A 55,465-nucleotide genomic window follows, 5' to 3' on the forward strand; every position below is an offset into this window, starting at 1 on the left:
GCTGTACTCGTACGTGCCCTGCACGTAGCGCTGCCACTCCCAGCCCTTCTTCTCGCGCTCTTCGCGCTCGACGTCGAAGTAATGCGGGTTGGGATTGCCGCGCTCGTTGATGAAGTAGGCAGCCAGGTCGAGGTGCTTCTTTTCCTTGGTCAGGTGATAGAGCTTGATCAGCGCCAGCTCGATCTCCTGGTGTCCGCAATAGCCGCGCTTCTGCCCCGGCCCGGTGCCGAAATTGGTCCGGATATGCTCGACATAGCGCTCCATCACCTCGAGCCAGCGGCGCCGGCCGGTGGTCTCGTAATAGGCGATGGCGCCTTCCAGCATGTGGCCGGCATTGTAGAGCTCGTGGTTGTCGCGCATGTTCGACCAGCGCTTCTCCGGCTCGCGCCCCAGATACCAGCAGTTGAGGTAGCCGTCCGGCGCCTGCGCCTTCTCGAAATCGTCGACGATCGCCTCGATCTTTGCCTCGATGTCGGCATCGCGCTTGTGGCTCAGCGCATAGGCGGCGGCCTCGATCCACTTGCCGATGTCAGAATCCCAGAACACCTGCACGGTAAAGCCGTTGGCATGGCGCGGAAAGCGCAGCGGCGGCGGCGGGTTGGGCAGCTTAAGCGAGTTGAGATAGCCATACTCGACGAGCTTCTTGTGCTGGCTGGGAATGGTGCGGGCGAGCACAGTGTCGAGCCGTTCTTTCCAGAACTCGCCTTCGAGGCGGACATCGACGAAACGCACCGGATGATACTGGCTCATTGCAACTCCTCTTGGCCCAGCCGCCGAGCGAGCGGCCGGGTGTCTGAATTCAACTGGTTGTGCCGGTGGACTCGCGCACCACCAGCGTGCACGGCAGCCGGCGGATCCCCCGCACCGTCTCGCCGCCGATCATCTCGATCAGCAGCCGCCCGGCCTCGTGGCCGAGCGCCGAAAGGTTCATGTCGACGCTGGTGAGCGGCGGCCGCGCCGCCGCGGTCATCACATCCCAGTTGTCGAAGCCGGCCACCGCCACTTCGCCCGGCACCGCGATGCCGCGTTCCCGCAAGGCATCGACGACGCCGCGGGCAATCAGGTCGTTGCCACAAAAGATCGCATCGGGCCGATCGGTCTTGCCGTCGAACAGCGCCGCGACAGCGTCGCGTCCCCAGGCCTCGGTCCATTTGCCCGAGAGATAGAGCTCAGGATGCGCGGTGAGCCCGAGCTCGGCCAGCGCCGAGAGGTAGCCGCGACGCCTGAGCTGCACTGCCTCGAAATGCTCAGGCCCGGTGATATGTGCAATCCGCCGCTTGCCCACTTCGCCCAGGTGCCTGACCGCCAGCCGCGCCCCGCCCTCGTCGTCGGGCAACAGGCACAGCGCATCGCGATCGTCGGCTTGCGAAAACACATAGATTACCGGCAATCCGGCAGGCAGCGGGCCGACCGGCGGCCGCTTGTCGGCGCGGCGGGCGGTAACCACCAGCCCGTCGATGCGCTTGCCGAGCAACTGGTCGAGATGCTGCCGCTCGCGTTCCGGATCGTCGGTGGCGTTGCACATGAAAATGGCGATGCCTCGATCGGCGAACTGCTCCTCCAGAGCCTGGAAGATCGGCAGGGTGAAGCGGCCGAACGAGTCGGTGGAAAGCACCCCCACGGTCATCGAGCGGGTGCGGTGCAGGCTCTGCGCCATGTCGTTGGGGCGATAGCCGATCTCGCGCGCCACCGTCGTGACCTTGTCGCGCGTCTCCTGCCTGAGCCGCCCGTTCGAGTTCAGTGCCTTGGACGCCGTGCCGATCGACACGCCGGCAATCCGCGCCACGTCGCGAATCGTCGGGCCATGGCGGCCGGTGCGTTCATTTGCTGGGGGGCTGGACAAGGGATCTGGCTCGTCGGTCATCGCGGTCCTACTTCACGGCTCCCGCGAGGAGGCCCGAAACATAGTACTTCTGCAACATCAGGTAGATGCCGACGCAAGGGATAATCGAGATCGTCACCCCGGCCTGCAGCATGCCCCAGTCGGTGCCGCCAAGGCTGGTCTCGGTGCGTGCCGCCGCGAGGATCAGCGGCAGGGTGAAGCTGTCCTGCCGGTTCATCATCACCAGCGCGCCGAGGAACTCGTTCCACGAGGTGATGAAGGCGAACAGCGCCACCGTGATCATCGCCGGCACCACCGAGGGCAGGCAGATGCGGACCAGCACCTGGAACGAGTTGCAGCCATCGATCACCGCCGCTTCCTCCAGTTCGATCGGCACCGCTTCGAAGGCGTTGCGCATGATGTAGAGCGAGAATGGCAGCTGGATCGCGGTGTGGATGATGGCGAGGCCGACCAGCGAGTTGGTGAGCTTCAGCTGCGCGAACATCAGAAAGATCGGCGTCAGCAGCGCCTGGTAGGGGATGATCAGCGCCAGGAGCAGGAAGACGAACAGCAGCTCCTTGCCCGGGATCGGGAAGCGCGCCAGCGCGTAGCCGGCCGGCACGGTGAGCAGCAGCGAGAAGGCGATCGCCATGAAGGCGGTGCCGAACGAATTGAGCAGGTAGACCGGCAGCCCGGCCTGGTAGACCCAGAGCTTCAGGTAGCTGTCGAGGCTCCAGCTCTGCGGCACATAGGTCGGCGGCACCGCGGCGGCCTCGGCGGTCGATTTCACCGAGGCCAGCACCGAGGCCACGAGCGGCGCCAGCATGATGACACAGATGAAGAGACACGCGGCGCCCACCAGGTATTTGGTGCGGCTGCGCCACAGGCGCCCCAGCACGCCATTGCCGGCGGCCGTCTCGTCTATGCTCTGGGCGAGATCGGCACTCATCAGGCATGGCTCCGGCGGGTCAGCAGCATCTGGATGATGGTGAAGACGAGAATGATGACGGCAAGGATCAGCGACAATGCCGCGCCATAGCCGAGCTTCAGGTAGGGGAACGAGTTGAGATAGACGTAGAACACCGAGGTGGCGGTGAGGTTCTGCGGCTGCCCGGCGGTCATGATGTAGAACTGGTCGAAGGCCAGCAGCGAGCCGATCACCGAGATCAGCGTCACCAACAGCACCGTCCGCAGCGTCAGCGGCAGCGTCACCTGGGTCAGCCGCTGCCACGGGCTCGCGCCATCGACCATCGCTGCTTCCGATACTTCGGGCGGGATCGCCTGGATGGCGGCAACGAACAGGATCATGCCGAAACCGAGTACCTTCCACACCACCGAGACGATGATCGCCCAGTTCGAGCGGTCGGCATCGACGCCGAGCCAGATCACCGCCTTGTCGATCAGGCCGAAATCGAGCAGCAGCCGGTTGACGAAGCCGTAGTCGGTGGAGAACAGCCAGTACCAGAGCAGGCTCGAGGCCCCGAGCCCGATCACCACCGGCACGAACACCACGGCGCGGGTGAAGCGGCGGAGCGGTGTATTCTTCACCGTCAGCAGTGCAATGGCATAGCCACCGATCATCAGGATCGGGGTGATCAGCAGCGTATATTTGAGGGTGAAACCCAGCGACACCCAGAACTGCTTGTCGTTGAAGGCCTTGGTGAAATTGTTGAGCCCGATGAACTTCGGCGGCGTGATCAGCGACCACGAGTTGAGCGACACCCAAAGCATCTGGCCCAGCGGCCAGGCGGTGAAGGCAGCGACGAACGCCAGCGCCGGCGCGAGGTAGAGAAGGCCCGTGAGCCGATTGGATCTGGTCGAGTAGATGCTCATGGGCGCTTGGTGTCCTCGGCGAGAGGGAAGTGAGCGGTGCTTCATCGGGACGAAGCACCGCCAGGATGTGGGCCGTGCTTACTCGGCCGCGATATCCTTCATCTGCTGCTTGGCGTCGGCCATGATCGTATCGATCGGATCATCGGTGTAGTAGACGCGCTGCAGCATCTGCAGCCACGGGCCCTGCGGCGAGTTGATCAGCTCGAAGAATTTCAGCGTATAGGGCGTGACGCCGATATCGATGGCCTTGGCCACGTCTTTGATCAGCGGCTCCTCGGCATAGTACTTGTTGTCCACCATGTCGCCGCGGGTCGTCATGTTCAGCATCTTGGCATAGACCTCGACCTGAACCTCGTCCGACAGGATGAACTTCATGAAGTCGACCGCGTCGGCGACGCGCTTGGAGCCCTTCGGCACGGTGACGATATCGCCGCCGGCAAAAGATGCCGTCTGGCCGGCCTCGAGGCCGGGCAGCAGAGTGATGCCGAAGTTCATGTTGGGGTTCTGCTCACGGGCGAGCGTGATGTTGAAATTGCCCGTACCCATCATCCCGACCTTGCCCGAGCCGAACTGCAGGTGGAAAGTCTCGCCGTTCTCGGCCTGGTTGGCCGGGTTGATCAACCCTTCCTTGTGCATCATGCGGGCCCATTCGAGCACCTTGGGCACCGCGTCGCCAGTCAGCGGCTCGGCCGCAGCGTCGGCCGGCTCGATCGTGCCGCCCGAGGCCCAGATCAGCGGGCCGAAGGTAAAGATGTTGCAGCCGGCGCAGTTGCCCGCCAGGTAATAGCCATAAGCCCCCTCTTCGACGCCGGTGATCTTCTTGGCGAAGTCATGGATCTCGGCGAGGCTCTTGGGTGGCACTTCCGGGTCGAGCCCGGCCTTCTTGAACAGGTCCTTGTTCCAGAACAGCGCCGAGACGTCCGCATAGAGCGGCACGCCATAGAGCTTGCCGTCATAGGTCGAGACCTTCATGTGACCAGGGCTGGCGGTCTTGATCGAAGCATCGTCGGCGAAATAGCTGGTGATGTCCTCGAGCTGGCCGGCCGCTTCGAACTGGGGCCCGTAGATCAGGTCGAGACCCATCAGGTCCGGCACCTCGCCCGAGGCGATCGACTGCGCCAGCTTGGGCACCATTTCGGTGTGCGGAATGTAGGTCAGGACGATCTTGCGATCGGGGTTCTTCTCGTTCCAGGCAGCGACCAGCGCGTCCACCATGCCGGCATTGCCGCCCGAACGTTCCCACATCTGCAGGTCTTCGGCCCATGCCGACATCGGCATCGCCGCGAGCAGCGTGGCCATGGCCACTGCGCCCATCGTTAGTTTCTTCAGGTTCATCGGCTTCCTCCCTCGATTTGCCGTGCCGCCCTCCGGCCCCGCGACACGCAGGGTTCCTCCCGGGGAATGGCGAGGAAAAGCTTTTCCGGCTCGTTTCGCGGCGGGCACGTGATGGCCGGCTCGCGAATGCGGGAAAAGCTTTTCTTTAATGCTTCGTCGCATGTTTTCCCGTCACGCACAAGGGTGAAGGAAAAGCTTTTCTCGGTGCGCCCAGGAGAGGTGCTCCGACTTTACGTGCTGGGGGTCGATTCACCGCAATCACCCCAAACTCGGTGTCATCCCAGCGAAAGCTGGGACCCAACTGGCCTTCGGCGCAGGCCGTGAAATGGGTCCCAGCTTTCGCTGGGATGACAGCCGGTGGGCGGGAGAGAAGCTACCAGCTCGAAGATCCATCACCCCAAGCAAGGCAGGCTCGCGGCGACCGGCCCAGCCCATCGTCCACGTTGCGGTCACAGCGTCAGGTACTGAACCCCAGCTGCTTCAGTTCCGCCACCCAGTCGACGACGTTCGCCACGGCGTGGTCGTCGGACAGAAACTCTTCGGCCAGCTCGGCGAGGCGCAGGGCCGATGAATAGAGCATCACCAGGTCGCGGTTGACCTTGATCCGCGCCAGTTCCTCGTAGCGCTCGATGATCCTCAGCGTCAGGTCGGCCGAGATCCAGTTCGTGTAGCTGAGGTCGCGGTGGCGCGAGCCGAAGCCGGAATCGGCGAAGTCGAACACGCCGTTGAGCATGCCGGTCTCATGGTCGAACGCCATGTTCCAGCCATGGCCATCGAAATAGCCGTAGACCAGTTCGTCGCCCTCAATGGTGAGCTTGCGGTACGCCGCCATGGTGCGCTTCACGAAACCCTTGTAGCCCCGCGGCAGCTTGGCCTCGGTCCGCACCAGGATCTCGTCCGGGCTCATCCACGGATCGACGCCTGTGGCGCCAACCGCCTGCATGCGGTTGAGCGGCAGCGCGTGGAGCTCTGCATAGAGCTGCGCCATGCGGGTCGCCAGCGCGTTGCGCCGGCCCTCGTCGAGCTCAAGGTATTGCGGCTTTTCCAACGATGAGCCGGGCAGTTTCAGGTGCTGTGAGAACGGCACTGGCCCTTCATGCAGCACCATCTGCGGCAACGGCATGGTGACCCGCGGCTTGAGGAATGCCAGGAGCGCCACTTCCCGCCTGAGCCGCGCTTCGGCATCGGGATGACGGGCAAACTTGAAGATCCAGCCGTCACACTCGAGCGCGACACTGTCCCAGCCTTCGGTGAGCGGGACGAAATTGCCGCCCGCGAACTGCGGCAGGGTGCCGATCACCAGCGCGCGCAATCGCGCGATCTCCGCTGCCGGCACCCCCTCCATCGTCACGACTCCCCATCAAGCGGGCGCGAATCTAGACGAGGCCGGAAGAAAGTCCAATCAGGCCGGATGCAGTTCCCGCACCATTTGCCTGTGCCGGCGTGGCGCCTTGGCATGATGCTTCGCCTTATCCGGCGGCGCGCGCCGGTGGGTGGGCATACGCACGCCGAGCGCATCGGCGACGGTCTTTTCCAGCAGGCGGTCGAGTTCTGCCTTGTGCATGATGACGTCTCCTTGCCCGCGCGGGGTTGGCCCCACGCCATTTGCCTGAAGAAACGCCGCTCCCCCTGGAGGAGTTGCCTCACTGGCACTTCAGATTCCGGTGATCGGTTACCGGCCCTTGATAAAGAGAGTTCCGTTAACGGTTTAGGCGGATACTATCCGAACCGGAATTTAAGCGTCACCGGCTGTATCACTGTGTTTCCGCCACATCGCGGAGGGGCAACATGCGGTCCGTAGGCCTGGCGGCACTCCTGGTCGCCATCCTGTTACTTCTGTTTCCGTTCTATCGGCAGTGGGTGCCGCACATCCCCATTTCGACCGGGGACAGCCGCCTGCTTGGCGGCTTGTTGTTGGGCGCCGGCGCACTCACCCTGGCGGTTTTTCGGCCCCGGGCTTAGCAGCGCCCGCTGCCTCGTCAGGCTCCGGCGACACCGTCAGCCGGTCATTGGCGAACGCCTCGGCGAACATCGCCTCGACGCTCTGCAGCCGCTTGGGCGGCGCGGCAACGGGCTCTGAGGAAGGCGCAACGACCGGCTTGGCCTCCAGCACCGGCGTAGCGGGCATCGGTTCGACGACCGCAACCGGCTTGGCTTCCGGCGCCGGAACTACCGCCAGCTTCGGTCGGGCCGGCTTGTCGTCCGCCACCGATTTTGGATCTGCCGCCGGCTTCACCTCGGTCATGGCTTTGCCTTGGGCCACCGGCTTGGCCGCGGCCTCGGTCCGGGCTGCCGGCCGCGCCAGCAGCGACGTCTTCGGCGCGACCGGGACGGGTTTTTCCACCGGCGCAGCCACCGCCGCTGAAGCGGTGCGCGCCCTGCGGAAGCGGCGGCTCAGCCGCCCATGTTCCAGCGTCGAGATGCCGATCAGCAGCAACAGGCTGGCCGTGACCCCGATCCCCAGCCCCACCAGCAGCCACACCAGCGCATCGTAACTCATCGTGGCTCACACCCCGGCTGTTCGCTCCGGCCGCCAGCATGCCGGATTTGCCCGCTTCCTCGCAACCGCGACAGTTCAGCTCGCCCCCAGTAACCGGGTTGCTCGGCCAATCCGAACATGAGACGACTAATCAATTGCGTCGCCAGCCCGCCTGTTACGAGATCCCCATGCTGCAAGCCAGAACGCGCCCGCTGCTGCCCGATGTCGTCCGCTCCGAGCTGAGGCGCGCGATCATCGAAGGCGAGTTTCCGCCTGGTTCGAAACTGCCCAACGAAGATGCGCTGTGCGCCCGGTTCTCGGTAAGCCGCATCACCCTGCGCGAGGCAGTGCGCGGCCTGATCGAGGATGGTTATGTCGTCCGCCGCCAGGGCTCGGGCACCTACGTCACCGAGGGGCCGCGGCTGCGCAACTCGCTCGACACCAATTTCAGCTACACCGAATACCTCGAAAGCACCGGCCTCAGCGTCACCAAACAGGTGCTCGGCGCTACGCGTGTCCGGGCCGATGACGCCGTGGTGGCGGCGCTGAACCTTGCCCCCGGTTCGGATGTGGTGGTGATCCGTCGCGTCCGCAGCGCCGACGGCCGGCCGGCGGTGTTCTCGATCGACAGCCTCGCCACCGACATCGCGGATGAACGCACCGATCTCGCCGCCTTCGGCGGCTCGCTCTACAAGCTCCTCGCCGACCGCGGCCACACCGTCGATCACGCCCGGGCCGTGCTGGCTCCGGTCAACGCTGACGCCGAACTGGCCGAACTTCTGAAGGTTGAGGTTGGCGCGCCGCTGCAGCACCTGCGCCAGGTCGACCACGATACGGGTGGCCGCCCGGTAATGCTGTCACTCGAGTGGCATGTGCCCGAAGTGATCGAGCTGCGCGTCTATCGTCGTGGGCCGGGGCCTCAGCCCACCGGCTGACTGCTGAAGCTGAAAGCGCGCTCTAGCCCGCTGGCTTCAACCGGTGATCCAGCACTTCGCCGGCCTCCTCGAGCACCAGGTAGCCGATCGAGGCCATCAGCGAGTTGATGGTCTTCATGGCGCGCAGCGTCTCGAGGTGGAGGTTGGAGGTGGCAAGGCTCGCCTCGGTACCGTCCTTCAACCGCTGCATATGCTGGCGCTGGCTGGCCGCCACCGCCTCACGCATCCGGGTCTTTTCGACCACCAGCTTGCGCGCCTGGTTGAGGTCGCGGGTGACGAGCACGTTGCGTGCCAGCTGCATGTTCTCCACCACCTGGCTGTGCAGCTCCGCCAGTTCGCGCCAGCCGGTGGGCGAGAAAGCGAGCCGCTGTTCGCGCCGCACTTCGGCGAGCCGCAGCAGCGTCTTGGTGATGGCGTCACCGACATACTCGAGATTGACCGCGATGGCCGCGAGATCCTGCCCCCGCCGCGCGCTGTTGCTGTCCTCGTTGAACTGCACCCGCGCCAGATAGAGCTTGATATCGCTCTGCGCCTGGTCGATCGCCGCCTCCATCAGCCGGGCCTGGCGAATCTTTTCCTCATCGCCGGCCTTGTAGATCTCCATCACCGGCTCGAACATCCGGCCGACAATCTCGGCCATACGCAGCAGCTCACGGGTGGTCGAGGCCAGCGCCATGCCGGGATCGCCCACCGCTGCTTCGTCGAGACAGCTGGGCGGCACCCCGATGGCCGCCGCCGGATCGGTCGTTGCCGGCGCGCGGATCAGCCGCTCCATCAGCCGGGCCATCACGCCGGTGAGCGGCAGGCCGACGAGCAGCAGCGCCACGTTGAAGATGAGGTGCAGCCCGACCAGCTGCTGCACCGGGCTGAAGCCGGCCGCCAGCCCCGAGCCGCCCAACAGCAGCACCGCCAGCGCCAGCACGGCGCCTGCGACGCGGGTTATCAGGTTCCCCGCCATCAGGCGTTTGGCTTCGATACTGCTGTTGCGCGTCAGGACGAACGGTCCGATCGCCGTGCCGATATTGGCGCCGAACAGCAAGGGCGCGGCCGCCTCGAACGGCAACACCCCGTGCTGCGACAGCACCACCAGTAAGAGGATCGTCGCCACCGAGGAATGGAACAGCCAGGCGATCGCCGCCCCGGCCAGCAGCGCCGTCAGCGGCTCCTTGCCGAGATACTGGACCACCGCCGGCAGGACCGCGCTGTCGCTGAGTGGCGCCGTGGCCTCGCTGAGCAGCTGCAGCGACACGAAGATCAGCCCGAGCCCGACCAGCGCGCGGCCGCTCTGCTTTACCCGCCGTGACTTGCCCTTGAAGAACAGCAACCCACCCATGACCAGCAGCACCGGCGGCAGCAGGCTGAGATCGAGGCTGAGGATCAGCACCACCAGCGCCGAACCGAAATTGGCGCCGAGCACGATGGCGAGGCCGGTTGCCAGTGCGAACATGCCGCGCGAGGCAAAGGCAGCAGCGAGCATCCCCGCGGCAGTCGAACTCTGCAGCACCAGCCCGAGCCCGGCGCCGACGGCGGCGCTGCGCACCGGCCCATCCGTCGCCCTGAGCAGCCCGGTAATCTCCGGGCGCCAGCCGCGTTCGGTGCCGGTATGCACCATATGCACCGCCCACAGCATCAGCGTCACGGCCCCCGCGACATGCAACAGGAAGAGATAGGCGGTCACTGGCAGGCCCTTTCATCTCAGGTGAGTGAAGCGCGGCGCACGCGATGGTTTGCAACGATAGGCTGCTTCGGCGCGTTCGTCATGAATCCCGCGCGAATACGAGAGATTTGAGGCGGCAAGCCGGAACGACCGGCCGCCGCTCGCAACAAGCGACGGCGCACCCTACATTGACAGTTCACCTGAAGGAGCGCCGCCATGAGCACAGTGAAGTATGAAGTCGTCCAGCATGACGGAGGCTGGGCCTACAAGGTGGGCGACGTGCTGTCGGAAACCTTCCGCAGCCATGCCGCGGCGCATGAGGCGGCGGAAGCCGCTGCACGGCGCCAGCGCGTTGCCGGCGCGACCGATGGCATCGAGTATGAAGACGCCCGCGGCGTCTGGCATCAGGAAGTCGCGGAAGGCACCGACCGTCCCGACACCGAGGTCAACGACGACTAGCGCTTCCGAACTGGAACGGCTTCACCTTTGCGGCAAGCCCCGCTGGATCGCTACTGCGAGAGCTTGCCCCTGAGCTCATCGAGCTCGAGGATGCAGCGGTCGATCTCCGACTTGAGCGACAGCCGTTCCGCCGAACTCATCGGGTTCTTGGTCCCTGGCCGGCTCTGCCCGACAATGTCGCGCAGCGTGGCGATCTCGCGCTTCAGTTTGGCAATCTCGCTCGTCGCTAGCATCGGGGCTCTCCATGACCGGGCCTTGTCGCCTGCCGGGAGGCCATTAAGCAAGCTGCAATGCTCGATCCGCCTGTGAGCCGGCATCGGGTACGCGCTTGGCATCTTCGCTATCAAAGGCAGTGTCGTCATGAGCTTCCTCGATGCGCATTCCATCGCGTATCAGACGTCGAGCAGCGCTGCCCCGCTCACCCTGGTCGACATTGCAGCCCAAACGAAGCGGTTTGGCGTACTGGTTTCCTGCAGCTCGGGCAGGTGACCTCGCTCAGGGCCAGTCCGGCATAACCGCATAACCCGGCCTCCCGGCGCGAACCGCTGGCTGGAGAGCACTGTGACGATGAAAAGGGTGGTGCCGCATGCCGGATTCGAACCAGCGACCCCCTCATTACGAATGAGATGCTCTACCGACTGAGCTAATGCGGCCTGACCGGCGCGAGCGATGCGCCAGTGCGGGGTCTAATACAAGCGACGCCTGTCACGCGCAAGTGCGCTGACGCGGCGTTTCGAAGCATCAGGCCTCGGGCAGCGCCAGCGGCCCGCCCTGCGGCTTTTCCGGTTCGGCTGCCGCCGGCGCCGAAGCGCCCTCGGGCAGCATGGGGGTGGTGGTGCCGGTGCGCGTCGCCACTGCGCTGGTCGGCACCCGCCACTCGAACGCATCGAGCTTGCCGGTCACCGGCGACAGTGGCTCCCACTCCTCGGCGGTGATGCCGTCGGCGGTCCATACCGGATCGCGCGGCGCCCGCACGGCGCGGTTCAGCCAGTCGCGCGCCTTGCCCTTGTCGCCCGACTGGCCCCCTTCGATCTCCGCCATCAACAGGCACACCGCCTGCGAGGGGTTGGCGTTGGAGTAGCCGGCCAGCGCCTGCCGCGCCCCGACCCAGTCGAAGGCATCGATCGAGGCGCGCGCCAAGACCAGCGCGCTCGCCTTGTTGGGGGGCGGGGTATCGATCAGTTCCCCGATGCGTTTCAGCCGCTCGACGGCGGAAACGCCCGGCACCGAATTGGCGAACAGCGTCGCGATATCGGGGTGCGAGGTGGCGCGCCACACCCGGCGCAGCAGGCTCATCGCGCGGCGGGCTTCGTTGCGGTTGGAATAGATGCGGGCTGCGATCAGCGCTGCCGGCACGAAATCCGGCACCAGCTTCAGCGCGGCGAGCGCGTGTTCGAGCGCCGCATGCGGGTCGGTGCCTTCGGCGAGTTGCGCCCGCGCCGCCTCGACCACCGCCTGGCGGCGGCGCTTGCGGGTCTTTTCCTCGCGCGTCACCGCCTGCTCATCGGCGATCATCCGGTAGGCATCGTCCCAACGGCCGTTGCGGGTCAAATCGTCGAACACCGCCTCGCGGGCCCATGGCGCCTGCGGCGAGATGTCGATGGCTTTCTGCGCGAAGGTCAGCGCCGCATCGGGCCGCCCCTGCTGGCGCGCCTGGTCGTAGAGGCCGGAGAGCGCGGCGAGAGCGGTCTTGCGATTGGTGATCAGCGCCCGGTAGTGCTCGCGGGCCGAATGCATGTCGCCCAGCGCCAGGTCGGCGCGCGCCTCGAGCAGTTGCGCCGCGGCATTGCGCGGCAGGTTGCCGCGCGCTTCGCGCGCCAGTTGCCGCGCTCGATTGGCGTCGCCGGCCTGCAGCGCGATGAAACCGTCCGACAGCGCCATGTAACCGGCATCCTTGCGCCGTTCGCGCGATTGCCGGGCGAGGTAATAGGGCGCTGCGATGACACGCTTGACGATGCCCCAGACGAGGATGATCAGCACCACGCCCGCCACCGCGAGGAAGGCAGCGACGCCGAGCCGCGGCTGCATGCGGAAATCCAGGAACTCGATGGTGAGCGTCCCGGGCAGGCTGATCAGCCAGGCGATGCCGGCGGTGACCAGGAGGCTGACGATGAGCCAGTAGGCGAGCCGGATCACGGAGTGGCCTCCGCCGTCGGCGCCAGCGCCCGGTTGCGCAATTCAGCAACGAAACCCTCGGCCGCGGCGAGCTTGGTGATATCGCCCCCCGACGGGCCGGCGCCGGCCTGCATCGCCGGCGGCAATTGCGCCAACAGCTCCGCCGCCGCCTTGAAATCATGCCGGCCCACGGCTGCCTCGAGCCGCGAGACGATCGCCTCGGGCGCATCACCCGCCACTTCGCCAACCGGCCTGAGGGCCAGCAGCCCCTTCATCCATTCGAGCGCATCTTCGCCCATGTCGCCGGTGCTGACGGCGGCGCGGCCGGCCAGCACGTTGGGCACCGCGGCAGTGAACTGCGCCACCACCACATCGGGCCGGGGCAGACCTTCTGCCGCCGCGGCTTCGACCGGCCCCGGTACGGCGAGATCGGGCAGCAGCGCCTTGAGGCCGGTGAGCTCGGCGGCGAACGGCCGGCCATTGGCGATGGCGGTTTCAAGCCCCGTGACCATCAGCGGCAGGCGCACTGCCGGGCCGATATCGGCGCCGCCGAGCGTCTGGTTCTGCGTCGAGATCGCCGTCTGCGTGGCCGAGACATCGCCCTTGAGGCCACTGATCGCGCTGTCGGTGGCAACCACCCGCTGGTCGAGCGCCGTCAGTTGGGTGCGAAGCTCGGCGATCCCCGCCTCGATGCTGCTGATCGTTTCTGCCAGCGCCGTCGCGTCGGCCGAAGAGGCGCCGGCGCCGATCGCCGTCACCCGGTCCTCGAGGCCCTTGAGCTGGGTTTCGAGCGGCGCCAGGTCGACCGGTTCGGCAGCCGGCACGGCGGCGATCGCCTGCCGCATCTCGGTCAGTCCGCCATCGAGCTGCGCGATGCTGGCGTCGAGGCTGACCTCTCGGCTCTTCGCGTGCTCTTCGATGGCGGCGAGCCGGGTCTCGATCTCGTTGAGGCTGCTGTCGGTCGCATCGAGCCGCGCCGCGGGATCGGCGATCACCGGGCGCTGGTTTGGCAGCGGCAGCCAGTTGCCGAGCCCGTAGACGATCCCCGCGCCGAGCAGCGCACCGGCGACTGCAGCGATGGAGATGGCGCTCCACGGCATGGCAAGGCGCGCCTGCGGGCGTGGCGGCGGGGGCGCCGCGCGCACGGGCTCTTCCGCAACAGGGGGTGCCTCGGCCGCGGCTTCTTCCGCCACCTCGGCCGCCTTGCCGCTCGCCGTCGTCGCGGCGGCCGGCTTCTCGGCCTCCCGCGCCGTGAGCTCGATGACCGGCGGCTTGACGGGCCCCGACTTGCGTTCAGCCATGCGGCAATTCCTTGCTTGTTCCGGTCATCATGGGTTTTGGTCGCGGGCGAACGACAAGGCAAGTCCCATCATTGCCTCCTCGCTGGGATGGTCACAGAGCCCGACCCGCACGAAATGGGCATCGAGCAGCGGCGCGGCAACCGCCTCGGACAGGCAAAGCACGCCGAAGCGCGCCCGCACCGGCTTTTCCAGCCCCCGCTCCGTGAGCCGCACGAAGGTCTGCGCGGTGCGCTTGGAATAGAACAAAGCCGCTTCGATCTCGCCGGCGCTGAGCCGCTCCGCGACGCCATCGGGCAGTGCCGTTACCGGGTTCATGGCGTAGATTTCGGCGGTGATCACCATGCGCCCGAACGAGGCCAGCGATTTGCCCAGATCCGCCGACATGTCGCGCGCCGCCGGGTAGAACAGCGGCCCCGTCAGCGGCGCATGCGCCAGGAGCTCCACCAGGTCGGCGAAGGCCCCGTCGGCGCTGGTCACTGTCGCGAACCCCATGTCGCGCGCCAGCGCGGCCGTGCGGTTGCCCACTGCGTAGACCGGAAGTTGATGGTACCGAGCGAGCACGCCGCGCTCGTCCAGCGCGCGCAGCGCATTGGCGCTGGTCAGCACCAGGCCCGCAAAGCCCTTCGGCTCGGGCAGGCTCACCTCGAGTGTCTGGTGCACCAGCAATGGACACGGCACGCCCTCGATCCCGAGCGCACCGAGCCTTGCGGCGGTATCGCTCGCGTCGGGGTCTGGCCGGGTCACGAGCATTTTCAAGTCGAGCCTATCCTTTGAACTGCCGCTGGAACTCCGGCCCTGCCTGCTCCAGCAACGTCGCACCCAGTTGCGTTCCGAGTTTGGCGGCATCCGCTGCCGCACCTTCAACCGCGCCGCGATAGAATTCATGGCCGTCCGGGCTGAGGATTTCGGCGGTCAACCTGCACCAAACCCCATTCAATTCGGTAAACGCCCCGATCGGCGTTCGACACGAACCATCGAGCGTCGCGAGCAGCGCCCGCTCGGCTGCGATGGTGGTGGCGGTCGGCAAGTGGTTCAGCACGCCGACCAGTTCGGCGGTCCGCGCATCGGCTTCGCGAATCTCGATGCCGATGGCGCCCTGCGCCGGCGCCGGCAGGAACTCCGTGGGGTCGAGATAGGCGGTGATCTTGTCCTGCTTACCCAGCCGGTTGAGACCCGCCACCGCCAGCAGCGTCGCATCCGCCACCCCGGCTTCGAGCTTCGCTAGCCGCGTATCGACATTGCCGCGGAACTGCACCACCTCGAGGTCCGGCCGCACCCGCAGCATCTGCGCCGCCCGGCGGATCGAGGACGAGCCGAGCTTTGCCCCCTCGGGCAGCGCATCGACGCTGCCATAGTGCAGCGAGACGAAGGCGTCGCGCACATCCTCACGCTCGAGGAACGCCGCCAGCACCATGCCATCGGGCAACCACGACGCCAGATCCTTGCTCGAATGCACCCCGAGATCGACCTCGCCGGCGGCGAGCGCCGCCTCGATCTCGCGCGAGAACAGCCCCTTGCCGCCGGCTTCGCTGAGCGGCCGGTCGGTGAGCCTGTCACCGCTGGTGCTGATGACGCGGATCTCGATGCGCTCGAGCGCCACGCCATGTGCTTCGGCCAGCAGCCGCTGCGTCAGCTGCGCCTGGGCCAGCGCCAGCATGGAGCCCCGGGTACCGATGCGGAGGAACGGCGCCGATTGCATTTCAGTTCATACCTATTGTAGGCCAAAGCCGGGCTGGGCTTACCCCTTAGACAGGTAACGGACAAGTTTGATGAGAGTGCTCGGCATCGAAACCAGCTGCGACGAAACCGCCGCCTCGATCGTCGAGCGCGATGCCAGCGGGCATGCGACCATTCTATCGAACATCGTGCGCAGCCAGCTCGAGGAGCACGCGCCCTATGGCGGCGTGGTGCCCGAACTGGCGGCGCGCGCCCATGTCAGCCACCTCGATCACATCATCGCACGCGCCGCGGCAAGCGCCGGGATCAAGCTAAGCGAGGTCGACGCCGTCGCCGCCACCGCCGGCCCCGGCTTGATCGGCGGCGTGCTGGTTGGCCTCACCACCGCCAAGGCGATCGCCGCGGCGCTCGGCAAGCCACTGATCGCGGTGAACCACCTCGAGGCGCATGCGCTCACCGCCCGGCTAACCGACGGCATCGCCTTCCCTTACCTGATGCTGCTGGTTTCGGGCGGGCACAGCCAGTTCGTGCTGGTGCGCGGGGTCGGCGACTATGAGCGCTGGGGCACCACCATCGACGACGCGCTGGGCGAAGCCTTCGACAAGGTGGCCAAGCTCCTCGGGCTCGGCAATCCGGGCGGGCCGGAAGTAGAGAAGCTGGCGGTGCACGGCGACCCGCGCCGCTTCAATTTCCCCAAACCGCTGCTCAAGGAAGATCGGCTCGACTTCTCCTTCTCCGGTTTGAAGACCGCCGTGCGCCTCGCCGCCGAGCAGCAGGCGCCGCTGACCGACCAGGACGTCGCCGATATCTGCGCCAGCTTCCAGCGCACCGTGGCCGAAATCGTCGCCGTTCGCGCCCGCTCGGCGCTCGAAAAATACGCCGCCGAGCTCCCCGGCCAGCCGCTTCGGCTGGTCGTTGCCGGCGGGGTCGCCGCCAACCAGGCGATCGGCGCGGCCCTGCGCGAGGCGGCCGACAAGGCCGGCGCCGTGCTGATCATCCCGCCGATCCCGCTCTGCACCGATAATGGTGCCATGGTCGCCTGGGCCGGGGCCGAACGGCTGGCGCTCGGCGCCGCCGATCCGCTCGATGTCGCCGCTAAGGCGCGCTGGCCGCTCGACAGCGCCGATATGGGGCTCAACCATGGCGCTTGAACGCGTCGCCGTCGTCGGCGCTGGCGCCTGGGGCACCGCGCTGGCGCAAGCCGCCGCTATCGCCGGGCGCAGCGTGACGCTGGTCGGCCGCGACCCCACGGCGATCGACGACATCAACCGCAACCGCCGCAACAGCGCGCACCTGGGCAACCAACTGCTGTCGGACCGCATCACCGGCGCGCTGGCGCTGCCGGACGTCGACCTCGTCATCGTCGCCGTACCGGCGCAGGCGAGCCGCGCCGCGCTCAAGCCGATCGCCGCGGCCTTGGCGCACCTGCCGGTGGTACTGACCGCCAAGGGGCTTGAGCACGGCTCACTGAAGCGGCAGAGCGAAGTGCTCGCCGACGTCTCCCCCACCGCCATTCCCTATGTGCTGAGCGGCCCGAGCTTTGCCGCCGATGTCGCGGCCGGACGGCCCACCGCCGTCACCCTCGCCGGCGACGACCCCAGGGGGACCTCGGAGGTCGCCGCTGCGCTCGCCGGCCCGACCTTCCGGCTCTACGCCGCCGACGACCGGCTCGGCGTCGAGCTGGCCGGCGCGCTGAAGAACGTTTACGCGCTCGGCTGTGGCGCCGTCGACGGCGCCGGGCTCGGCGCTTCGGCCCGCTCGGCGCTGCTCGCCCGCGCCTTCGCCGAACTGACCCGCCTCGTCGTCCGCATGGGTGGCAGCGCCTCGACCCTCACCGGCCTCGCAGGCCTCGGCGACCTGACGCTGAGCTGCACCTCGACCCAGTCGCGCAACTACCGCTATGGCGTGAGCCTCGGCCGCGGCGAGAGCCCCGGCACCGACCTCGCCGAGGGGGCGCTCACCGCCCCGGTGGCTAAGCAACTGGCCGACCAACTGCTGATCGACGCCCCGCTCATCGATGCGGTAAACCTGCTGCTCGGCGGCACCACCACCATTGCAGATATCGTAGCCGGCCTCATGTCGCGGCCGCTCAAACGGGAGGAATGACTTTGCTTTATGCCTTGATCGCGCATGACCGGCCCAACGGCCTCGCCCGCCGCCAGGAAGTGCGCCCCGAACATTTGAAGCATCTCGATAGCCTCGGCAGCCGCCTGGTGCTGGCCGGCCCGTTCCTCGACGACAATGGCGACATGACCGGCTCGATCGTGGTGATCGAAGCCGAGAACCTCGAAGAGGCGCAGGCAACCTTCAGCCACGACCCGTTCGTGGTGAAGGGCGTGTTCGATCAGATCACCATCAAGCGCTGGCACCTCGGGATCAACAACACCAACAAGTGAGGCGGCGATGGCCTACTGGCTGATGAAATCGGAACCCGACGTCAATTCCTACGATGACGTGGTGGCGCGCGGCGTTCCCGAGGAGTGGCACAGCGTGCGCAACTATACCGCGCGCAACAACATGAAGGCGATGAAGCTCGGCGACGAGGCGTTCTTCTACCACTCCAACATCGGCAAGGAGATCGTCGGCATCATCAAGGTGGTGGCGCTGGCCCACCCCGATTCCACCGCCGAGCCGAACGAGAAGGGCAACATCGTCTGGGAGTGCGTCGACGTGCTGCCGGTGAAGAAACTGCCCAAGCCGGTGACACTCGAGACCATCAAGAAGACCCCGGAGCTCGCCAACATGGCGCTGGTGAAGCTCTCCCGCCTTTCCGTCGGCCCCGTCACCGAGGCCGAGTGGAAGCTGATCTGCAAGATGGGTGGGCTGTAAGCACCGGGTGTAGGGGTGGCCAGTGCGCTGGCCATCTCCCCAAATCCCCCAAATCGCCGTAAGTTCGGGTTCCGCACTAAGCGGAGGGGGATCGATCATGCATTTCGCCGTCAATTGGCTGGCCGTCGTCGTTGCCGCCGTCGCTAGCATGGGGTTTGGCGCCATCTGGTACAACGTGCTCGGCAAGCAATGGCTGAGCGCCATCGGCAAGACTCGCGAACAACTCAACCCCGCCGACTGGACGCCCTTCGCCTGGGGCTTTGCGGTGCAGCTGGTGATGGCCTACTTCATCGCGCTGATCACCCCGGCGCTGTTTGGCTCGACCGATGTGTGGAACGGCATTCTCGCCGGCGTGCACATGTGGGCCGGCTTCGTGCTCACCTTCCTGATCCTCAACCACCGCTACCAGGGCCTGCCCTGGCGGCTGACCGCCATCGATGGCGGCTATGGCCTCGCCGTGCTGGTGATCCAGGGTATCGTCATCGGCCTGTTCGGCGGCGGCGCGATGCCGGCGGCAGCCTAGCGGAACGGATTGACGATACGCAGGCGGCCGGCGATCAGCTGGCCGTGCTGCATATCTTCGGAGTAGAGCGTGGTGCAGCCGGCCTCGAGGGCCGACGCGATGATCGTTGCGTCATAGACGTGGAAAGCATGACGTTCGGCCAACTGGATGGCGGCCTCGTGCGTTGCAAGGTCGACCGAGCGGACGTCAAGGAAGCTGCGGATCAGCTGCAGCGTCTCCCTCGTTCGAGCCCAGTCATAGCCAAGCCGACGCGTCGCGACATTGGCGAACTCGTTGAGAACCTGAACGCTGGCGACACAACCCGCTGCCAGGATGCGAGCGGCGATCGGCGATCGCGCCTCCTGATCCTCCGCAAAGTAGACGAGAATGTTTGTATCGACGAAGTCAGCGCTCATTGGCTTCGTCGCGATTGAACTTGAAATCGGCTGGCAGTGTGCCGCGCATCAGTTCACGCAACCGCCGAAGCCTTTCCTCGGGACTTGCCTGTCGGATCACATCGAACTGCAGTCCCTCCACTGGCCTCAGCTCGATCTCATCGCCCTCCTTGAGATTCAGGCTGTCTACCACGTCCGTGGGGATGCGAACCGCCAAGCTGTTTCCCCATTTCGAGACCTTCATCCGGAACTCCATGATATACATCGACCTCACGTATATCATGCGGGAACGACGAGATCAAAAGTCCGCGGTCAGGCCTTTGATTTCCCAGTCGCCGTAGCGGGCCGGATCGAGCCCGCCGCGGCCGCCTTTCTCGCGCTTGCCGGCGGCTGCCTTAGCGTCGATTTCGGCGCGGCGGGCCGCGGCCTCGTCGAGCGCCCGCTGCGCTGCGGGGCTGAGGGGAGGCTTCGCTTGTGGGGTTTCGTCCATCAGGTTACCGTTTCGACATGGTCCTTGTGGGGAACCCCACGCCATCCCATGTAATTTCAGTTCAGACGCTCACGAGGTACAAGACTTAACGGCAATGCTCAACTTCCTCCGCACTTCGGTCCTGCTCGCTGTCCTCACCGCCATCTTCATGGCGGTCGGCTACTTTGTCGGCGGCACCGGCGGCATGTGGATCGCCTTCATCATTGCCGCGCTCACCAACCTCTTCGCCTACTGGAACTCCGACAAGATGGTACTGCGCATGCAGAACGCCGTCGAAGTCGATCCGCGCTCCCAGCCCGACCTTTACAACACGGTCGAGGCGCTCTCGCAGCGCGCCGGCATCCCGATGCCAAAACTCTACGTCATCAACACCGAGCAGCCCAACGCCTTCGCCACCGGCCGCAACCCGCAAAACGCCGCGGTTGCCGTCTCGGCCGGGCTGCTGCGCTATCTCGAGCCGCGTGAAGTCGCGGCGGTGGTGGCGCACGAGCTGGCGCATATCCGCAGCCGCGACACGCTGACCATGACGATGACCGCCACCATTGCCGGCGCCATCTCGATGCTGGCGCAGTTCGGCCTGTTCTTCGGCGGCGGCAATTCGCGCGATAACCCGCTCGGGCCCATCGGCGTGCTGATCGCGGTGATCGTTGCGCCGATCGCCGCGGCTTTGGTGCAGATGGCGGTGAGCCGCACCCGCGAGTACGAGGCCGACAAGGACGGCGCCGAGATCTCCGGCGACCCGCTGGGGCTCGCTTCGGCGCTCAACAAGATCAGCCAGCTGGCGCGGCAGACCGTCAACGTCCCGGCCGAGCGCAACCCGGCGCAGGCCCACATGTACATCTTCAACCCGCTCAACGGGCAGCGCATGGACAACCTGTTCTCGACCCACCCCAACGTCGAGAACCGCATCGCCCAGCTGCAGCGCCTCGCTGGCGAAATGCAGGTCGATCGCACCGGCCGGCGGCCCGTGCCGCAACCCGCGGCCGACGATACCGTCCCCCGCAATACCGGCGGCGGTTGGCGCGTCCCCTCGACAGGCTCGAGCGAGAATGGCAATAGCTCGCGCGGACCCTGGGGCTGAGCCGTTGAAGAAACAGAAACACCCGCCTGGACTGAAGCTGAGGCTGCTCGCGGCCGACCGGCTCGATCAGGTACTCAAGGGGGCGAACTTCGCCCCCTTTTCGCACGCCGAGATCGAGGATGGTCGCGACCGGGCGCTGGCCAACAAGCTGGTGACGGTGGCGCTGCGCCGCCACGGCCAGCTCAACCTGATGATCGCGAGATTCCTCGACCGCGGCATCCCGAAGAAATCTGGGCCATTCGAGGCCATCCTTCGATTGAGCTTGGCGCACCTGGTGTTCCTGCCCGAACTGGGTGACCACAGCGCCATCTTCCTCGCCGTCGAGGCCAGCAAGCGCGACACCCGTAGCCAGCACCTCGGTAAGCTGATGAACGCCGTGCTGCGCCGCGCCCAGGGCGAGGCGCATGCGCTGCGCCACCTGCCCTACCAGGCGCTGTTCCCCGAAACCCTCGGCCCGCTGTGGCGCGACAGCTATGGCGAGGAGGCGCTCGAGGACTTTGCCGACGCCCTGCTCGACGGCGCGCCGCTCGATCTGACGCTCAAGTCGGTCGAACCCGAACTGATCGAGGCGCTCGGCGCCGCCCCGGTGCTCGCCGACACCGTCCGCATCGACGAGCGCGACCGCCCGGTCGAGGCCCTGCCCGGCTTCGAAGCAGGCCGCTGGTGGGTGCAGGATGCCGCCGCCGCCATCCCGGCGCGGCTGCTGCAGCTCAAGCCGGGCGCTCGCGTCCTCGACCTCTGCGCCGCCCCCGGTGGCAAGACCGCGCAGCTGGTCAATGCCGGCTACGCCGTCACTGCCATCGACAACGAGCCCGACCGCGTCGCCCGTATGGCGCAGAATTTTGCGCGTCTCGCCATGACGCCGGAAGTCGTTACCGCCGATGCGCTGAGTTGGGAGCCCGCCCAGAAGTTCGACGGCATCCTGCTCGACGCGCCCTGCTCCGCAACGGGCACCTTCCGGCGCCACCCGGAGGTGATCTGGCACCGCAATGCCGCCGATATCGCCGGGCGCGTCGCCCTTCAGCGCCGGTTCATCGAACGCGCGCTAGGGTGGCTTACTCCCGGTGGCGTGCTGGTCTACTGCGTCTGCTCGCTCGAACCCGGCGAAGGCGAGGAGCAGGCCCGCTGGCTCGCTGCCCGCGACGACGTCGTGCCCGCTCCCATCGGCGCCGACGAACTGCCCGGCCTCCCCGAGGCCATCACCCCAGAGGGGTTCATCCGTACCCACCCCGGCATGCTGGTTCCTGGGGATAAGGGCGGCACCCTCGATGGGTTCTTCGTTGCACGCTTCCGGCGTGGCTAGAGCGAGATCAGGAAAAGTTGCAGACTTTTCCTCCTCGGACCCGATCCGGGGATCGATCTCGCGGCAAACAGGGAATGGAGCGGAGTGCGATTCAGCGAAACGCAATCCTCTTCCAGGTAACTTGGCTGGCCCTTGGCAAGTCGTCCGCGCGGGCCTATCAGAGCCCGCCGGCCAAACGTATGTGAGGACGTAGACTTGGCACATTCGCTGCGTTTCCTCGCACGCCGCACCTTGCTGTCCGCGGCCGATCACGTCGTCACCAATCCGCTGATCCGCTGGACCTGGACCGGCCCGAGCAATGACGACCTGATCGGCGCGCTGGCCGAGTTCCGTCCCACCGACCGCGAAACCATCCTCGAGATGATGCAGGGCCGCTACCTGCTGGCGAGTAAGCTCGTCGACACGCACGGTGTCTCGCCGTTTTCGCTCGAAGTCGACCACGACGACTGGCAGGACGACCTGCAGGCCTTCGCCTGGTTGCGCCATTTCCGTGATGCCCGCACCGACGAGGAGCGTCGCTTCGCCCGCACCATGACGCTCGACTGGATCGGGCGCGAGGGCCATTTCGACCGCGATAGCTGGAGTCCGGCGCTCACCGCCCGCCGCGTGCTGAACTGGCTGCGGCACTACAACCTGCTCGTCGAGGGCGCCTCGCTCGAGCAGACCCAGCAGATCGCCCGCTCGCTCTCTACCCAGATCTCGTCGCTGAAGATCCGGGCGCTGCTCGCCACCGATCCGGTGGATGCGCTGCTCGTCGCCATCGCGCTGGTCGGCGTGGCGCTGTGCTCCGACCGGCCCAATTCCGAAGTCGAGGCGCGGGTGCGGCACGTGCTGAACCTCGTCGACACCCAGATCGACGAGGACGGGCTGCACCGTACCCGCTCCGCCAAGATCCAGATCCAGCTGTTGATCGAGCTCATCACCATCAAGCTGGCGCTGCGCCGCGACCACGAGCAGGCCTCGCGCGACCTCGAAGAGCTGACCGAGAGCATGCATCGGGCGCTCGACGCCATCTCGCTCGGCACCGGGGAGCCCGCCTATTTCAACGGCACCGGCCAGATGCCGCATGACCTGATCGTCGCCATCCAGGCGCAGAGCGCCGCCCGCGCCCGCCAGACCGGCACCGCCGGCGGCTATGGCCGCCTGATCGCCGGCCGCTCCATCGTCGTTGCCGATTCAGGCCTCGTCGCCGATCCCGAGTTCACTGCCCACGCTCATGCCAGCGCCATGGCCTTCGAGTTCAGCCACGGCCGCGACCTCGTGGTCTGCAATTGCGGCCCGGCGCCATCCGACTATGACGACGCGCTGCTGTTCCGCCAGGGCATCGCCCATTCGGCGCCTACCATCAACGCCCAGTCGGCCGCAGCGATCGCGCCGTCCGGTCCATTGGCCGGACGCCTGATCCAGCTCGGCCGCCCCAGCGAAATCGAGGCGCGCAGTGCCGATGACACGCTGATCATCACCTCGCATGGCTATGCCGAGCGCTTCGGCGTCACCCTCGAGCGCCACCTGACGCTGCTCGCTGAGGGCAAGACCCTCGTCGGGCAGGATCGCTTCGTGCGTCATCGCAGCCGGGTCTCCGGTGCCGCCGCCATCCGCTTCCACCTCGCCCATCAGACCGAGGTGCAACTGACCGACGACCTGATCCGCCTGCGCCTCAACTCTGGCGCGGTCTGGACTTTCCTCTGGGAGGGCGCCGAGATGCGGATCGAGGACAGCGTCCGGCAATCCGCCTATTTCGGCTTCCATCGCACCAAGCAACTGGTGCTCGATACGCTCGTCTCCGACGCCAGCGAAGTGAGCTGGATTTTTACCCTCGAGGAGAACTGACCGGGTATCTTTCCCGAATACCTTCCCAACGTCGGCCGTTTCTGCAATAAGGCCCGCGTTCGCGCGACTGGCGAGAAGAGATGGGCCACCATCGGGGAACGCGAACGACAGCTGCCGCTCGCCTGGGCCCCCCTTCAACCGTGACGGAGCCCCCATGTCCAACGCCATTGTTCCCATCAAGCGCGCCCTCCTCAGTGTCTTCGACAAGACCGGGATGGCCGATTTCGCCAAGGCGCTGGCCGGGCTGGGCGTCGATCTGGTTTCGACCGGCGGCACCTCCAAGCTCATCGCCTCGACGGGCGCCGCCGTGCGGGACATCTCCGATCTCACCGGCTTCCCCGAGATGATGGATGGCCGGGTGAAGACGCTGCACCCCAAAGTGCATGGCGGGCTGCTCTCGGTGCGCAACAACCCCACCCACCAGGCCTCGATGGACGAGCACCAGATCGGCGCCATCGACCTCGTGGTGGTCAACCTCTACCCGTTCGAGCAAACCATCGCCAAGGGCGCCTCCTACGACGAGGCCATCGAGAACATCGATATCGGCGGCCCGGCGATGATCCGCTCGGCGGCCAAGAACCACGCCTATGTCACCGTCATCGTCGACCCCGCCGACTATGACGCGGTGCTCGAGCACATCCGCGCCTCGGGCGGCGTGCCCTATGAGCTGCGCCAGCGTCTTGCCGCCAAGGCCTATGCCCGTACCGCCGCCTATGACTCGGTGATCTCGAGCTGGTTCGCCAGAACCCTCGACTATGCCGAGATGCCGTATCGCTCCTTCGCCGGCCGGCTGAAGGAGGTGATGCGCTATGGCGAGAACCCGCACCAGTGGGCCGCCTTCTACACCACCGGCGAGCAGCGCCCCGGCGTCGCTACCGCCCGCCAGGTGCAGGGCAAGGCGCTGAGCTACAACAACCTCAACGACACCGACGCCGCGTTCGAGCTGGTGTCGGAGTTCGACCCGGCGGTGCCGGCCGTCGCCATCATCAAGCACGCCAACCCCTGCGGCTTCGCCATAGGCAAAACGCTGATCGAAGCCTATCAGCTGGCCCACCGCACCGACCCGGTTTCGGCCTTCGGCGGCATCGTGGCGTTGAACCAGACCATCGACGGGCCGACCGCCACCGAGATCGTCAAGGTGTTCACCGAGGTGATCGTCGCGCCCGACGCCACCGAGGAGGCGATCCGCATCATTGCGGCGAAGAAGAACCTCCGCCTGCTGCTGACCGGCGCGCTTGCCGACCCCAAGGCCGGCGGCCTGACGGTGAAATCGCTGGCTGGGGGCCTCTTGGTGCAGGGTCGCGACGACCGCAATGTCGATGACACCGAGTTCAAGGTGGTGACCAAAAAGCAGCCGACCGAAGCCGAGCTGCGCGACCTGAAGATCGCCATGAAAGTCGCCAAGCACGTCAAGTCGAACGCCATCATCTACGTCAGGGACGGCGCCACTGTCGGCATCGGCGCCGGCCAGATGAGCCGGCTCGATTCAAGCCGCGTCGCGCATCGGAAGGCCATCGACGCCGCCGAAGCCGCCGGCATCGAAGGCGCGCTCACCGCCAACTCGGTCGTCGCCTCCGACGCCTTCTTCCCGTTCCCCGACGGCATGCTGGCGGCGGTCGAAGCCGGCGCCACCGCAGTGATCCAGCCCGGCGGCTCGATGAACGACCAGGCGGTAATCGATGCGGCGGACGCCGCCGGCATCGCCATGATCATGACCGGGATGAGGCACTTCCGGCACTAGTGGGGGCGATACACCCGCAGGCCGAGCAGCTTCTCAAAATGCTCGAAGTCGCAATCCTGGTGCAGTAGATGGTGGCCGTGCACCATGCAAAAAGTCGCGATGATCAGGTCTGGCGTCTTGCGGAGCGCGATACCGCGGCGGCGCAGCGTACGAAAGTTCCGCGCCGCCGCAACGGCCACCGGCTCATCGAGCATCGTGGTCAGGCCGTAGTTCAGCAGCGCGTTCTCCAGCACTGCCGCGTCGCGTTCATTGGCAATACCCTGCAGCACTTCGAGTGCGACCAGATCGCCAATGACCAATTCATGTTCGGCCTCAAGGGCGCGCATGAAGCGGGTGGCCGGAGTTGCTTCGTCTCGCAAATCAGCGATAAACACCGAACTGTCGACGACGATCACTTCTTGGCAACAATTGTCGAGCCGCCTCGGATCTCGTCGAGATCGCCATCCCAACCGATACCACGCAGTGACTCCATTGCCTTGCGCAGCCGGTAGGTCTTGGCGACGCGCGTCAGCGCCTCTTCGACGGCCGCCTTTTTCGTTGTCGTCCCGGTGACCTTCATCACCTCGGCAATCAACTCGTCATCAATGTCGATGTTGGTGCGCATCACACCCTCGATGTGTATGATTGAACCATAATATACACATCGCGGGTCTACGCCTTGCCAACCCCAGTCGACCGCCGCCCGTTGCGGCGGCTGGCATCGTGGAGCGCACGTCTAGCTGGCCGCAGAAAGCTCCAACGCCTCCGGCGCGCAGCCCTCGCGCGCCGCGGCCCGGCCCAGCCGCTCGGCGGCGCGTTCGACGAAAGCCTTGACCGCCGGCGACAGGTGCCGGCTCGAGGGGTAGAGCGCGTAAACGCCGCCCACCGCCGACGCATAGTCGGGCAGCACGCGTTGCAGCCGACCGTCGGCAATGGACGGCGCCGCCGCCGAGGCCGGCAACTGCGCGATCCCAAAACCCCTGAGCACCGCCGCCGTGGCGATCTCCATGGTGTTTGCCGCGATGCGGCCGCTGACCGCAACCGTCTCTGTCCCGTCGGGTCCTTCCAGCACCCACTGCGCCCCTGCGATGGCCGACCCGGCAATGATGCAATCATGCGCCCTGAGGTCCGCGGGCAGTTTCGGCTCTCCCCGCTTCGCCAGATACTCGGGACTGGCGCACAGCACCTTGTGCGATGCTCCGAGCTTGCGCGCCACCAGCGTCGAGTCGCTGAGCGATCCGGTGCGGAAAGCGATATCGATGCCGGCTTCGACGAGATTGAGCCGGTCGTCGGTGAGCAGCAGCTCGACGCTGGCCTTTGGGTAGGTAGCGAGGAACTCGAACACCGTCTGCATCAGGAAGAACCCGGCAAAGCCGACCGGCGCCGAGACGCGAATGATTCCTGACGGTTCTGCCCGCGCCTCGGCCAGCTGCTCGTTGGCCGCCTCGATGCTGCGCAGCGCCGCACTGCTCTGCTCATAGTAGACCCGCCCGACATCGGTCGGCCTCAGGCTGCGGGTGGTCCGGTGCAGCAACCGCACCCCAACCTGCCGCTCGAGCTCGGCGACCCGGCGGCTGACGCTGGTCTTGGGCAGCCCGAGCAGCCGGGCGGCGCCGGTGAAACTGCCGGCCTCGACCACCCGGGCAAAGATCGCGACGTCGTTCAGGTCGACCATTGTAGCTCCCAACGGTACGATGTTTCCTGACTATAGCTCGTTGTCGCTCAATCCGTCAGTACCGAAATCTCCGGGACCAAACTCGGAGATCGAAATGACCACCAACAAGACCATCCTCGTTACCGGCGCTACCGGCCAGCAGGGCGGTTCAGTCGCCCGAGCCCTACTCGGCAAGGGTCACGCGGTGCGCGCCCTGACCCGCACCCCCGGGACCGAGGCCGCGCGCCGCCTCGCCGCGGCCGGAGCCGAGATCGTTGCCGGCGATTTCAGCGACCCCGGTTCGGTCGAGCGCGCCGCTCGTGGCGCCGACGCGATGTTCGTCGTCACCAGCTTCTGGGGCAATGGCCCCGAAGTGGAAACCGAGCAGGGCATCGCCGCGGTCCAGGCCGCCAAGGCAGCCGATGTCGGGCACCTGGTGTTCTCCTCGGTCGCCGACGCCAACAAGGCCACCGGCATCCCGCATTTCGAGAGCAAGTATCGCGTCGAGCAGGCGATCACTGCGCTCGGCATCCCCCACACCATCGTTGCGCCCGTCGCCTTCATGGAAAACGTGGTGGCGCCATGGGGTATCGAAGCGCTGCGCAACGGCGTCTATGCGTTCGGGCTGCCGGCCCAGCGCAGCAACCAGCTGATCGCCGTCGCCGATATCGGCGCCTTCGTTGCCGCGGTGATCGAACGCGGCGCCTCGCTGTTCGGCAAGCGCTTCGACATCGCCGGCGACCAGCTCTCCGGCACCGATCAGGCCGCCACCCTCGCGCGCGCCACCGGCCGGCCGGTGCACTACCAGGAGATCCCTCTCGCCGCGGCGCGGCAGCAGGATCCCGAGAGCGCCATCATGTTCGAATGGTTCGACCGCGTCGGCTACGACGTCGATATCCCGGCGCTGCACCAGGCCTTTCCCGAGGTCCGCTGGCACGCCTTCGACGCCTGGGCGCGCGATTTCGACTGGTCAGTCCTCGCTGCACCGTCGCAAGCCGCCAACGGCTGAGCTCAGGCGCTCCTTGCCAGGTCCCCGAGCAGGCCGGCAGCGACCGAGAGGCGCGACACCGTCATCTCGCCCTCGGTCAGTCCTTGCACCGCGTCGGCCACCCGGGCGATCGCTTCGGGATGGCCGTCGCGCCAGGCCTTGAGCCGGGTATCGACCGCCCCGTTATTGGTCGCCAGCGCATCGGCCGTCAGGTCGCGCTGCGCCCTGAGCAAGTTGGCGAGCGCCCTGTCGAGCGCCATGCGGTCGAACTTGTCGCCCAGCACAATGGCATTGCCCTCTTCGATCACCCGGCCAAGCTTGAACGTATCGAGCACGCCGAAAAAGGCGATGGCGGTATCGGCCACCGGCGTCCGCGTCCGCTCGGCCACCAGGACGATATCGGTGCCGAGCGACAGCACCGGCAATTCGGCGAAGCGCCGCGCCATCTCGCGCTTCACCCCGGCAGCTTCGAGCCGCGCCGTGCGCTCGCCGATGGTGTTTTCCAGATAGCTGCCGAGCAGCCCGCCGATCATCGCCCGTACCTGGGCGATGCCATCCTGGTAGCGATCGACCAGCGGCCTCAGCCCATGCTCGAACCGCCCGTTCCTCAAAAACCACAGCGTCTCGCGCTTCAGCAGCGCCTGCACTTCGGCATAGAGCGTCAGCTGGGTCTTGCCCGGCACGGTACCGTCGAGCCCGTCGATATCGCGGTTGAGATCCGGCGTGCCATAGACGTCGCGCGCCGCGGCATAGGCCGCCGCCACCTGCCCGGCATCGGCGCTCGAAGCCGCCATCATCTCGTTGACGAAGCCCGGCCCGCCGCGGTTGATCATGGCATTCGACAGCACCGTGGCGATCACCTCGCGGCGCAGCCGATGGTTGGTGACAGTATCCTCAAAAGTCTCGATCAGCCGGTCGGGGAAATAGCGATAGAGCTCGCGCCCCAGATACGGATCGTCCGGCACCCCGGTCTTCAGCAGGTCCGCATTGGCGACGTTCTTGGCATAGGCGAGCAGCACCGCCAGTTCCGGCCGGGTCAGCCCCTTGCCGCCCTGCGCCCGATGCCGCAGCGCCGCGTTGTCGGGCAGGAACTCCACCGCCCGGTGCAGCTCGCCCGAGGCTTCCAGCCCCTCGATCAGCGCCACATGCTCGGGGAAAGCCGCGAGCCCGCGCGCTTCCTCAACGCTCAGCGCCAATGTCTGCAGGTAATTGTTCTTCAGGCACAGCGCCGCCACCTCGTCGGTCATCGAAGCGAGGAACTCGTTGCGCACCTGCGTGGTCAGCTGCCCGGTGCGAGTGAGCGCACCGAGCGCGATCTTGATGTTCACCTCGAGGTCGGACGAGTTCACCCCGGCCGAATTGTCGATCGCATCGGTGTTGATCCGCCCGCCCTTCAGCGCGTACTCGACCCGGCCGAGCTGCGTCACTCCGAGGTTAGCGCCCTCGCCCACCACCAGCGCCCGGATCTCGGCGCCGGCGATGCGCACCGCATCGTTGGCCTTGTCGCCCGCCTGCGCCTCGGTCTCGCTGCTGGCTCGCACATAGGTGCCGATGCCGCCGAACCATAAGAGGTCGACCTGCGCCTTGAGGATGGCGCGGATCACGTCGTTGGGCGTCACCGCGTCGGAGTTGAGCCCCAGCGATTTCCGCGCCTCGGCGAATAGCGGCACCGTCTTGACGCTGCGCGAATAGACCCCGCCGCCCTTCGACAACAGCTCGGGGTTGTAATCCTGCCAGCTGGAGCGCGGCAGCTCGAACAGCCGCTGCCGTTCGGCAAGGCTCACCGCCACATCCGGGTCCGGATCGATGAAGATGTCGCGATGGTCGAACGCCGCGATCAGCCGCGTCTGCGGCGACAGCAGCATGGCGTTGCCGAACACGTCGCCACTCATGTCGCCGACACCGACCACGCTGAACGGCGTCGTCTGGATTTCGCGGTCGAGCTCGCGGAAGTGCCGCTTCACCGCCTCCCAGCCGCCACGCGCCGTGATCCCCATCTTCTTGTGGTCGTAGCCGGCCGAACCGCCCGAGGCGAAGGCGTCGCCGAGCCAGAAATCGCGATCAACCGCAATGGCGTTGGCGGTGTCGGAAAAGCTCGCCGTGCCCTTGTCGGCGGCCACCACCAGGTACGGATCGTCGCCGTCGCGCCGGATCACGTCGGGTGGCGGCACCACGGTATCGACCTCGAGATTGTCGGTGACGTCGAGCAGTGTCGAGACGAAGATCTTGTAGCAGACCGTCCCCTCGCGCAGCACCGTCTCGCGATCGGCTCCGACAGGCGTCTGCTTGGGCACGAACGCGCCTTTCGCGCCCACCGGCACGATAATGGCGTTCTTCACCTGCTGCGCTTTCACCAGCCCCAGCACCTCGGTGCGGAAATCCTCCGGCCGGTCCGACCAGCGCAAGCCGCCGCGGGCGATCGGTCCGAAACGCAGATGCAGGCCCTCGACCCGCGGCGAATAGACGAAGATCTCGCGATAGGGCTTTGGCTCCGGCAGCGCCTCGACCTTGGCGCAGTCGAACTTCAGCGCCAGCGCCGGCCGCCGCGCTCCCGACTGGTCGCGCTGGTAGGCATTGGTGCGCACCACAGCTTCGGTGAGGTTGAGGTAGCGGCGGAGGATGCGATCCTCGTCGAGCGAGGTGGTGGCTTCCACCGCTGCCGCGATGATCTCGCGCGCCTCGGCCGTGGCGCGCTTGCGGTCGCCGGCGAAATGCGGGTCGTTCTCGGCGTGGAACAGCGTCACCAGCGCCGTCGAGACATCGACATGTCGCGCCATCACCGAATTGAGGTAGTCGCGCGAATAGGGGATGCCGACCTGCTTGAGGTAGCGGGTCAGCGCCCGCAGCACCTCGACATCGTCCCAGCCGAGCCCGGCCTTCAGCGTCAGCTGGTTGAGCCCGTCGCTTTCCGCTTCCCGCCGCCATACCGCGAGAATAGCGGTTTCGATCTTTTCGCTCAGCGCCCGGTCATCGAGGTCGAGCCCGTCATCGGCCTCGAGCAGCATGTCGTGCACATAGGTCTCGGCGTCATGCAGCGGCTTGACCGTAAAGGTGTCCTCGTCGATCACCCGGAAGCCGAAATTCTCCAGCATCGGCACGCGGTCGCTGAGCGCGATCGGGCTGCCGCGGTGGTAGACCTTCAGCCCCATGGCGCTGCGGCCCTCGCGGGCCCCGAGCCGGAGCGCAATCGCTCGCTCGTCCGGCAGCAGCCGGATCACCGCGATATCGCCAAGCGCCGCCTCGGCGGAGTGCACCGCCTGATAGTCGGGCGGGAAGGCCTCGAGATAGTCGGCGATGGCGGCAGTATCCTGCGCCGCCGCCACCAGCCGGTCGCCGAAGGTGCGGATGCGCTCCGCCACCCCCGCCTCCAGCTCGTCGCGGCTCGGCGTCGGTGTCACCCCACCGTTGCGCCCGATGATGAAGTGCACCCGGACCAGTTCGCCTTCGGGGAAGCTCGGATAGAACGCCGAAACCCGCCCCTCATAGATTTGCGCCAGATAGCTGCCGATCACCGCCCGGACGTCGGAATCGTAGCGGTCGCGCGGCACGAACACGAGCACCGAGACGAAGTTGTCGAAGCGGTCGATGCGGCTCAGCACCCGCACCCGCGGCCGGTCGACGAGGCTAGCGATGATGGTCGCGAACTCGTAGAGCTGCGGCTCGGAGATCTGGAACAGCTCGTCGCGCGGAAACGTATCGAGCGCATTCATCAAAGCCTTGCCGGCATGGCTCTGCGGGTCCTGCCCGGCTTCGCGCAGCACCTCGGTGATTTTCTTCCTGATCAGTGGCACGTCGGTATTGGGCGCCGCCAGCGACATCGAGGTGAAGAGCCCGAGGATCCGCAGCTCACCCGAAATGGCGCCCTCGCGGTCGTAGAGCTTCACCCCGACATAATCCATGTAGGCGCGCCGGTGCACCCGCGAGCGGATATTGGCCTTGCTGACCATGATCGGCGCCGGCTCGGCGAGGAAGGCGAAGTGCTGCTCCGTCATCTCGACATAGTTGGGCCCCGAGCGCAGGAACAACACGCTCGGGTCCTCGAGGATGCCGAGCTCGCTGTCATGCACCGGCACGAGCCTGGCCGGTGTCGCGACGCCATCGACCTCCGTGGCCGGCTCGAGCTTATATTCCCGCATGCCGAGGAAGGTGAAATTGTGCTCGGCCAGCCAGCCGAGGAAGTGCATCGCCTCGGCCACCTGGGCCGGGGGCGCCTTGGGGGCGTGAGCGTGCCAGTCGGCCATCGCCTTCTTCACCCGCGCCAGCATCGGCCGCCAGCCGGCGACCGCCCGGCCGACATCGGTAAGCGTATCGTCGATTTCGCCCTTCAGCGCCTCGCGCAGCACGATATCGGCGAGCGGCTCGATCTCGATATGGAGGAAGCTCTCCAGCCGGCTGCCCGGCGTCGGCACGTCGAGCACCCGGTAGGTCGCCGGATCGAACTGCAGCACCGGATGGGTGATGAAGCGGATCACCCCGCCCCGCGCCCGGATCGCCGCCAGCACGCTATCGACGATGAACGGCATATCGGCCGAGAACACCTCGACGATCTCGAGCTCGCCCGGCTGTTCCGGCGGCACCACATAGACATTGTGGCTGGCGAGCTCGCGTTTGCCCAACCGGCCGTAGGATTTGCGGAACGTCGCCTCCAGCACATCGACCGGATGCATGGCGAGGTCTTCGGGATCGGTCGCCTCGGCCACTGCCCTGAGGAACCGTGCAAAGCTTGGCTCCGACGACTGGTAGCCCTCTGCCCGCGCGATCAGCGCCGCACGCGTATCGACAGCTGCCGCCTCATTCATCGCCTGACTCCCCGTCCCCCAGTGGCGGGACTCTGCGTCCGGCCGCCGCTGTTGTCGAGTGGCCACAACACAAGACGATGACGGTAAGACCTTGTGAGCATCCCCCTGCCATAGTCCGCGAACCCTCTCGTCGACGGCCCGCCATGTCCAACGCTCCCTCCGACCTTCGCGCACTGCTGCGCACCGGCCTCAGCCGGTCGCTGGCATCGCTGCTGATCAAGGTCGCCACCGCCGGGCTGACCTACCTGATGTATGTGGTGCTCTCGCGCAGCATGGGCGCCGCCGAGTACGGCTATTTCGCCTTCGGCCTGAGCCTTGCCACCATCCTCGCCATCGGCGCCTCGATGGGCCAGCAGACGGCGATCCTGCGCTACTGGCCGGAAGAGGATGTGGCCGGGAGGCACGACAAGGCCTTGTCGGCGCTGCGCTCGGGTGGCGCGCTGACGCTCATCGCCGGCCTCGTCCTCACCGCGCTGACCATTGGCGGGGCGGCGGCGGCCGGCCTGTTCGGCGGCGCGATCTGGCACCTCTATGCCGCCGCCGCCCTGATCCTGCCCATGGCCTTCGCCGAATACTGGTCTTCGGCGCTCCGGGCGCAGGGCTCAGTATGGACGGCGCTGGCGCCGCGCGACATCCTGTGGCGCGTCCTCACCCCGCTCGCCATCGTGGCGCTGTTCGCCTTGAACGCCCCGCTCACCGGCTGGCAGGCGCTGCTGCTGACCGCCGTGCTGCTGGCCGTGGCGCTGGCGCTGCAATACGCCCTCGCGCGTCTCCGGCGCTACGAGATCGCCCCGGGCTTTGCGACGCTCCGGCCCTATTGGCGCGAGCATGGCACGGCGAGCCGCTGGTTCCTCATCGGCACGGTGATCGATTCCGCCGCGCTCAACATGGACACCATCTTCATTGGCCTCCTGGTCACCGCCGAGGCCGCCGGCATTTACTTCAACGCCTTCCGCACCGCCGGGCTGCTGACCCTGTTCATGTTCGCCATAACCCTCGTGGTCGCGCCGATGGTGTCGCGCCACTACCATGCCGGCGAAATGAAGCAGGCGCAGGCGATCACTGCATTGTGTGCCTGGGCCGGTTTCGCCTTTTCGCTGGCGGTGTTCCTCGGCTACCTGGTCTTCGGCAACCAGATCCTTGCGCTGTTCGGCGATCACTCCATTGCCGGCTACTGGGTGCTGATCCTGCTCAGCATTGGCCTGCTGTTCGACGCCGCCACCGGCCCGTCGCGCATCGTCATGATGATGACCGGCCATGAGCGCGATTACGTGCGGATCTGGGGCGCCATCATGCTGGTCGGCCTGCTGCTGGAGCTGGCAGTGATTCCGGTTTTTGGGCTGATCGGCGCCGCCGCGGTCAACGCCCTGTCGCGCGCCGTGGCGCAGCTCGCCATCGCCCGCTGGAACCGCCGCCACATCGGCATCGACACCACGCTGCTGGGCGCCTTCCGCGTGCGTGGCCTCCCCGATGCACCCGCTCGCATGGCACCCTTGTAACCTCTGAGCCCTCTGCCAATCTTGACCTGACACGCGAGCGGGGCTTAGAACCCCCCGTTACTCCCTTAACCCCCGAGTGGAACCTCCAGCAAAAATGGCCGGCAGAACTCTGTACGATAAGATCTGGGACGATCACCTTGTTTCCAACAACGAGGATGGGACCAGCCTTATTTACATTGATCGCCACCTGGTCCACGAGGTGACGAGCCCGCAGGCCTTCGAGGGTCTGCGCATGAACGGCCGCAAGGTCCGGGCGCCGGAGCGCACCCTCGCCGTGGTCGACCACAACGTCCCCACCACCGACCGTTCGCTGCCCAATCCTGACCCGGAAAGCGCCATCCAGATCGCCGCGCTGGCCGAGAACACCAAGGATTTCGGCATCGAGTACTACGATCCCTTCGATAAGCGTCAGGGCATCGTGCACATCGTCGGCCCCGAGCAGGGCTTCACCCTGCCCGGCATGACCATCGTCTGCGGCGACAGCCACACCTCGACGCATGGCGCGTTCGGCGCACTGGCGCACGGCATCGGCACTTCGGAAGTCGAGCACGTGCTCGCCACCCAGACGCTGATCCAGCAGAAGGCCAAGAACATGCTGGTGCGTGTCGATGGCCAGCTGCCCGAGGGCGTCACCGCCAAGGACATCATCCTCGCCATCATCGGCGAGATCGGCACGGCCGGCGGCACCGGCCACGTCATCGAGTTCGCCGGCGAAGCCATCCGTGCGCTGTCGATGGAAGGCCGCATGACGGTCTGCAACATGACCATCGAGGGCGGCGCCCGCGCCGGCCTGATTGCGCCCGACGAGAAGACCTTCGAATACGTGAAGGGCCGGCCGCGCGCGCCGAAGGGCGCCGCCTACGACCATGCCGTCGAGTACTGGAAGACCCTCTATTCCGACGCCGACGCGCATTACGACAAGGTGGTGATCCTCGACGCGGCGAAGCTCCCGCCGATCGTTTCCTGGGGCTCGAGCCCCGAGGACGTGATCTCGGTCAATGGCGTGGTTCCCAATCCCGACGACATCCAGGACGCCAACAAGCGCGCCAGTAAGTGGCGGGCGCTCGAGTATATGGGCCTCGAGCCGGGCACCAAAATCACCGACATCACCGTCGAGCGCGTCTTCCTCGGCTCCTGCACCAATGGCCGCATCGAGGATCTCCGCGCCGCTGCCAAGGTGGTGGCCGGCCGCAAGGTTGCCGCCGGCGTCAACGCCATGGTGGTGCCGGGTTCGGGCCTCGTGAAGGAACAGGCGGAAGCCGAAGGTCTCGACGTGATCTTCAAGGATGCCGGTTTCGAGTGGCGCGAGCCGGGCTGCTCGATGTGCCTTGCCATGAACCCCGACAAGCTGAAGCCGCACGAGCGCTGCGCCTCGACCTCGAACCGCAACTTCGAGGGCCGCCAGGGCTTCAAGGGCCGCACCCACCTGGTCTCGCCGGCCATGGCGGCAGCCGCGGCGGTCACCGGCCACTTCGTCGACATTCGCGAGTGGCAGTAAGCCCCAATCCGTGGACGGAGCGCGCAGCTCCGTCCCTCGACGATTTCGAAGAGATCGCGGCAGCGGCTTTCGAGGCGCTGCCAAGAGAGTTCAAGGCGCTGGCCGGGAACGTCCCCTGCATGGTGGCCGAATTCCCTGATGAAGAGACGATGACCGAGATGGAGCTCGAAACCGAGTTCGACATTCTCGGGCTGTTTCGCGGCATCGGCCTGCCGCAGGGCGGCGCCTCGCCGCAGACCGGGCAACTGCCCAACCAGGTCTGGCTCTACCGCCGCCCCATCCTCGACTACTGGGCCGAAAGCGAAACAGAGGAAACGCTGGGTGAAATCATCACCCACGTGCTGGTGCACGAGATCGGCCACCATTTCGGCTTTTCCGACGAAGACATGGAAGCCATCGAGGCGGCGGCGGAACGGGGCCAATAGGCCGCAGACGGCCCCCTCCCGGCCTCCCCCATGAAGGGGGAGGTGAAGAGTCGAGGCTCTGTCTTCGATTGTGCCTGGTGAAGCGGCGGAGCACCTCCCCCTTCATGGGGGAGGATGGGAGGGGGCCGTCTCTCTCAGTCGATTAGCCGCTCAGTCCCGCTGGTTGCCGTCCCGCGGCACGAACTCGTAGTAGTCATCCAGCACGCCCGGGCGCTCGTCCTCGACCAGCAGCCCGTATTTCTGGCCATCGAAATGTTCGAACCATTCGTCCCAGGCCACCAGGTCGAGCCCGCCGAGCCGGTCGCCATACTGGTTCTCGCCGGCATTCAGCGCCTGCTGGTCGAACAGGATCCGCAACACCGGCGGGCCGCCGATACCGGTTGACCGGTCCTCCATGGCCGGATTGCCGGAGCGCGCCGCTGCCCAGAGCCGGATATCCTCGTGCTTGGTGAGGACCTGAGTCATTTCGATGCCTTTCTGGTCTTGTTCAGAACCCGAGCTTAGCGGGAAAACTGCTATAGCTTAAGTGGTCGCGGCGCCGTCCGGTTCCAAGTGCCGATCACCATCGAGCGCCCTGTTCGGACTTGGCTTTACGGCGCCGGTGGCTCAAACTGCGACAGCGCGCCACGGTGCTGTGGGCATGCTGTTAACCAGTTCTTTCGGGGCCACCCTTACTGTCATTCCATCATTAGGGACGCGATTGCAGGGCATGGCCGGAGCGGGCTTCATACTCGCCATCAACCTATTCATTGCCGCGCTGTTTGCGCTGGCCTTCTTCCTGGTCGGCGTGTCCAACCGGGCGGACAAGGTCGCGCCGTTCTTCTCCCTCGCTTACGTCTTCGGCATTGTCTACATCGCCTCGGAATTTATCCTGCCGCAGCAGGATTATCCGCAGTTCGCCTACACCGCCGGCTTTGCCGCCTTCCTCGGCGCCGTCACCGCGGTGACCCTGGGCGTGGCGCGGCGCTATGCTCGCCCGCTGCCCTGGGCCGGCGTCAGCGTCATCGTCATCGTGTCGGTGGCCGCCAACTGGTTCGGCTACACCCTGCCGCATGATACGGTGGAACGGAACCTGATCTACCAGACGCCTTATGCCGTCATGCAGGCCTGCGCCGCCTGGATCATCCTCGCCTCGCGCCGCCGCCAGCCGATCGATATCGGCCTCGTGGCGCTGTTCGCCCTGAGCGCCATGCAGTTCCTGTCAAAGCCCTTTGCCGCCGTGCTGCTCGGCGGTTCGGGCGACAGCTCCTACACCTACCTCGCCACCACCTATGCCCTCTATTCGCAATCGCTCGGCGCGATCCTGCAGGTGGCAACAGGGCTGCTGATGTTGATGCTGCTGGTGCGCGACATGCTGGTCGAGATCACTGCGCGCTCGGAGACCGACCCGCTGTCCTCGGTCTACAACCGCCGCGGCTTCGAGGAGCGCGCCGCCCCCGGCCTCCAGCAGGCAAGCGTGCCGGCGGCGCTGGTGCTGGCCGACCTCGATGCCTTCAAGGCCATCAACGACAATTACGGCCACGACACCGGCGACCAGGTGATCATTGCCTTCGCGGCGCTGCTGCGCGACACCGCGCCGCCAAAAGCGGTGGTCGGCCGGCTGGGTGGTGAAGAGTTCGGAGTGTTCCTGCCCGGCGCCAACCTCGCCGTCGCCCGCCTCCTGGCGGAAACGCTGCGGACCGGTTTTGCCGCACAGCCGGTGGCCGGTCTACCGCCCTTCGTGCGCTGCACCGCAAGCTTCGGCGTCGCCGAGCGCATGGACGGTGAGAGCCTTTCCGGTCTCCGCCGCCGCGCCGATGCGGCGCTCTACACCGCCAAGCGCGATGGCCGCGACCGCGTTGCTGTGGCTGGCGATCCGCATGCCGACGCGATGCCGGCCCATCCGCTGGCCGGCACCTCGCTCGCCAAATCCGCCTGAAAACGCTCTAGTTCAGGTCACGCCGCTCGACGAACTCGAACGCCGTCTTGTCGCTCACCCGCAGCGCCAGGTGCTGCCGGTCGAGCTCGGCCAGCCATGCCGTCCATGAGCAGGGGCTCATGCCGTCGTCCTGGCTCGGGGTCTCGGTCGGCGCCGCCGGCCGCGCGAAGTTCAGCGCCAGCCGCGCCCGCACCTGCCCGTTCGGATCGGGAACGCGGCGCAAAGCCGGCTTGCCATGACGCGCCGTCACCCAGTTCTGGATATCGCGGTGTTCGATGAGTGTGTGGGTATTCATTCTGGCCTCCCCTCAGATGCCCTAACTAACTTCCCAACGCCAATTCGGCGGTTCAGTTCCGCCCAGTTTGGCTCCCTCCCATGCGACATTTATGACAGGTCGAGATCGGCTCCGGCAGCCGATCTTCAGACCCCGCTGCGGGCCGCGGCGTCTTGACTTGGCCAAGCGCTTGATCGCGCTTTGAAGACGCACGTTCCTCAATTTTCGGAGGCTTCAGGCGCGGGCCCGCCGCAGCACTTTTTCCACACGCGTCCGCTTGGCGCTGGCCTCGATCGAGGTGAGTCGCGTCTCGAGCAGGCGCACGAATGCCTCTCGGTGCGCCGCGTCGATCACTGGCTGTGCCTGTTCGGCATACATCGGGAACTGGTTCGGCGCCGCGCCGTCGAGCCGCTCGAGCAGCACCGGCAGCACCTTGCTGCCATGCCCGGCCGCGGCGAGCTTGACGAGGATCGCCACCGCCTTGTCCTTGGCGATCACCGAACCCTTATCCGCCGCAACGAGGATCGCCGGCAGTTGCGCCAGCACCGCAGCAGGTTGCAGCGATGTGATCGTCTCGATCGCCTGCAACGCGCCCCAGACGTTGCGATTGTTCTTGCCGCTCAGCAGCTTGAGGAACGCCGGGGCGTGTGGTGCCACCAGCTCCGGCTTCAACGCCCCGAGCTCGTACAGCACCTTGATGGCGTCGTTGGAAACGGCAGTCGTCCCCGTCGCGAGCGCCCCGGCCAGCTCGGCGATGGCGGCGGCGTCCGGTTTTGCCGCCAGCGCCTCCGCCAGCTCGACATTGGGCTGCTCGTCATTGCGCCCCAGCGCCGAAGCGAGTTTGCCGAGGACGCTCATGCGCCGATCGCGGTGTCGAGCGCCAGGGTGATCATCTCCCTGAGCGACGACTGCCGGTCCTCGGCGCTGAGTTCGGCATGGGTGATCAGGCAATCGGTCATCGTGCAGATGGCCAGCGCCTTGCGGTCGAACCGCGCCGCCAGCGTGTAGAGCGCCGCCGCCTCCATCTCCACCCCGAGAATGCCATGCGCCGGCAGCCGGCCATAGCCGGTGAGGCCGGGCTCGATGTGGTAGAAGATGTCGGACGAGAGCATGTTGCCGACGTGGTAGCGCATCCCGGCCTTCTCGGCCCGCTCGACGCTGTCACGCAAAAGCCCGAAATCGGCGATCGGCGCGAAGTTGAACGGCGTGAAGGCGTCGCGGACAATCGCTGAGTCCGTCGTCGCGCCTTGGGCGATGATCAGGTCGCGCACCTTCACCTTGGCATTGAGCCCGCCGCAGGTGCCGACCCGGATCAGCTTCTGCAGCCCATAAACGTTGATCAGCTCGTGCACATAGATCGACAGCGATGCCTGCCCCATGCCGGTCGCCTGCACCGAAACGGGCTTCCCCTTCCAGCTGCCGGTATAGCCGAGGCAATTGCGCACCGAGTTCACCAGCCTGGCGTCTTCGAAGAAGTTCTCGGCGATCCACTTGGCACGCAAGGGGTCGCCGGGCAGCAGCACCGCCTCGGCATAGTCACCGGGCTTGGCGTGATTGTGCGGGGTCATTTCGGCCTCTCATATGATGGTGTTTGCGCCACCAAACCCTTTGCAGATGACAGAGGCAACCCCTATATGTCCCGCGCATTCAACCCCTTTATTGGGAGTCTCACATGGTCGCGAAAATCTTCATCGACGGCGAAGCCGGTACCACGGGTCTGCAGATCCGCGAGCGCCTTGCCGGCCGTCGCGACCTCGAGGTGATCTCCATCGCCCACGACAAGCGCAAGGATCTCGAGGAGCGGAAGCGCCTCCTGAACCTCGCCGATGTGGCGATCCTCTGCCTGCCTGACGACGCGGCCAAAGAGAGCGTGTCGCTGATCGAGAACGACACCACCAAGGTGATCGACGCCTCGACCGCGCATCGTATCGCCGAAGGCTGGGCCTATGGCTTTGCCGAGATGGACAAGGCGCAGTCCCAAGCCATTGCCAATGCCACGCGGGTCGGCAACCCCGGCTGCTGGCCGCAGGGCGCCATCGCAACGCTGCGCCCGCTGGTCGAGGCCGGCCTCGTGCCGGCCGATTTCCCGGTCACCGTCAACGGCATATCCGGCTATTCCGGCGGCGGCCGCACCATGATCGAGGACTATGAGGCACAGGGCGAGAACGCCAATGAGTTCGCGCTCTACGGCCTCACCTTCAAGCACAAGCACCTGCCTGAACTGCAGAAATACGCCAAGCTGGCGCATACCCCGCTGTTCCAGCCCGCCGTCGGCAATTTCCGGCAGGGGATGATCACCGCGGTGCCGCTGCAGCTCTGGACCCTGAGCAAGGTGCCGACCGGCGCGGAACTCCATGCTGCCATCGCCGACCACTTTGCGGCGATCCCGCAAAGCTTCGTCGATGTCGCGCCGCTGTCCGATCTCGAGCGCAGCCCCGAGCTCAACCCCGAGCTCTACAACGACACCAACCGCATGCGGCTGCACGTCTTCGCCAATGATGCGAAGGCTCAGGCGTTGCTGGTCGCGGTCTACGACAATCTCGGCAAGGGCGCGTCCGGCGCCGCGGTGCAAAACCTCAACCTGATGCTCGGCGTCGCCGCGGACACCAGCCTGGCGGCGTAGCCGACACTTCCAGCTCCCGCCGGTGGCTGCGGACCCCCACCCTTGATCCCTCCCCGCAAGGGGGAGGGAGACGCAGACTGCGATGTTAGTGTGAGGGTCTCCCTCCCCCTTGCGGGGAGGGGACAGGGGTGGGGGTCAGCCCGCGCCGGCAGTTCAGCAACGCAGCCCCTAGATCTGCAACCCACGCAGCAGTTTCGGCCCATTCCGATCAAGCCCGGCGGCGCGGGCGATCAGCAGGTCCTTGACCGGCGGCAGCCGGTCGACCACGCCCATGCCGAAATCGCGCAGCGCCCGCACCGGCGCGACGTCGTTCGAGAACAGTCGCACCATCCCGTCGGTCACCATCGCCATCAGCGCGGTGTCGAAGCGCCGCCAATGCTGGTAGCGCTCGAGCACGTCGGCGGCGCCATGGTCCTGCCCGAGCCGGATCGCATCGATCACCACTTCGGCCAGCGCCGCCACGTCTTTCAGCCCCAGGTTCAGTCCCTGCCCGGCCACCGGATGCACCACATGCGCCGCATCACCGATCAGCGCCAGCCGCGGCGCGACGAAGCTTTTGGCGATCTGCAAGCGCAGCGGGAAGGCCTGCAGCCCTTCCTCGAGCGTCACGCGCCCGAGGCTCGAGCCCATCACCGCCTCGATCTCGGCGGCGATCGCCTCCGCCGGCCAGCCCTTCAGCTCCGCCGCCCGCTCGCTGCTTTCGGTCCACACCAGCGATGAGCGCCGGCCCGGCAGCGGCAGGCTGGCGAATGGCCCGGCCGGCCGGAAATGCTCGTAGGCCGTGCCCTCGTGGTCGAGTTCGTGCGTGATGGTGGTGACCAGCCCGGATTGCCGGTAATCGTGCGAGATCACCTCGATCCCGGCCATGCGCCGCAGCGCCGATTGTGCCCCGTCCGAGGCGATCACCAGCGGCGCCATGATGGTGCGGCCGTCGGCAAGGCTCAGCCGCGCCATGCCGGGGTCGGCGGCAAAGCCGGTGATTTCCACCGGCGCGATGATCTCGACGCCCTCGCCCAGCGCGCCGAGCAGGGTCTCGGCCACCAGCTGGTTGGGCACCAGGTGGGCGAACGGCTCGCCCGGCGCCACATCGCCCAGAAAGCTCAGGAACAGCGGCCGCGAAATATCGCCGGTGCCGGAATCGGTGATCTTCATCTGTCTGACCGGCTCGGCGCCGATCGCCATCGCCGTCCACACCCCCAGCTCAACGAAGATGCGGCGCACTCCCGCGGCGATGGCCGAGGCGCGCTGGTCCTTGGGCACCGAGAACGGCCGTCGATCAACCAGCGCGACGCGAAGACCCTTCATCGAGCGGCTCAGCGCCAGCGCCATGGTCAGGCCCACCGGCCCGCCGCCCACGATCACGATGTCAAAGCTGTCGGCCATAGGAGAACTCCGCTTCGCCGCTATGTCGGACTTCCCATCGCGCGACGCAAGGCGATGCTTTGCCGCGTCGTACTGCTGCACAAAGTGTCAGCACCTTGATCGAATCTGCCCAACTTGTGTGCATGAGCCTTGTGCAGATCAGGCCACTGCACCGTCGCTAGGCACCGAGCATCCGTCTTTCCTTAATAGAATCATAAGCTTGGCGATTGCGGCCGCAGTTTGGCACGCGACTTGAGTCTGTTTGAGCCGATTGGAGACCGTCCAACACGTATCGAAAGGGGCATCCATGAAGCTGGTGATCGCAATCATCAAACCGTCGCGCCTGGAGGAGGTCCGCCAGGCCCTCAACTCGCTCGACGTCCACGGCATGACCGTGACCGAAGTCAAAGGCTATGGCCGGCAGAAGGGCCATTCTGAAATCTACCGCGGCACCGAGTATGCCGTGCACTTCCTGCCCAAGCTCAAGATCGAGATCGCTGTCGACGACGCCCAGTCCGACGCCATCGTCTCGGCCATCCGCGAGAGCGCCCAGACGGGCCGCATCGGTGACGGCAAGATCTTCGTGCTCGACCTGTTGGCCGTCACCCGCATCCGCACCGGCGAAACCGGCGCGGCCGCGCTCTGATGCCGCTACCCTCTGGAGAAACCCCAATGACAGACTTGAAGATGTCAAAAGTCCTGGGAGCTGCGGCACTGGCCTCGCTGGCTCTCGCCCTGCCTGCCTTCGCGCAGGACGCCGCGGCGCCGGCCGCTGAAGTCGTTCCGATCATCGACAAGGGCGACACCGCCTGGATGCTGGTCTCGACCATGGTCGTCTTCGTGATGATCGTGCCGGGCCTCGCCCTGTTCTATGGCGGCCTCGTCCGCGCCAAGAACGTGCTGTCGATCCTCAGCCAGGTACTCGGCGGCGTCGCCCTGATCGCCCTGCTCTGGGTGGCCTACGGCTACACGCTGGCCTTCGGCGGCAGCGAAGGCGGCCTGTCGCCCATCATCGGCGATTTCTCCAAGCTGTTCCTGTCGGGCGTAACGATCGAATCGACCGCCGCTACCTTCTCGGCCGGCTTCCAGCTGCCCGAACTGGTGTTCGTGGTGTTCCAGCTCACCTTCGCCTGCATCACCTCGACCCTCATCGTCGGCGGCATCGCCGAGCGCATGAAGTTCGGTGCCGTGATGCTGTTCCTGGCGCTCTGGTTCACCTTCTCCTACCTGCCGATCGCCCACATGGTCTGGGCCGGCACCGGCTACCTGTTCGGTCTCGGCGCCTATGACTTCGCCGGTGGCACCGTGGTGCACATCAACTCCGGTGTGGCCGCGCTCGTCGCCGCCATCGTCCTCGGGCCGCGCACCGGCTTCCTCAAGGAACCGATCCCGCCGCACAACCTGACCTTCGTCTTCATCGGCGCGGGCCTCCTCTGGTTCGGCTGGTTCGGCTTCAACGCCGGCTCGAACCTCGAAGCCAACGGCCTCACCGCCCAGGCCTTCCTCAACACCATCACTGCCCCGGCCGCTGCGGCCCTGGCGTGGGGCCTGGCTGAGAAGTTCACCCGCGGTCATGCCTCGCTGCTCGGCTTCGCCTCGGGCGCCGTCGCCGGCCTCGTCGCCATCACCCCGGCCGCCGGCTTTGCCGGCACCATCGGTGCGATCGTCCTCGGCGCCATCGCCGGTGTGGTCTGCCTGTGGGCCGTCGTGACGCTGAAGCCGATGTTCAAGTACGACGACTCGCTCGACGTGTTCGGCATCCATGGCGTCGGCGGCATCGTCGGCGCCCTGGGCACCGCGTTCGTCGCCAGCCCGACCTTCGGGGGGTACCCGCTGGCCGGCTACGAGATGTGGAGCCAGTTCGTCAAGCAGCTGACCGGCGTCGGGATCGCCATCGTCTGGTCGGCCGTGGTGGCGCTGATCGCCATGTTCATCGTCAAGGCAGTGTTCGGCGGCGCCCGCGTCACCGAGTCGGCCGAGAGCGATGGCCTCGACCTCTCGAGCCACGGCGAGCGCGCCTATAACTAGGCAGGAGCGTCGTCAGGAAAAGTTGCAGACTTTTCCGGTTCGACGGCGCGACCACCTAGAGCACTCGACGCGGGCGGGGACCTCCTCCCCTTCGCCCGCGTCCAACCCCGGAGAGCCGGGTTGCGGCTCGGCTCTCCCTCGGAAACCGGGCTGTTGCGCGGTTTTCCGAACCCCGCTGATCGCGGCGTGCAGCTCACGTACCTCTTGGCCCGCCACAGAGGCTTCCCACTCGCAAACCGCGTGGGCTGCACACCCCGGTCAACGGCGTCCGGGCCCGGAACAGGGACCGGCATCCGCCCCGCCAGGCGATGCCGCGTCGCCTAGTTTCTGGTCAATACCGGGTCGTTGACCGCCCAAATCTTGAGCACTTCGCTGCCTGCGAAGCCGCTGCTTATTGCCAGGCAACCTAACCTGCTGAAACCGCTGCACTCTTTCCGCCCGTTCAACTGGCACGCGGCTTGATTGCCATGCCCCCGAATGAACCCGGATGCGAGCCGGGTGTTGCTTGGGAGGCTTCAATGGCTGAGTCCGCAGGGCTCGACGTATTCTTTGTGCTGGTCGGCGCGATCCTGGTGTTCGCCATGCATGGCGGCTTCGCCTTCCTCGAGCTGGGGACGGTGCGCGGCAAGAACCAGGTCAACGCGCTGGTCAAAATCCTGGTCGATTTCGCCTTCTCGACGCTGGCCTATTTCGTCATCGGGTACAGCATCGCCTACGGCGTCACCTTCTTCCACAATGCCGCAACGCTTTCGGGCGGCGGGGCCGGTTTCGCGCCGCAGGGCTTCAGCCTGGTCAAGTTCTTCTTCCTTGCTACCTTCGCGGCGGCGGTGCCCGCCATCATCTCCGGCGGCATCGCCGAGCGCGCCAAGTTCTGGCCCCAAGTGATCGCTGCTGCCGTCATCGTCGGGCTGATCTATCCGTTCTCCGAAGGCATCGTCTGGAATGCCAATTTCGGCATCCAGGCCTGGCTTGAATCGAGCTTCGGCGCCCGCTTCCACGATTTCGCCGGCTCGATCCAGGTACATGCGCTGGGCGGCTGGCTGGCGCTCGCCGCGGTGTTGCGCATGGGCGCCCGCATCGGCCGCTACGGCCCGAACGGCCGGCCGTTTGCGCCATCCTCGATCCCGTGGCTGGCGCTCGGCACCTGGCTGCTCTGCATCGGCTGGTTCGGCTTCAACGTCATGTCGGCGCAGTCGGTCGCCGGCGTCTCCGGGCTCGTCGCCATCAACTCGCTGATGGCCATGGTCGGCGGCATTATTGCCGCCGTGGTGATCGGCCGCAACGATCCGGGCTTCACCCATAACGGCGCGCTGGCCGGCCTCGTCGCCGTCTGCGCCGGCTCCGACCTCTACCACCCGCTGGCGGCACTCGCCGTCGGTGCGGTGGCCGGCGTCATCTTCGTCAAGGGCTTCTCCTGGACCCAGGAGAAGCTCAAGGTCGACGACGTGCTCGGCGTCTGGCCGCTGCACGGCCTTTGCGGCCTGTGGGGCGGCATCGCCGCCGGCATTTTCGGGCTCGAAGCGCTGGGCGGCATGGGCGGGGTGTCGTTCGTTACCCAGCTGGTCGGCTCACTCACCGTCTCCGTCTATGCTTTCGCCGCCGGCTATGTGCTCTACTGGCTGTCCAACCGCGTCGCGCCAGTGCGCCTCAGCGACGAACAGCAACGCCGCGGCGCCGACCTGTCGATCCACTCGATCGGCGCCGAACCCGAGTTCTGAGCCGACCCGGGAACGGTTCTCCTTCCGCGCTCGTTGAGAGAGCGGAAGGAGAGTCCCATGTCTTTCATGAGCAAGGCAAAGTTCATCGATTTTCCGGCGATCGCCTTGATCATCGCGATCATCCTCGTGCCAGTCGCCATCGCGCTCGTCGTCTAGAGTGGGCCAGCTTGAAGGGGCAGCACCCACGGAGTCATTCCCGCGAAAGCGGGAACCTTCGTTTGCGGAGCGTGCGGCCAAACCGAGATCCCCGCTTCCGCAGGGATGACCGGTGCCGAACGCGACACAGTCCCCTAGCGGCACCAGTTTCCCGTCCTGCTTGCCGCAACTGAAAAACCTCTCTATGAGTCGTCTCCTTCGGCCAGCCACAGGGAGGCGCGACATGACAGCATTCCGACCTCGCCTCGCAGGGTTTACCTCCGGTCTGCACCGTTAGGTTGCCCGCGGTCCCCCTGAGGACCAATTCCCGTAAAGCGCTTCTTCCAGACTTTTCCGTCAAGTAGCGCGGCTTTCGAACCGGCCGGATTTCCGGCTCTTTTCCAGTTTTGCTCTTTTCCGGGACCGGATGGCTGCCTCGTGCGGCGTCCGGACGAACGACATGGCTTCTTCCAAGAAAACTCAGCGTGGCCAAGCCTATGGCAAAGTGCTCGGCTTCGCCGCCGCCCACTGGCGCCGGCAGCCCAGGCGCGTTGCGCTCATCATGGGCCTGTTCTTCATCGAGACCGTCGCCGACATCCTGACCCCGTTCTTTGCCGGTCGGCTGGTCGAGGCAGTGGCGAGCGGCGCCGCCACCAACGAGATCGCCTGGAACGGCGCGATGACCGCCTTCCTGGTTATCGTGGCGCTCGGCGCCGCTTCGGTGCTGGTCCGCCAGCTCGCCTTCCAGACCATCATCGCGCTCACCCTGCGCATGATGAGCGATATCGCCCAGAACGCCTTTCACCGGGTGCAGCGCTTCTCGTCGGATTGGCACGCCAACTCCTTTGCCGGCTCGACCGTGCGCAAGATCACCCGCGGCATGTGGGCGCTCGACAGCCTCAATGACGTGATCATGATGGCGCTCTTGCCCTCACTGGTGATGCTCGTGGGTACCACAGTGATGCTGAGCCTGTTCTGGCCGGTGATGGGTCTCGTCATCGGTGTCGGCTCGCTGATCTACATCACCGTCACCGTCAGCCTCTCGACCCTGTGGGTCGCGCCGGCCGCCAGCCTTGCCAATGCCTGGGATACCCGCATGGGCGGCGCGCTCGCCGATGCGGTAAGCTGCAACATCGTGGTCAAGGGCTTTGGCGCCGAGGACCGCGAGGAGGCCCGCCTCGGCCACGTCGTCGACAAGTGGCGCCGACGCACCTCGCGCACCTGGAACCGCGGCACGCTCAACGGCACCATCCAGAACACCATGCTCTGGGTGCTGCGCTGCGCCATCATCGGCTCGGGCCTGCTGCTCTGGCAGAGCGGCGCGGCGACGGCCGGTGACGTGACCTTCGTCATCACCACTTTCCTGGTGCTGCAGGGGTACCTGCGCGATATCGGCCAGCATGTCCGCAACCTGCAGCGTGCCGTCAACGACATGGAAGAGCTGGTGGCGCTCGACGACCAGAAGCTCGGCATCGAGGACAAGCCCGGCGCCAAGCCGATGCTGGTCAAGGCCGGCGCCATCGACTTCGAGCATGTCGACTTCCATTACGGCGTGCATCTGAAGCCGCTCTATCGCCAGCTCGACGTGCACATCGCGCCGGGCGAGAAGGTCGGCCTCGTCGGTCATTCCGGCTCGGGCAAGACCACCTTCGTCAAGCTGATCCAGCGCCTGCACGACGTCTCGGGCGGCCGTATCGTCATCGACGGCATCGATATCCGCGACGTGCAGCAGGCCTCGCTGCGCCAGCAGATCGCCATCGTGCAGCAGGAGCCGGTGCTGTTCCACCGCTCGCTGGCCGAGAACATCGCCTATGGCCGGCCCGGCGCCACCCGGGCCCAGATCGAGGAGGCGGCAAAACTCGCTAACGCCCACGACTTCATCGCCAAACTGCCCAAGGGCTACGAGACGCTGGTGGGCGAACGCGGCATCAAGCTCTCGGGCGGTGAGCGCCAGCGCGTCGCCATTGCCCGCGCCTTCCTGTCCGATGCGCACGTCCTGATTCTCGACGAAGCGACCTCCAGCCTCGACAGCGAAAGCGAGCTGCTGATCCAGCAGGCGATGGAGCGGCTGATGGTCGGCCGCACCACCATCGTCATCGCGCACCGGCTCTCGACCGTGCGGGCGCTCGATCGCCTCCTGGTGTTCGACGGCGGCAAGGTGGTTGAGGAAGGCACGCACGAACAGCTGGTGAAACGCGACGGCGGCATCTACCGCCGGTTGTTCGAACGCCAGGCGCTCGAACTGATCAAGGGCCTCGAAGCGGCCGAATAGCAATCCCGACCCGGTCCGGTTCTCCGGGCCGGGTCACTCCTTCGGAGTCCACGGCGTCAGCCGCGGGATCCAGCGCCGGACATTGGCTTTGTAGCGCTCGTACCGCGCGCCAAAACTGCGGGCCAGCGTCGGCTCTTCGTAGCTGATGACGAACAGGTGGACGATCAGCCAGATCGCCGCGCCATAGGCGAGGACGGCAAGATTGCCGAACAGCAGGCCCTGCCCGAGGATCAGCGACACCACTGCCACATACATCGGGTTGCGCACGAACCGGTAGGAGCCGGTGACCACCAGCGTCTCGGTCGGATAGACCGGCGCCGGCGTCCCCCGGCCTTGCAGTGCGAAACGGGCGAAGGTTTCGACCAGCAACACCGCTCCCAGCAGCAACAGCGACCCGCCGAGCCAGCGCAGCGGCTCGATGCCAGCAAGCGCCGGTCCCACCTGCCAGCCGGAAATCCAGTACGGAATCAGCCCGGCCACGACGCCCGGCGCCACGAACAGGAAGATCACCGAACCGGTGATCGGCGCGATGCGGCTGTTTCCCGGCATGAGCTGCTCTCCATTCGGCGAGGGAGGCTAGCGCGTCGGTGTTGGCTGTCAAATGATCGGCACTCGGAGCGTGTGGCCACCCCCACCCTTGATCCCTCCCCACAAGGGGGAGGGAGAACTGACTGATAGTCTCGGTTCCATCGTCTCCCTCCCCTTGATGGGGAGGGGTAGCGCAGCTTGGCCGCTCGCGGCCTAGCGAAGCTGGGTGGGGTGGAGCAGCACGCACGGCCCTTCCAATCCATCGCCAAATGACGATATAAGCCCCCATGGCTTCCCTCCCCCTCTCGATCCTCGACCTCGCCCCAGTCTCTGAAGGCACCTCGACCCCGAATGCGCTCAGGCACATCATCGCCCTCGCCAAGCTCGGCGACGAACTCGGCTTCACCCGGCTCTGGTACGCCGAGCATCACGGCATGCCCTCGATCGCCTCGTCCTCGCCGGAGGTGCTGATCGCCACTGCCGCGGCCAACACCTCGCGCATACGTGTCGGCTCGGGCGGCGTCATGCTGCCCAACCACGTGCCGCTGCGCGTCGTCGAGACCTACCGCACCCTCAATGGGCTCAACCCGGGCCGCATCGACCTGGGTATCGGCCGCGCCGGCGGCAGCGATGGCCGCACCTTGCAGGCGCTGCGTTCGGTCGGCGGCGAGTATTTCGCCCAGGAACTGGCCGAGATGCTGGCCTTCGAGGAAGCCAATTTCGCCCCCGACCACCCGTTCCACCAGGTAATGGTGGTGCCCGAGCGCGTCGAGCTGCCGCCGGTCTACCTACTCGGCTCGAGCGGTGCCAGCGCCCAGGCGGCCGGACAACTCGGTGTCGGCTATTCCTTCGCCGCCCATTTCAGCGCCACTCCGGCCGGCCCGGCCTTCGCCGCCTATCGGGCCGCCTTTACTCCGACCGATGCCTTCCCCAAGCCGCACGCCATCATCGCCGTCTCGGCGCTGGTGGCGCCCACCGACGAGGAGGCGCAGTTCCTCGCCCGTTCCCAGGAGCTGATGTGGGCGCTGTTCCACTCCGGCCAGATACGGAAGCTCGTCTCGCCCGAGGAGGCGGCGGCGCATCAATACACCCCGCACGAGACCCGCATCATCGAGGGCCAGCGCCCGCTCTGGATCGTCGGCTCGCCCTCGACGGTCAAGGCCGCGATCGAGCGCAAGGTCGAGGAGTCGGGCGCCGACGAGGTGATGGTCACCACCACCATGTACGACTACGAACTCAGGCTCCGCTCGTTCCGCCTGCTGGCGGAGGCATTCGGGCTGGGCTGATCGTCTGCCCACGCCACAAACTCGATGCCCACCTCCCCCTTGACGGGGGAGGCAAGCGAAGCTTTGGAGCGTCAGCGACCTAGCGCAGCTCGGAGGGGGTGTGCGGAGGCACGGTGTCCCCAACGGGATTCAAGCCGCCAGTGCTTCCCGCGGCACGGCGTGCAGCGCCGCCGGCTGGAACAGCATCTTCACATAGTTGCGCGCCATCAGCATCTGCTCGGGCAGCACGGAGGGGTCGCCGAGCGACTTGCTCATGATGATCCCGCCATCGATGGCGCAGGTGATGTTGCGCGCGATGCGGCCAGGGTCCACCGGTTCGCGCAGCGGATAGGCCGCGACGATCTTCTCGATCATCGACCGGAAGAAGGCGTTCCAGTCCTCGACGATCGAGCTGACCATGGCCCGCACCTCGCGATTGAACAGCTGCTCCTGGTAGCTCATCGTCGCGACGAGGCAACCGGGATGCCCGCCGGGCATCGCCGCCATATGCTCGGCGAACAGCGTCAGCCCGATCAGCAGCTGCTGCAGCGGATCGTCGCTGAGCTCGGCCGCCCGGCCGAAGATCTCGTCGACCAGTTGCCCGAGGCGGCCACGGTGGCGGGCGAGCAGGCCGCGCGCCAACTCGTTCTTGTCGTGGAAATGATAGAAGAAGCCGGATTTGGTGATCCCCGCCTCGGCAATGATCTCATCGATCGAGGTCGCGCCAAACCCCTTGGCGAGCACCCCTGCTTCGGCGATGTCGAGGATGCGTTCGCGGGTCTCATTGCCTTTACGCATGCTGGTCCCTCCAGAAAACCGTACCGCCGGTGCAGTTTTCGGGCCCATCGCCCCATCCCGGCATCTCGCCCCGACGGCCATGCGCCGGGCTACGGAGTTGTTGTGACTTGCCAATTCGATCCCAGCGCGAACCGCACCACGCACTCGCTATCTTCCCGACCGAAGTCATCATATGTTTTGCGCAAAGCGGGGCGCGCTGAGGAATATGACGATGACGACCATCGACCTGGACGAGAGCCCGCTGGCCATCCGCCACAATACCGATGCCGGCTTCATCCGGCGCCTGCTGCGCCGCTTGGTGCAGAGGCACCGGGAACGCGCCACGCTGCTTGGCCTGAGCCGCATGCAGCCGCATCTGCTGCGCGACGTGGGGATCGAACCCGGCGACATCTTCGACGCGCTCGATGGCAAGCGCAGTTCCGTGCTGTTCAACCCGATGCGGAAGCCCGACCATCGCTAACCCCTCACGGCCCGCCAGGCGGCAATGATGGCATCGGCCGAGAGCTCGATGTCCGCTTCGGTGGTGGCGCCCGAGGTGACCGAGATCCGCATCACCCAATCGCCATGCCACGCGGCGCCGCCGGCAAAGCACACGCCGCCGGCCTGCACCCCAGCGATCACCGCCTCGGTCAGCGCCTTGCGCGTCGCGGCGTCGCCTGCGCCGAAATCGACGATCAGCTGGTTGATGGTCACCTCGTTCCTGAGGTTGATGCCCGGCTCGGCGCCGAGCCGTTCCGCCATCCGCTTGGTCAGCGCGCAATGGCGCTCCACCAGCTCCGCCACGCCCTGCCGCCCCAGCGTCTTCAGCATCGCCCAGACTGGGGTGCCACGGGCCCGGCGCGACAATTCCGGGACGAAGGCCGAGGGCACCCGGTCGGTGGGGCTGATGGTCGGCAGGTAGCTTGCCCACTGCGTCATGGCGCGCTGATGCGCCTCGCGGTCGCGCACGATGGCGAAGCCGGAATCGTACGGCACCTGCAGCCACTTATGGCCGTCGGTGACCCAGGAATCCGCGGCCTCGATGCCATCGGTCAGGTGCCTGAGGGATGGCGTGGCGCGGGCCCAGAGCCCGAACGCCCCATCGACATGCACCCAGGCGCCAGCGGCATGGGCGATCGGGATGATGTCGTCGAACCGATCATAGGCCCCGGTATTGATCTGCCCGGCCTGCGCAATGACGATCTTCGGGCCGCTCAGCCCTCTCAGCGCGGCGTCGAGCGCTGCCACGCTCATCCGGCCCTGCCCGTCGGTGGCGACGCGGATCAGCCGGCGATAGCCGAAGCCGATCAGCTGCAGCGCCGAGAACATCGAGGAATGCGCATCGTCGCCGATCAGCACGTGCACCGGTGGCGCGCCAAACAACCCGTCGGCATCGGGGTCCCAACCGGCATCGAGCAGCACCCGGGTGCGCGCCGCGGCGAGCCCCACGGCACCGGCGACGGTGGCGCCGGTGGTAAAGCCGATCGAACTTTGCCGAGGCAGGTCGAGGATCTCGAGCAGCCAGCGCTCGGCCACCTCTTCCATCGCGGCCGCCGCCGGGGTCGGGGTGTGGTAGCCGGCATTCTGCCCCCAGGCGCTGACCAGCCAGTCGGCCGCCACGCCCGCCGGATGCGAAGCGCCCATCACCCAGCCGAAGAACCGCGGCCCGGTGATCGGCATCAGCCCACCCTTGCTCCGCCGGACCAGCTCCTCGAGCACATCGAGCGGCGCGGCGCCCTGTTCGGGCACCGGCTCGACCAGCCGGTCGCGCATCTCGGCGTAGCTATGATCCGGGCGGCCGGCATGTTCGTTGAGCGAGGCGCGATAATCGACAGCATGGTCGACGGCGCGGTTCAGCAGCGTGCGTAGATCGTAAGTCATAATATGACCTCCCCGATATGCCGGAGAAATCATAGCGCACCTGAAGCGAAGATGAACGAAGGCCCGGCATCGCCAGGGCACCGGGCCTCATCAAACGATGCGTCGGTCGTTACGCCGCGAGCTTCTTGAGGATTGCGGCGCCCATTTCTTCGGTGCCGACGGTCTTGCGGTTGTCCTGCGCGATATCGCCGGTGCGCAGGCCATCTGCCAGCACGCTCGAGATGGCGGCTTCCAGCCGGTCGGCCAGCGCCACCAGGTTGAACGAATAGCGCAGCGCCATGGCAAACGAGGCCAGCATGGCAATCGGGTTGGCGACGCCCTTGCCGGCAATGTCCGGGGCCGAGCCGTGCACCGGCTCGTAGAGCGCCTTGCGCTTGCCGGTCACTGCATCGGGCGCCCCGAGCGAAGCCGACGGCAGCATGCCGAGCGAGCCGGTGAGCATCGCCGCGGCGTCCGACAGGATATCGCCGAACAGGTTGTCGGTGACCATCACGTCGAACTGCTTGGGGTTGCGCACCAGCTGCATCGCGGCGTTGTCGGCGAGGATGTGGTGGAATTCCACATCCGGATAGTCCTTGGCCACTGCCTGCGCGACTTCATCCCACAACACGCCCGACTTCATGACGTTCTTCTTGTCGGCCGAATGCACCTTGTTCTTGCGGGTGCGGGCGAGGTCCATGGCGACGCGGACGATCCGGTCGATCTCGTAGGTCTCGTAGACCTGGGTATCGATGGCGCGCTTCTGCCCATTGCCGAGGTCGGTGATGGTCTTGGGCTCGCCGAAATAGACGCCGCCGGTCAGCTCGCGCACGATCAGGATGTCGAGGCCCTCGATCAGCTCGCGCTTCAGCGACGAGGCATCGGCCAGCGCCGGATAGCAGATCGCCGGACGGAGGTTGGCGAACAGTTTCAGGTCCTTGCGCAGGCGCAGCAGGCCCGCTTCCGGACGCTTCTCATAGGGCACCTTGTCCCATTTCGGCCCGCCGACCGCGCCGAAGATCACCGCATCGGCGGCGAGCGCCTTCTGCATATCCTCTTCTGAGATCGCCTCGCCATGCGCGTCATAGGCGCACCCACCGACAAGGCCCGAGTCGAAGGTGAAATCCGTCTCGCCCTGGCTGTTCAGCCAGGCGATCACCTTCTCGACCTCCTTCATGATCTCGGTGCCGATGCCGTCGCCGGGGAGAAGGAAGAGTTTCTGGGCCATTTTGCTTTACGTCTCGCGTTATCGGATGGATGCGCTGTCGAAGCGCTTTTGCATGAAGTAGCGGGCGCCGCCGACGGGATGATCGTCCAGCGTGCCGAACACGGCGAAGCCGAGCTTTTCGTAGAACGGCCGAGCCTGGAAACTGAAGGTGTCGAGCCACATGCCAAGCAGGCCTCGCTGACGCGCAAAGACCTCGGCCTCAGCCACCAGCGCCCGCCCGTGGCCCTTGCCACGCAGCTCGGCCGGCACGTGCAGCCACTCGACGAACAGCCAGTCCAGCACGGCGGTCGCGGTCAACCCGCCCACCGCATTGTCGTCCGCATCGTAGAGCAGCAGCGCGACATTCTGATGCCGGATGCCACCGGTCTGCTGCTTGTTGTAGGCGCGCAAGCCGTTGCGCACCACCGCCACGTCGCGACCCAGGGGGTTGAGCTTGAGCCTGATCTCCATCGCCTCAGCGCCCGTGGGCACCGAAGCGGGCGGTGACTTCGATCTCGAGTTTCATCTCGGGCCGGGTCAGCCCGCACACCACCATAGTGGCGGCCGGCCGGATCTCGGCGAAGACTTCACCGGCCACCGCGACCAGCGCGTCGTAATGCGCCATGTCGGTGATGTAATAGCGGACGCGCACCGTATCCTTGATGGTGCCGCCAGCTTCCTCGAGCGCCTGCTGGATGGTGGCAAAGGCGTTGCGCGCCTGCTGGCCGGCATCCTCGGGCATCACCATCGTCTTGTAGTCATAGCCGGTGGTGCCCGAGACATAGGCCATGTTGCCGTCGACTACGGCGCGCGAATAGCCGATCCTGGCTTCGAACGGCGAGCCGGAAGAGATATGGAGGACCATCGCCCGC

General features: G+C 66.4%; 55 protein-coding genes, 1 tRNA gene and 1 riboswitch (1 of these 57 running past the window's edge). Of the genes, 23 read left to right on the forward strand and 33 right to left on the reverse strand.

Features of this window, described 5'->3' with window-relative positions; translation table 11 throughout:
* The 8 genes from ASC89_RS00560 to ASC89_RS00590 form a co-directional block, all read right to left on the reverse strand.
* On the reverse strand, positions 1-750 hold the beginning of the coding sequence (locus tag ASC89_RS00560) for a glycoside hydrolase family 127 protein (protein ID WP_055993828.1). 1,155 nt of this gene lie to the left of the window's left edge; only the first 750 of its 1,905 coding nucleotides appear in the window; its start codon is at positions 748-750; its stop codon lies beyond the left edge, outside the window.
* A 49-nt stretch (positions 751-799) separates the two neighbouring features.
* A complete protein-coding gene (locus ASC89_RS00565; protein ID WP_055994859.1) occupies positions 800-1,843 on the reverse strand; it encodes a LacI family DNA-binding transcriptional regulator in 1,044 nt (347 codons plus the stop codon).
* 28 nt (positions 1,844-1,871) lie between these two features.
* Positions 1,872-2,771 carry a carbohydrate ABC transporter permease gene (locus ASC89_RS00570; RefSeq protein ID WP_055993831.1) on the reverse strand — a complete coding sequence of 300 codons (900 nt, stop codon included), beginning with the start codon at positions 2,769-2,771 and terminating at the stop codon, positions 1,872-1,874.
* A complete protein-coding gene (locus ASC89_RS00575) occupies positions 2,771-3,655 on the reverse strand; it encodes a carbohydrate ABC transporter permease (protein ID WP_055875325.1) in 885 nt (294 codons plus the stop codon). The genes ASC89_RS00570 and ASC89_RS00575 overlap by 1 nt, the downstream gene beginning before the upstream one ends.
* A 78-nt stretch (positions 3,656-3,733) precedes the next feature.
* Positions 3,734-4,990, reverse strand: a complete 1,257-nt coding sequence (locus ASC89_RS00580; protein WP_055993833.1) for an ABC transporter substrate-binding protein — start codon at positions 4,988-4,990, stop codon at positions 3,734-3,736.
* 457 nt (positions 4,991-5,447) lie between these two features.
* Complete coding sequence (locus ASC89_RS00585) at positions 5,448-6,335, reverse strand: phosphotransferase family protein (protein ID WP_055993836.1); 888 nt, start codon at positions 6,333-6,335, stop codon at positions 5,448-5,450.
* Positions 6,336-6,392: 57 nt separating this feature from the next.
* Positions 6,393-6,554: a hypothetical protein gene (locus ASC89_RS28335; RefSeq protein ID WP_156384443.1), complete on the reverse strand. Its 162-nt coding sequence runs from the start codon at positions 6,552-6,554 to the stop codon at positions 6,393-6,395.
* Between the two features lie 366 nt (positions 6,555-6,920).
* Positions 6,921-7,490: a hypothetical protein gene (locus ASC89_RS00590; protein ID WP_055993838.1), complete on the reverse strand. Its 570-nt coding sequence runs from the start codon at positions 7,488-7,490 to the stop codon at positions 6,921-6,923.
* Positions 7,491-7,657: 167 nt separating this feature from the next.
* Between ASC89_RS00590 and ASC89_RS00595 the strand changes: the two genes are divergently transcribed.
* Positions 7,658-8,404, forward strand: a complete 747-nt coding sequence (locus ASC89_RS00595; RefSeq protein WP_055875310.1) for a GntR family transcriptional regulator — start codon at positions 7,658-7,660, stop codon at positions 8,402-8,404.
* Positions 8,405-8,426: 22 nt separating this feature from the next.
* Here the strand turns inward: ASC89_RS00595 and ASC89_RS00600 are convergent, their stop codons facing one another.
* Complete coding sequence (locus ASC89_RS00600) at positions 8,427-10,082, reverse strand: Na/Pi cotransporter family protein (RefSeq protein ID WP_082533107.1); 1,656 nt, start codon at positions 10,080-10,082, stop codon at positions 8,427-8,429.
* Positions 10,083-10,277: 195 nt separating this feature from the next.
* Between ASC89_RS00600 and ASC89_RS00605 the strand changes: the two genes are divergently transcribed.
* A complete protein-coding gene (locus tag ASC89_RS00605) occupies positions 10,278-10,520 on the forward strand; it encodes a DUF2188 domain-containing protein (protein ID WP_055993841.1) in 243 nt (80 codons plus the stop codon).
* A 50-nt stretch (positions 10,521-10,570) separates the two neighbouring features.
* Here the strand turns inward: ASC89_RS00605 and ASC89_RS00610 are convergent, their stop codons facing one another.
* The 6 genes from ASC89_RS00610 to hemC all read right to left on the reverse strand — a co-directional run bounded on the left by ASC89_RS00610 (position 10,571) and on the right by hemC (position 15,635).
* On the reverse strand, positions 10,571-10,753 hold the full coding sequence (locus tag ASC89_RS00610; protein ID WP_055875303.1) for a hypothetical protein: 183 nt from the start codon (positions 10,751-10,753) through the stop codon (positions 10,571-10,573).
* Between the two features lie 344 nt (positions 10,754-11,097).
* Positions 11,098-11,173 (reverse strand) — tRNA-Thr (locus tag ASC89_RS00615).
* An 88-nt stretch (positions 11,174-11,261) separates the two neighbouring features.
* Positions 11,262-12,656 carry a heme biosynthesis protein HemY gene (locus tag ASC89_RS00620; RefSeq protein WP_055993844.1) on the reverse strand — a complete coding sequence of 465 codons (1,395 nt, stop codon included), beginning with the start codon at positions 12,654-12,656 and terminating at the stop codon, positions 11,262-11,264.
* Positions 12,653-13,936, reverse strand: coding sequence for a COG4223 family protein (locus ASC89_RS00625; protein ID WP_055993847.1), 1,284 nt, complete (start codon positions 13,934-13,936; stop codon positions 12,653-12,655). The genes ASC89_RS00620 and ASC89_RS00625 overlap by 4 nt, the downstream gene beginning before the upstream one ends.
* Before the next feature lie 27 nt (positions 13,937-13,963).
* The gene (locus ASC89_RS00630) at positions 13,964-14,686 is read right to left on the reverse strand and encodes a uroporphyrinogen-III synthase (protein ID WP_055993850.1); all 723 of its coding nucleotides are present in this window, start codon (positions 14,684-14,686) and stop codon (positions 13,964-13,966) included.
* A gap of 13 nt (positions 14,687-14,699) precedes the next feature.
* A complete protein-coding gene (hemC, locus tag ASC89_RS00635; RefSeq protein ID WP_055993853.1) occupies positions 14,700-15,635 on the reverse strand; it encodes a hydroxymethylbilane synthase in 936 nt (311 codons plus the stop codon).
* A gap of 70 nt (positions 15,636-15,705) precedes the next feature.
* Here hemC and tsaD point away from each other — a divergent pair, with 70 nt between their 5' ends.
* The 5 genes from tsaD (at position 15,706) to ASC89_RS00660 (ending at position 18,965) form a co-directional block, all read left to right on the forward strand.
* On the forward strand, positions 15,706-16,764 hold the full coding sequence (gene tsaD, locus ASC89_RS00640; protein ID WP_055875288.1) for a tRNA (adenosine(37)-N6)-threonylcarbamoyltransferase complex transferase subunit TsaD: 1,059 nt from the start codon (positions 15,706-15,708) through the stop codon (positions 16,762-16,764).
* The gene (locus ASC89_RS00645) at positions 16,754-17,719 is read left to right on the forward strand and encodes an NAD(P)H-dependent glycerol-3-phosphate dehydrogenase (RefSeq protein WP_055875285.1); all 966 of its coding nucleotides are present in this window, start codon (positions 16,754-16,756) and stop codon (positions 17,717-17,719) included. The genes tsaD and ASC89_RS00645 overlap by 11 nt, the downstream gene beginning before the upstream one ends.
* On the forward strand, positions 17,716-18,009 hold the full coding sequence (locus ASC89_RS00650) for a YciI family protein (RefSeq protein ID WP_197421043.1): 294 nt from the start codon (positions 17,716-17,718) through the stop codon (positions 18,007-18,009). The genes ASC89_RS00645 and ASC89_RS00650 overlap by 4 nt, the downstream gene beginning before the upstream one ends.
* Before the next feature lie 7 nt (positions 18,010-18,016).
* Positions 18,017-18,442: an EVE domain-containing protein gene (locus ASC89_RS00655; protein ID WP_055875281.1), complete on the forward strand. Its 426-nt coding sequence runs from the start codon at positions 18,017-18,019 to the stop codon at positions 18,440-18,442.
* Between the two features lie 97 nt (positions 18,443-18,539).
* Positions 18,540-18,965, forward strand: coding sequence for a DUF1761 domain-containing protein (locus tag ASC89_RS00660; protein ID WP_055875278.1), 426 nt, complete (start codon positions 18,540-18,542; stop codon positions 18,963-18,965).
* Here the strand turns inward: ASC89_RS00660 and ASC89_RS00665 are convergent.
* Genes ASC89_RS00665 through ASC89_RS00675 form a run of 3 tightly spaced genes read right to left on the reverse strand, consistent with a single transcriptional unit; the run spans position 18,962 to position 19,829 of the window.
* Complete coding sequence (locus tag ASC89_RS00665) at positions 18,962-19,360, reverse strand: PIN domain-containing protein (protein WP_055875275.1); 399 nt, start codon at positions 19,358-19,360, stop codon at positions 18,962-18,964. The genes ASC89_RS00660 and ASC89_RS00665 overlap by 4 nt on opposite strands.
* On the reverse strand, positions 19,350-19,583 hold the full coding sequence (locus ASC89_RS00670; RefSeq protein ID WP_055876010.1) for an AbrB/MazE/SpoVT family DNA-binding domain-containing protein: 234 nt from the start codon (positions 19,581-19,583) through the stop codon (positions 19,350-19,352). Before ASC89_RS00670 ends, ASC89_RS00665 begins: the two co-directional genes overlap by 11 nt.
* 54 nt (positions 19,584-19,637) lie before the next feature.
* Positions 19,638-19,829 (reverse strand): DUF1674 domain-containing protein, encoded by a 192-nt coding sequence (locus ASC89_RS00675; protein WP_055875272.1) that lies wholly within the window; start codon positions 19,827-19,829, stop codon positions 19,638-19,640.
* 94 nt (positions 19,830-19,923) lie between these two features.
* Between ASC89_RS00675 and htpX the strand changes: the two genes are divergently transcribed.
* From htpX to purH, 4 genes are all read left to right on the forward strand, one after another.
* A complete protein-coding gene (htpX, locus tag ASC89_RS00680) occupies positions 19,924-20,910 on the forward strand; it encodes a zinc metalloprotease HtpX (protein WP_055875269.1) in 987 nt (328 codons plus the stop codon).
* Between the two features lie 4 nt (positions 20,911-20,914).
* The gene (locus tag ASC89_RS00685; RefSeq protein WP_055875267.1) at positions 20,915-22,213 is read left to right on the forward strand and encodes an RsmB/NOP family class I SAM-dependent RNA methyltransferase; all 1,299 of its coding nucleotides are present in this window, start codon (positions 20,915-20,917) and stop codon (positions 22,211-22,213) included.
* A 195-nt stretch (positions 22,214-22,408) separates the two neighbouring features.
* Positions 22,409-24,043, forward strand: a complete 1,635-nt coding sequence (locus ASC89_RS00690; protein ID WP_055875265.1) for a heparinase II/III family protein — start codon at positions 22,409-22,411, stop codon at positions 24,041-24,043.
* Positions 24,044-24,096: 53 nt separating this feature from the next.
* A riboswitch (ZMP/ZTP riboswitch) is annotated at positions 24,097-24,178 on the forward strand.
* Positions 24,179-24,197: 19 nt separating this feature from the next.
* Positions 24,198-25,784 (forward strand): bifunctional phosphoribosylaminoimidazolecarboxamide formyltransferase/IMP cyclohydrolase, encoded by a 1,587-nt coding sequence (gene purH, locus ASC89_RS00695; protein WP_055875263.1) that lies wholly within the window; start codon positions 24,198-24,200, stop codon positions 25,782-25,784.
* On the opposite strand, the gene ASC89_RS00700 is transcribed toward purH, so the two are convergent.
* The 3 genes from ASC89_RS00700 to ASC89_RS00710 all read right to left on the reverse strand — a co-directional run bounded on the left by ASC89_RS00700 (position 25,781) and on the right by ASC89_RS00710 (position 27,438).
* Positions 25,781-26,179 carry a PIN domain nuclease gene (locus ASC89_RS00700; RefSeq protein WP_055875261.1) on the reverse strand — a complete coding sequence of 133 codons (399 nt, stop codon included), beginning with the start codon at positions 26,177-26,179 and terminating at the stop codon, positions 25,781-25,783. The genes purH and ASC89_RS00700 overlap by 4 nt on opposite strands.
* A complete protein-coding gene (locus ASC89_RS00705; protein ID WP_055875258.1) occupies positions 26,176-26,388 on the reverse strand; it encodes a type II toxin-antitoxin system VapB family antitoxin in 213 nt (70 codons plus the stop codon). Before ASC89_RS00705 ends, ASC89_RS00700 begins: the two co-directional genes overlap by 4 nt.
* A 111-nt stretch (positions 26,389-26,499) precedes the next feature.
* Positions 26,500-27,438, reverse strand: a complete 939-nt coding sequence (locus tag ASC89_RS00710; protein WP_055875255.1) for a LysR family transcriptional regulator — start codon at positions 27,436-27,438, stop codon at positions 26,500-26,502.
* Between the two features lie 94 nt (positions 27,439-27,532).
* Between ASC89_RS00710 and ASC89_RS00715 the strand changes: the two genes are divergently transcribed.
* Positions 27,533-28,426, forward strand: coding sequence for an NmrA/HSCARG family protein (locus ASC89_RS00715; RefSeq protein ID WP_055875252.1), 894 nt, complete (start codon positions 27,533-27,535; stop codon positions 28,424-28,426).
* A 2-nt stretch (positions 28,427-28,428) separates the two neighbouring features.
* On the opposite strand, the gene ASC89_RS00720 is transcribed toward ASC89_RS00715, so the two are convergent.
* Positions 28,429-33,204: an NAD-glutamate dehydrogenase gene (locus ASC89_RS00720; protein WP_055875249.1), complete on the reverse strand. Its 4,776-nt coding sequence runs from the start codon at positions 33,202-33,204 to the stop codon at positions 28,429-28,431.
* A gap of 143 nt (positions 33,205-33,347) precedes the next feature.
* Here ASC89_RS00720 and ASC89_RS00725 point away from each other — a divergent pair, with 143 nt between their 5' ends.
* The 3 genes from ASC89_RS00725 to ASC89_RS00735 all read left to right on the forward strand — a co-directional run bounded on the left by ASC89_RS00725 (position 33,348) and on the right by ASC89_RS00735 (position 36,626).
* Positions 33,348-34,703: a lipopolysaccharide biosynthesis protein gene (locus tag ASC89_RS00725; protein ID WP_055993856.1), complete on the forward strand. Its 1,356-nt coding sequence runs from the start codon at positions 33,348-33,350 to the stop codon at positions 34,701-34,703.
* A 94-nt stretch (positions 34,704-34,797) separates the two neighbouring features.
* Positions 34,798-36,201, forward strand: coding sequence for a 3-isopropylmalate dehydratase large subunit (gene leuC / locus ASC89_RS00730; RefSeq protein WP_055875242.1), 1,404 nt, complete (start codon positions 34,798-34,800; stop codon positions 36,199-36,201).
* Positions 36,192-36,626 carry a metallopeptidase family protein gene (locus tag ASC89_RS00735; RefSeq protein ID WP_055875240.1) on the forward strand — a complete coding sequence of 145 codons (435 nt, stop codon included), beginning with the start codon at positions 36,192-36,194 and terminating at the stop codon, positions 36,624-36,626. The genes leuC and ASC89_RS00735 overlap by 10 nt, the downstream gene beginning before the upstream one ends.
* Positions 36,627-36,776: 150 nt before the next feature.
* Here ASC89_RS00735 and ASC89_RS00740 read toward each other — a convergent pair whose 3' ends face one another.
* Positions 36,777-37,091 carry a hypothetical protein gene (locus ASC89_RS00740; RefSeq protein WP_055875237.1) on the reverse strand — a complete coding sequence of 105 codons (315 nt, stop codon included), beginning with the start codon at positions 37,089-37,091 and terminating at the stop codon, positions 36,777-36,779.
* A gap of 244 nt (positions 37,092-37,335) precedes the next feature.
* Here ASC89_RS00740 and ASC89_RS00745 point away from each other — a divergent pair, with 244 nt between their 5' ends.
* Positions 37,336-38,544, forward strand: a complete 1,209-nt coding sequence (locus tag ASC89_RS00745) for a GGDEF domain-containing protein (protein WP_055993859.1) — start codon at positions 37,336-37,338, stop codon at positions 38,542-38,544.
* Between the two features lie 7 nt (positions 38,545-38,551).
* Here the strand turns inward: ASC89_RS00745 and ASC89_RS00750 are convergent, their stop codons facing one another.
* From ASC89_RS00750 to deoD, 3 genes are all read right to left on the reverse strand, one after another.
* Positions 38,552-38,839 (reverse strand): hypothetical protein, encoded by a 288-nt coding sequence (locus tag ASC89_RS00750; RefSeq protein ID WP_055875231.1) that lies wholly within the window; start codon positions 38,837-38,839, stop codon positions 38,552-38,554.
* Between the two features lie 213 nt (positions 38,840-39,052).
* Positions 39,053-39,676, reverse strand: a complete 624-nt coding sequence (locus ASC89_RS00755; protein WP_055993862.1) for a hypothetical protein — start codon at positions 39,674-39,676, stop codon at positions 39,053-39,055.
* A complete protein-coding gene (gene deoD, locus ASC89_RS00760; protein ID WP_055875224.1) occupies positions 39,673-40,386 on the reverse strand; it encodes a purine-nucleoside phosphorylase in 714 nt (237 codons plus the stop codon). Before deoD ends, ASC89_RS00755 begins: the two co-directional genes overlap by 4 nt.
* A 104-nt stretch (positions 40,387-40,490) precedes the next feature.
* Here deoD and argC point away from each other — a divergent pair, with 104 nt between their 5' ends.
* Positions 40,491-41,441, forward strand: a complete 951-nt coding sequence (argC, locus tag ASC89_RS00765) for an N-acetyl-gamma-glutamyl-phosphate reductase (protein ID WP_055993865.1) — start codon at positions 40,491-40,493, stop codon at positions 41,439-41,441.
* A 168-nt stretch (positions 41,442-41,609) separates the two neighbouring features.
* Here argC and ASC89_RS00770 read toward each other — a convergent pair whose 3' ends face one another.
* Positions 41,610-42,824: an FAD-dependent oxidoreductase gene (locus tag ASC89_RS00770; RefSeq protein WP_055993868.1), complete on the reverse strand. Its 1,215-nt coding sequence runs from the start codon at positions 42,822-42,824 to the stop codon at positions 41,610-41,612.
* Between the two features lie 286 nt (positions 42,825-43,110).
* Between ASC89_RS00770 and ASC89_RS00775 the strand changes: the two genes are divergently transcribed.
* From ASC89_RS00775 to ASC89_RS00790, 4 genes are all read left to right on the forward strand, one after another.
* On the forward strand, positions 43,111-43,449 hold the full coding sequence (locus tag ASC89_RS00775) for a P-II family nitrogen regulator (RefSeq protein WP_055046886.1): 339 nt from the start codon (positions 43,111-43,113) through the stop codon (positions 43,447-43,449).
* Between the two features lie 26 nt (positions 43,450-43,475).
* Entirely contained in the window at positions 43,476-44,831 is a 1,356-nt protein-coding gene (locus tag ASC89_RS00780) for an ammonium transporter (RefSeq protein ID WP_055993869.1), read from the forward strand.
* A gap of 518 nt (positions 44,832-45,349) precedes the next feature.
* Complete coding sequence (locus ASC89_RS00785; protein WP_055993872.1) at positions 45,350-46,549, forward strand: ammonium transporter; 1,200 nt, start codon at positions 45,350-45,352, stop codon at positions 46,547-46,549.
* Between the two features lie 595 nt (positions 46,550-47,144).
* Positions 47,145-48,956 carry an ABC transporter ATP-binding protein gene (locus ASC89_RS00790; protein WP_055993875.1) on the forward strand — a complete coding sequence of 604 codons (1,812 nt, stop codon included), beginning with the start codon at positions 47,145-47,147 and terminating at the stop codon, positions 48,954-48,956.
* 33 nt (positions 48,957-48,989) lie between these two features.
* Here ASC89_RS00790 and ASC89_RS00795 read toward each other — a convergent pair whose 3' ends face one another.
* Positions 48,990-49,505: an isoprenylcysteine carboxylmethyltransferase family protein gene (locus ASC89_RS00795; protein WP_055993878.1), complete on the reverse strand. Its 516-nt coding sequence runs from the start codon at positions 49,503-49,505 to the stop codon at positions 48,990-48,992.
* A 266-nt stretch (positions 49,506-49,771) separates the two neighbouring features.
* Between ASC89_RS00795 and ASC89_RS00800 the strand changes: the two genes are divergently transcribed.
* Positions 49,772-50,770 carry an LLM class flavin-dependent oxidoreductase gene (locus ASC89_RS00800; RefSeq protein ID WP_055993881.1) on the forward strand — a complete coding sequence of 333 codons (999 nt, stop codon included), beginning with the start codon at positions 49,772-49,774 and terminating at the stop codon, positions 50,768-50,770.
* A gap of 129 nt (positions 50,771-50,899) precedes the next feature.
* Here ASC89_RS00800 and ASC89_RS00805 read toward each other — a convergent pair whose 3' ends face one another.
* A complete protein-coding gene (locus ASC89_RS00805) occupies positions 50,900-51,547 on the reverse strand; it encodes a TetR/AcrR family transcriptional regulator (protein ID WP_055875195.1) in 648 nt (215 codons plus the stop codon).
* A 211-nt stretch (positions 51,548-51,758) separates the two neighbouring features.
* Between ASC89_RS00805 and ASC89_RS00810 the strand changes: the two genes are divergently transcribed.
* On the forward strand, positions 51,759-52,007 hold the full coding sequence (locus ASC89_RS00810) for a DUF1127 domain-containing protein (RefSeq protein WP_162247888.1): 249 nt from the start codon (positions 51,759-51,761) through the stop codon (positions 52,005-52,007).
* On the opposite strand, the gene ASC89_RS00815 is transcribed toward ASC89_RS00810, so the two are convergent.
* The 4 genes from ASC89_RS00815 to ASC89_RS00830 all read right to left on the reverse strand — a co-directional run bounded on the left by ASC89_RS00815 (position 52,004) and on the right by ASC89_RS00830 (position 55,458).
* The gene (locus tag ASC89_RS00815) at positions 52,004-53,407 is read right to left on the reverse strand and encodes an aminotransferase class V-fold PLP-dependent enzyme (protein WP_055993887.1); all 1,404 of its coding nucleotides are present in this window, start codon (positions 53,405-53,407) and stop codon (positions 52,004-52,006) included. The genes ASC89_RS00810 and ASC89_RS00815 overlap by 4 nt on opposite strands.
* A 109-nt stretch (positions 53,408-53,516) precedes the next feature.
* The gene (gene leuB / locus ASC89_RS00820; RefSeq protein ID WP_055875189.1) at positions 53,517-54,614 is read right to left on the reverse strand and encodes a 3-isopropylmalate dehydrogenase; all 1,098 of its coding nucleotides are present in this window, start codon (positions 54,612-54,614) and stop codon (positions 53,517-53,519) included.
* Positions 54,615-54,632: 18 nt separating this feature from the next.
* The gene (locus tag ASC89_RS00825) at positions 54,633-55,064 is read right to left on the reverse strand and encodes an N-acetyltransferase (protein ID WP_055993890.1); all 432 of its coding nucleotides are present in this window, start codon (positions 55,062-55,064) and stop codon (positions 54,633-54,635) included.
* Between the two features lie 4 nt (positions 55,065-55,068).
* Positions 55,069-55,458 carry a RidA family protein gene (locus ASC89_RS00830; RefSeq protein WP_055875184.1) on the reverse strand — a complete coding sequence of 130 codons (390 nt, stop codon included), beginning with the start codon at positions 55,456-55,458 and terminating at the stop codon, positions 55,069-55,071.
* Positions 55,459-55,465 lie beyond the last annotated feature (7 nt).

This window comes from Devosia sp. Root413D1, assembly GCF_001425235.1.
In the GTDB taxonomy this organism is placed as follows: domain Bacteria; phylum Pseudomonadota; class Alphaproteobacteria; order Rhizobiales; family Devosiaceae; genus Devosia_A.

Coding starts and splice junctions, on each gene's coding strand:
- ASC89_RS00570 (WP_055993831.1), bottom strand. CDS start 2,771: ATGAGTGCCGATCTCGCCCAGAGCATAGACGAGACGGCCGCCGGCAAT.
- ASC89_RS00575 (WP_055875325.1), bottom strand. CDS start 3,655: ATGAGCATCTACTCGACCAGATCCAATCGGCTCACGGGCCTTCTCTAC.
- ASC89_RS00580 (WP_055993833.1), bottom strand. CDS start 4,990: ATGAACCTGAAGAAACTAACGATGGGCGCAGTGGCCATGGCCACGCTG.
- ASC89_RS00585 (WP_055993836.1), bottom strand. CDS start 6,335: ATGGAGGGGGTGCCGGCAGCGGAGATCGCGCGATTGCGCGCGCTGGTG.
- ASC89_RS28335 (WP_156384443.1), bottom strand. CDS start 6,554: ATGCACAAGGCAGAACTCGACCGCCTGCTGGAAAAGACCGTCGCCGAT.
- ASC89_RS00590 (WP_055993838.1), bottom strand. CDS start 7,490: ATGAGTTACGATGCGCTGGTGTGGCTGCTGGTGGGGCTGGGGATCGGG.
- ASC89_RS00595 (WP_055875310.1), top strand. CDS start 7,658: ATGCTGCAAGCCAGAACGCGCCCGCTGCTGCCCGATGTCGTCCGCTCC.
- ASC89_RS00605 (WP_055993841.1), top strand. CDS start 10,278: ATGAGCACAGTGAAGTATGAAGTCGTCCAGCATGACGGAGGCTGGGCC.
- ASC89_RS00610 (WP_055875303.1), bottom strand. CDS start 10,753: ATGCTAGCGACGAGCGAGATTGCCAAACTGAAGCGCGAGATCGCCACG.
- ASC89_RS00625 (WP_055993847.1), bottom strand. CDS start 13,936: ATGGCTGAACGCAAGTCGGGGCCCGTCAAGCCGCCGGTCATCGAGCTC.
- ASC89_RS00630 (WP_055993850.1), bottom strand. CDS start 14,686: ATGCTCGTGACCCGGCCAGACCCCGACGCGAGCGATACCGCCGCAAGG.
- hemC (WP_055993853.1), bottom strand. CDS start 15,635: ATGCAATCGGCGCCGTTCCTCCGCATCGGTACCCGGGGCTCCATGCTG.
- tsaD (WP_055875288.1), top strand. CDS start 15,706: ATGAGAGTGCTCGGCATCGAAACCAGCTGCGACGAAACCGCCGCCTCG.
- ASC89_RS00645 (WP_055875285.1), top strand. CDS start 16,754: ATGGCGCTTGAACGCGTCGCCGTCGTCGGCGCTGGCGCCTGGGGCACC.
- ASC89_RS00650 (WP_197421043.1), top strand. CDS start 17,716: ATGACTTTGCTTTATGCCTTGATCGCGCATGACCGGCCCAACGGCCTC.
- ASC89_RS00655 (WP_055875281.1), top strand. CDS start 18,017: ATGGCCTACTGGCTGATGAAATCGGAACCCGACGTCAATTCCTACGAT.
- ASC89_RS00660 (WP_055875278.1), top strand. CDS start 18,540: ATGCATTTCGCCGTCAATTGGCTGGCCGTCGTCGTTGCCGCCGTCGCT.
- ASC89_RS00665 (WP_055875275.1), bottom strand. CDS start 19,360: ATGAGCGCTGACTTCGTCGATACAAACATTCTCGTCTACTTTGCGGAG.
- ASC89_RS00670 (WP_055876010.1), bottom strand. CDS start 19,583: ATGAAGGTCTCGAAATGGGGAAACAGCTTGGCGGTTCGCATCCCCACG.
- ASC89_RS00675 (WP_055875272.1), bottom strand. CDS start 19,829: ATGGACGAAACCCCACAAGCGAAGCCTCCCCTCAGCCCCGCAGCGCAG.
- htpX (WP_055875269.1), top strand. CDS start 19,924: ATGCTCAACTTCCTCCGCACTTCGGTCCTGCTCGCTGTCCTCACCGCC.
- purH (WP_055875263.1), top strand. CDS start 24,198: ATGTCCAACGCCATTGTTCCCATCAAGCGCGCCCTCCTCAGTGTCTTC.
- ASC89_RS00705 (WP_055875258.1), bottom strand. CDS start 26,388: ATGCGCACCAACATCGACATTGATGACGAGTTGATTGCCGAGGTGATG.
- ASC89_RS00710 (WP_055875255.1), bottom strand. CDS start 27,438: ATGGTCGACCTGAACGACGTCGCGATCTTTGCCCGGGTGGTCGAGGCC.
- ASC89_RS00715 (WP_055875252.1), top strand. CDS start 27,533: ATGACCACCAACAAGACCATCCTCGTTACCGGCGCTACCGGCCAGCAG.
- ASC89_RS00720 (WP_055875249.1), bottom strand. CDS start 33,204: ATGAATGAGGCGGCAGCTGTCGATACGCGTGCGGCGCTGATCGCGCGG.
- ASC89_RS00725 (WP_055993856.1), top strand. CDS start 33,348: ATGTCCAACGCTCCCTCCGACCTTCGCGCACTGCTGCGCACCGGCCTC.
- leuC (WP_055875242.1), top strand. CDS start 34,798: ATGGCCGGCAGAACTCTGTACGATAAGATCTGGGACGATCACCTTGTT.
- ASC89_RS00740 (WP_055875237.1), bottom strand. CDS start 37,091: ATGACTCAGGTCCTCACCAAGCACGAGGATATCCGGCTCTGGGCAGCG.
- ASC89_RS00745 (WP_055993859.1), top strand. CDS start 37,336: ATGGCCGGAGCGGGCTTCATACTCGCCATCAACCTATTCATTGCCGCG.
- ASC89_RS00750 (WP_055875231.1), bottom strand. CDS start 38,839: ATGAATACCCACACACTCATCGAACACCGCGATATCCAGAACTGGGTG.
- ASC89_RS00755 (WP_055993862.1), bottom strand. CDS start 39,676: ATGAGCGTCCTCGGCAAACTCGCTTCGGCGCTGGGGCGCAATGACGAG.
- deoD (WP_055875224.1), bottom strand. CDS start 40,386: ATGACCCCGCACAATCACGCCAAGCCCGGTGACTATGCCGAGGCGGTG.
- argC (WP_055993865.1), top strand. CDS start 40,491: ATGGTCGCGAAAATCTTCATCGACGGCGAAGCCGGTACCACGGGTCTG.
- ASC89_RS00770 (WP_055993868.1), bottom strand. CDS start 42,824: ATGGCCGACAGCTTTGACATCGTGATCGTGGGCGGCGGGCCGGTGGGC.
- ASC89_RS00775 (WP_055046886.1), top strand. CDS start 43,111: ATGAAGCTGGTGATCGCAATCATCAAACCGTCGCGCCTGGAGGAGGTC.
- ASC89_RS00780 (WP_055993869.1), top strand. CDS start 43,476: ATGACAGACTTGAAGATGTCAAAAGTCCTGGGAGCTGCGGCACTGGCC.
- ASC89_RS00785 (WP_055993872.1), top strand. CDS start 45,350: ATGGCTGAGTCCGCAGGGCTCGACGTATTCTTTGTGCTGGTCGGCGCG.
- ASC89_RS00790 (WP_055993875.1), top strand. CDS start 47,145: ATGGCTTCTTCCAAGAAAACTCAGCGTGGCCAAGCCTATGGCAAAGTG.
- ASC89_RS00795 (WP_055993878.1), bottom strand. CDS start 49,505: ATGCCGGGAAACAGCCGCATCGCGCCGATCACCGGTTCGGTGATCTTC.
- ASC89_RS00800 (WP_055993881.1), top strand. CDS start 49,772: ATGGCTTCCCTCCCCCTCTCGATCCTCGACCTCGCCCCAGTCTCTGAA.
- ASC89_RS00805 (WP_055875195.1), bottom strand. CDS start 51,547: ATGCGTAAAGGCAATGAGACCCGCGAACGCATCCTCGACATCGCCGAA.
- ASC89_RS00810 (WP_162247888.1), top strand. CDS start 51,759: ATGACGACCATCGACCTGGACGAGAGCCCGCTGGCCATCCGCCACAAT.
- ASC89_RS00815 (WP_055993887.1), bottom strand. CDS start 53,407: ATGACTTACGATCTACGCACGCTGCTGAACCGCGCCGTCGACCATGCT.
- leuB (WP_055875189.1), bottom strand. CDS start 54,614: ATGGCCCAGAAACTCTTCCTTCTCCCCGGCGACGGCATCGGCACCGAG.
- ASC89_RS00825 (WP_055993890.1), bottom strand. CDS start 55,064: ATGGAGATCAGGCTCAAGCTCAACCCCCTGGGTCGCGACGTGGCGGTG.
- ASC89_RS00830 (WP_055875184.1), bottom strand. CDS start 55,458: ATGGTCCTCCATATCTCTTCCGGCTCGCCGTTCGAAGCCAGGATCGGC.